Source organism: Blastococcus sp. OS1-29 (genome assembly GCF_057628075.1).
In genome coordinates this window covers 225952-281460 of the sequence record NZ_JBXXJK010000008.1, presented here as the reverse complement: position 1 = coordinate 281460, position 55509 = coordinate 225952, and the positions used below count along the sequence as shown (strand labels likewise).

The following is a 55509-nucleotide window of genomic DNA, read 5'->3' as shown; positions in this document are numbered from 1 at the left end:
CCGGCGACCGGTAGCCGGTGAGCCCGGCGACGGACGAGGCGTTGATGACCGACGGGCCGCGGGTCGAGGCCCGAAGCGCCGGCGCGGCGAACTTGGTGGCCAGCCAGATCGCCTTGACGTTGATGTCGAAGACGGTCTCCCAGACGTCCTCCGGCAGCCCCTCGAGAGTCACGTTCGCCGGGTCGGTGAAGAAGTGCTCCATCACCCCGGCATTGTTGACCAGTGTCTCCAGCCCACCGGCCCACGCGACGGTGCTGTCCACCGCGGTGCGGATCTCCTCGGAGCGGCGCAGGTCAGCGACGGCGACGTGCACGTCGGCGCCCGCGGCGCGCACCAGGTCCGCGGTCTCGTCCAGCCCGGCCTTGTCGACGTCAGTGACCGCGACATGCGCCGAGCCCTGTCGCGCGGCCTCGATGGCGATCTCGCGGCCCATGCCCCGCGCGGCCCCGGTGACCAGCACCGTCTTGTCGCCCAACATCGTCGTGGTTCCTCCTGCGATAGGGATCAGTGCGGATCGGTGCGGCGGCCGGCCTCGAGCAGGGCGCCCGAGCCGGAGAAGGAGCCGCGGCTGAACGGCGCGGGACCCCAGGCGTGCGTGTAGCCCCCGTCGACCAGCAGCTCGGTGCCCGTGACGAAGCCGGCGTCGTCGCCGGCCAGAAACGCCACCGCGCCGGCGAGGTCCTCGGGCATCCCGGGACGGCCCATGACGGCGTTCTTCGCCATCGCCTCCGCCGTCCTGCCGAGGTCGGCGGCGTCACCGGCGACCACCTCGGCGGTCATAGCCGAGACGACGGCCCCGGGGACGACGGTGTTCACCCGGATGCCCGAGCGGCGGAGCTCGGCGGCCACCGACCGGACCAGCCCGATGACGCCGGCCTTGGTCGCGCTGTAGGTGTGCGGGCCGACGCCGCCGATGATTCCGCCGGGGCTCGAGGTCGCGATGATCGAGCCGCTCCCCCGGGGCAGCATGACGCGTGCCGCGTGCTTGAGGCAGAGCAGGACGCCGCGCAGGTTGATCGCGATCGTCAGGTCGACGTCGGAGGCCCGGGTCTCCGCGATCGAGCCGACCGCCCCGAACACGCCGGCGTTGGCGAAGAAGACGTCGAGCTGCCCGTGCCGGGCGACGACGCCGTCCACCAGGGCCTCGATGTCTGCCTCCTGGGAGACGTCGGTGCGGACGTACTCCGCCCGCTCCCCCAGTTCGGCGGCCAGCGCCCTGCCCGGCTCGTCCTGGACGTCGGCGATCGCCACCCGCGCGCCCTCGGCGACGAACCGGCGGACGGTGGCCGCGCCGATGCCGCTGGAACCGCCGGTGACCACCACGACGCGGCCGTCGAAGCGGCCGGTCATGCGGCGTCCAGGGGCCAGCCGTCGGACAGCTCAGTGCGCATCTCCAGGTCGATGGCCTTGGTGGCGAAGCATGGCCGCTCGCCGGAGACGTCGATCGTGTCGTCGTACTGGCCCCAGCCGATCCGCGAGCTGTCCTCGCCGCGGCCGACGAACAGGAAGTACGACCGGATCCGCACCAGCCCGTCCTCGAGCCACGTCGTGTGCTCGTTGACGATGTAGTGCCGCTTCTGCGTGGTGTCCCGGGCGAACGCCCCGGTGTAGAACTCGGCGATCGCTTCCCGGCCGGCCACGACACCGAACGAGGTCGTCAGCGTGCCGTCCTCCCGGAACAGCGCCGCGGCCCGCTGGGGGTCGGGGTCGTCCTGGGTCTGCGCGTAGGTGTGCAGGAAGTTCCGGGCCTGCTCGATCTGCTCCAGGCGGCGCAGCCGCTGCCTGATCTCCTCGAGGTCGTCCTTGGTCATGCCTCTCCCTTCCTCGGTCACAGCGCGCGGGTCAGGGCCGGCCACAGCTCGGGGCCCTCGGCCAGCAGGCCGGCGCCGAGGACGCGGGCCCAGTGCAGCTCGCTGCCGGCCTCGTCCCGCCACGACCAGAGCCGGCGGGTGAGGTGGTGCAGCTTGTGCTCCTGGGTGAACCCGAGTGCCCCGTGCACCTGGTGGGCCAGCCGGGCGACCACCTCCACCGCCGTACCGGCGCGCACCTTGGCGGCCGCGGCGGCGAGCACCACGTCGTCGCCGCGGCCCAGCACCTGGACGGCGGCGTCGGTCAGCGCGGTCACGGCGGTGACCTCGCCGGCCATCTCGGCCAGCTCCATCTGGATGGCCTGGAACTTGCCCAGGGGCCGGCCGAACTGCTGCCGCTCGCCGGCGTACTGCACGGTCCAGGCCAGCACCTGCTCGAGCGCGGCGGCGAGCTGCACCGCGCGGGCCAGCGCGTAGCGGGCCTTCAGCTCCTCGACCTGCGCCGAGGTCAGCAGCGCGCCGGAGGCCGGGACGTCGTCGAGCACCAGCGAGCCGCGGGGCTCGCCGGCGAGGTTGACCGCGGACGTCGCCTCGATGGCCGACACGTCGGCGAGCGCCAGCACCGGCCCGGCCGCGCCGGCGGCGAGGACGGCGAGGCGCTTCGCGGCGCCGCTCCACGCGACGTCGGCGACGGTGCCGCTGAGGGTGAACCGGCCGGGGCCGTCGCCGTCGTCGGAGGCGTGCGCCGTGACCGCGGGGCCGAGCGCGAAGGTGAGCGGCTCGTCGACCGGCGGGAGATCCAGGTCGGCCGCCACGACCGCGGGGCCGGCGACGAGCAGCTGCTCGGCCACCGGCACCGCCGCGGCACCGGCCGCGAGGGTCCGCACGATGGCCACCGCATCGGCGAGCTCGCCGCCGGAGCCGCCGACCTCCTCGGGCAGCCCGACGCCGGTCAGCCCGGCATCGGCCAGGGCGCCCCAGAGGCCGTCGTCCCAGGGCCGTTCCGGCGCCAGGACGAACGGCGGGTAGCCGGAGAGGATGTCCCGGACGGTCCCGACCACGAGGTCCTGGTCGCTCATCGGAGGCCCAGTCCGCGCGCCACGATCCCGCGCAGGATCTCGTTGGTGCCGCCGCGCAGCGTGTAGCCCGGCGCGTGCAGCTGCGCCTCGGCGAGCGCTCTGCCCAGAGGATCGGGTGAGTCCAGCGACGGCGTCACGTCGACCACCTTCCGGATCTCCTCGATCACGTCCCCCTCGAACGTCGTCCCCACGTCCTTGACCAGCGCCGCCGGGATGTTCGGCAGCTCCCCCCGGTCGAGCGCCGCAGCGATCCGCAGCGACATCTGGCGCAGCGCCAGGAGGCGGGCCGAGATCCGACCCAGTGCGGCAACCGCCGCCGGGTCACCGCTGTCGGCAACTCGACGAGCGAACTCGGCGACAAGGGGATATGTCGACAGGAAGCGCTCCGGACCGGACCGCTCGAAGGCGAGTTCGGCGGTCACCTGGTGCCAGCCGTTGCCCTCTTCGCCGAGCAGCATGTCGCCGGGGACGACGACGTCGTCGAACACCACCTCGTTGAAGTGGTGGCCGCCGTCGAGGATGCGGATCGGGTTGATCGTGATGCCGGGCAGCGACAGGTCGACCAGCAGCTGAGACATGCCGGCGTGCCGGTCGGCCGTGTCCACCGGCGCGGTGCGCACCAGCACGATCCCGTAGTGCGAGTGGTGGGCGTTCGACGTCCAGACCTTCGCGCCGTTGACCACCCAGTCGCCGTCGGCGTTGCGCGTGGCCTTCGTGCGGATGGAGGCCAGGTCGGAGCCGGAGTCGGGCTCACTCATCCCGATGACGAAGAAGCAGTCACCGGAGGCGATGCGCGGCAGGATCTCCTGCCGCTGCTTCTCGGTGCCGAACTTCAGCAGGTTCGGGCCGGACTGGCGGTCGGCGATCCAGTGCGCGGCCACCGGCGCACCTGCGGCGAGCAACTCCTCGGTGACGGCGTAGCGCTCCATCGCCGAGCGCTCGTGCCCGCCGTACTGCTTCGGCCAGGTCATGCCGAGCCAGCCCCGCTCACCCAGCTTCTTGGAGAAGGCCGGGTCGACGCCGGACAGCCAGGTGTCGACGTGCGTGCTGAAGCTGCCAGCGGCGCGCTCGGCGGCCAGGAACTCCCGAACCTCCAGCCGCACGCGCTCGGCGGCCTCCGATCGTGGCGCGGGCGCCAGGGTCAACGAATTGCTGCTCATGTAGCGACTCCCACGTCGGTATGGCCGTGCGTCAGGTCGGTTGTACAGGTCGGCGTACCGGCCCTTCAGACCGCCCCACGCGTGACGTCGACATGGGTGAGCAGTACGCCGGCCCGCGTCTTGTACTTCTTGTTGACCGCGATGAGGACGGCGGTGAACGGTTCCAGCACCCGGGCCTGGCGCAGCGCACCGACGTCGACGCCCGGCCGGCCGGTGACGGCGGCGGCGAGCGCCACCACCCGGGCCCGCGCCGCCGCGTCGTCCCCGCAGACGAGGACGTCCTCGCCGGACAGGTCCTTGTCCAGGTCGGCGAGGCTGGGGGCCGACAGGTGGTGGAACGCTGCGGTGACCGAGCTGGCCGGCAGCAGCTTCGCGGCCTGCTCGGCGGCGCTGCCGTCGGTGACGGCGAGACCGTGCGGGCCCTGCGCGTCGAAGCCCAGCGGGTTGATGCAGGAGACGACGAGCCGGCCGGCGAGGACGTCGGCCAGAGCGGCGATGCTCTCCCCGCTCTCGTCCCACGGCGTCGCGAGCAGCACGATCTCGCCGGCCGCGGCCGCCTCCTCGTTGCCGGCGCCGTCGATCCGCGCCTCGCTGCCCGCCTCGGCCATCAGCCCGCGCAGGTCGTCGGCGGTCGTCCGCGCGCGCTCGGCGTCGCGGGACCCCACGACGACGGGGTGGCCGGCGCGGGCCAGCCGGAGGGCCAGGGCGCGGCCGAGGGCGCCCGTGCCGCCCAGGACGGAGATGGTGTCGCTCATGCGGAGGTGCCTCCAGAGGCCGGAAGATCGAGCACGGCCCCGTTGCGGACCGTCCAGGTGTCGCGCCCGTGCAGCAGGCCGAGCAGGTCGGCGCCGCCGCCGTCCACCGCCTCCTGCACCTGGACGCGGGCGAGGTCGTCGTAGGTCGGCCGGGCGACCTGCCGGAGCACGCCGAACACCGCGTTGTCCAGGCCCTGGTCGGACAGCCGGGAGAGCGCGAAGGCCAGCTCGAGATCGCTCGGGTCGTGCACCACGACGTCCTCGGGTGCGACCTCGGCGGTGGGGGCGACGCCGAGGCCGAAGCCCCGCCGCACGACCGCCCAGCGGCCGTCGGTGCCGAAGGTGATCGGCTGCCCGGGGGTCACCGTGATGACCCGGGACTCGGAGTCGTCCGGACGGCGCAGCACGTCGAAGGAGCCGTCGTTGAAGATCGGGCAGTCCTGGTAGATCTCCACCAGGCTGGCGCCCCGGTGCCGGGCGGCCGCCTCGAGCACCGCGGTGAGGCCCTTGCGGTCGGAGTCCATCGCCCGCCCGACGAACGTCGCCTCCGCTCCCAGGGCCAGCGACACCGGGTTGAACGGGTGGTCCAGCGAGCCCATCGGGGTCGACTTGGTGACCTTCCCGACCTCCGAGGTGGGCGAGTACTGGCCCTTGGTCAGCCCGTAGATGCGGTTGTTGAACAGCAGGATCGTCAGGTTCACGTTGCGCCGCAGGGCGTGGATCAGGTGGTTGCCGCCGATCGACAGCGCGTCGCCGTCCCCGGTCACGACGAACACCGACAGGTCCGGCCGAGCGGTGGCCAGGCCGGTGGCGATCGCCGGCGCCCGGCCGTGGATCGAGTGCATGCCGTAGGTGTCGAGGTAGTACGGGAAGCGCGACGAGCAGCCGATGCCGGAGATGAAGACGGTGTTCTCGCGCTTGATGTTCAGGGTCGGGACGAACGACCGGACGGCAGCCAGGACGGCGTAGTCGCCGCAGCCGGGGCACCAGCGGACCTCCTGATCGCTGGCGAAGTCCTTGGCCTTCTGCACGTCCTCGGCGGTGGGCACGCGGTCCAGCCCGCCGAGCACCGGCAGCCCCAGGTCGATCGTCGTCATGCCGGCACCTCGATCTTCTCGGTCACGTGAGAGGCGATGAGCTCGGCGAGTTCCTCAGCGCCGAACGGCATGCCGGCGACCTTGGTGATCGACGTGACCGGCACGCAGAACCGGCCTTGCAGCAGGAAGGCCAGCTGGCCGAGGTTCATCTCCGGGACGACGACCGTCCGGTAGCTGCGCAGCACGTCGGCGGTGTTCGCCGGCATCGGGTTCAGGTGGCGGAGGTGCGCCTGGGCCACCCTGTGCCCGGCCGCGCGCAGCCGGCGCACCGCCGCGCCGATCGGGCCGAAGGTCGACCCCCAGCCGAGCACCAGCACGTCGGCGTTCCCGTCCGTGTCCTCGACGGTCAGGTCGGGCACGTCGACGCCGTCGATCTTGGCCTGGCGCAGCCGCACCATCAGGTCGTGGTTCGCCGGGTCGTAGGAGATGTTGCCGGTTCCGTCGGCCTTCTCCAGCCCGCCGATCCGGTGCTCCAGCCCCGGCGTGCCCGGCACCGCCCACGGCCGGGCGAGGGTCTGCTCGTCGCGGGCGTAGGGCAGGAACGCGCCGTCCGGGCCGTTCGGGTCGGTGGTGAACGACACCGGGGTCTCCAGCAGGTCGGCCGCCTCCGGCAGCCGCCACGGCTCCGAGCCGTTTGCGATCGCGCCGTCGGAGAGCACCAGGACCGGGGTCCGGTAGGTGACGGCGATGCGGACGGCGTCGACCACGACGTCGAAGGCGTCCGACGGCGAGGACGGCGCGACGACCGGCAGCGGCGCCTCGCCGTTGCGGCCGAACATCGCCTGCAGCAGGTCCGACTGCTCGGTCTTGGTGGGCAACCCGGTCGACGGGCCACCGCGCTGCACGTCGATGACCAGCAGCGGCAGCTCGGTCATGACGGCGAGCCCGAGCGCCTCGCTCTTCAGCGAGATGCCGGGACCGGAGGTGGTGGTGACCCCCAGCGCGCCGCCGTAGGCGGCGCCCAGCGCCGAGCCGATCCCGGCGATCTCGTCCTCGGCCTGGAAGGTCGTCACGCCGAACCGCTTGAGCTTGGCGAGCTCGTGCAGGATGTCCGACGCCGGGGTGATCGGGTAGCTGCCGAGGAACACGGGCAGCCCGAACCGCCGGCCGGCCGCGACGATGCCGTAGGCCAGCGCGGTGTTGCCGGTGATCTGCCGGTAGGTGCCGTCGGGCAGCACGGCGGGCGCCACCTCGTAGGTGACCGCGAACGACTCGGTCGTCTCCCCGTAGGCGTGGCCGGTGCGGAAGGCCAGCACGTTGGCCTCGGCGATCTGCGGCTGGCGGGCGAACTTCTCGCGGAGCCAGCGCTCGGTGCCCTCGGTCGGGCGCGAGTACATCCACGCCAGCAGACCCAGCGCGAACATGTTCTTGCTGCGCTCGGCCTCCTTCTTGCCGATGCCCAGCGGGGCGAGCGCGGCCGTGGTGAGCGCGGTCATCTGCACGCGGTGCACCGTGTACGGGTCGAGCGAGCCGTCCTCGAGTGGGTCGGCGGCGTAGCCGACCTTCGCCAGGTTCCGCGGCGTGAACTCGTCGGTGTCCACGATCAGCACCCCACCGGCCGGCAGGTCGCGGACGTTGGCCCGCAGCGCCGCCGGGTTCATCGCCACCAGCACGTCGGGGCGGTCGCCCGGGGTGAGGATGTCGTAGTCGGCGAAGTGCAGCTGGAAGCTCGAGACCCCGGCGAGCGTCCCGTGCGGCGCCCGGATCTCGGCCGGGAAGCTCGGGAAGGTCGCCAGGTCGTTGCCGAACGCGGCGGCCTCAGCGGTGAACCGGTCGCCGGTCAGCTGCATGCCGTCCCCGGAGTCACCGGCGAACCGGATCACCACGCGCCCGCGCTGCTCGACGGTGCGTTCGACCACGGGGCCTCCCAGCGTCAGGGGCGCCAGGTCAGCGTCCCGATCCATGCGCATGTTATGCCGGAATACTCCGGCCGGTCAACCAGCCCGCCGGATGCAGCGGAAGCCGGGATTCGGGGTGGAGATCTCGGCTCCTTAGCAGCCGATGTCGGAGAGGCCCATGTCGTCGACGAGGACGATGACGACGTTCGGGGCGCACTCCGGGTGCGTCGGCCGCTCCGGCCCCCACGGCTCCGACTCGGCGAACGCAGTCATGGAGCACTCCGATCGGCGACCGGCATCAGGACATGGGCATCGTTGTCAGTGTTCGAGCGACTGATCAATCGGCAGCAGTACCTGCGGCCACCAGCACCTCGACCAGGGCGGCCGCGGCGACCACCACCACAGCGATCGTCAGGGCGGCCGCTCTGCGGGGGGCCCGCACGTCGGCCCCCTCCTCGACGGCGCGGAGCACCTGCAGGTAGCGCCGGGGAGCGACGGCTCCTCCGACGGCGAGCGAGAGCCCGACCAGTGCCGCAGCCAGCAGAGCGGGAACCCGTCGGTGCTCGACCGCCGCCGCGTGCGCGAGCAGTCCCGCGACCGCCAGGAAGCTGACCGCCGTACGCTGCCAGGCCAGCTTCGTCCGCTCAGGTTGCGTCTCGGCGCGCACGCCGACGGACACCTCCTGGTTCATCGGCCCATCTCACCGAGCAGGAACAGCACTCCCACGACGACGGCGAGGACGACGACCACGGAGACGATCGCGAGCAGCAGCCGGCCGGCCGGCAACGGGACGTCCTCAGCGATCGCCCGCTCGTTGAGGCCGTACTTCCGGTAGCCGCCCACGGCCATGGCGATCGCCAGCATGACCATCCCGAACGCGATGACCGTCGCTCCTCCGGGGACACCCACCTCCGGCACGAACTGGACGACGGCCAGTGCGCCGACCACAAGGGCCAGGGCGGTCCGGATCCAGGCGAGCAGGGTGCGCTCGTTCGCCAGCGAGAAGCGGTAGTCCGGATGGGGGCTCCGCGCCGGCGCCGCGTGTGCGATGCTCCCGGCATCCTGCGGACGGGTCATGGCACCTCGACCTGCGCGACAGCCTCGTCCCAGCCGGCCCCGGCAGCGAGCAGCTTCCGGTACCGCATCATCGGCCTGACGGCGCCGAAGCCGACCACCGACTGCAGCAGACCGTCCGCGCCGGTCACCGCCACGAACTCGCCGTCCAGGTCGCCGTGCACCACGCGGAGCTCGTCCTGCGGCCGCACCCTGCCGGTGACCTGCAGCCGGCCGCCGAGCTGCTCGGTCCACACGTAGGGGACGGCGTCGTGCACTGTCGGCGTCCCGGTGACGTTGGCGGCGACGACACCGGCGGTCTCGACGGCGTTCGTCCAGTGCTCGACGCGGACGTCCTCGCCGTACCTGGGGTGGCGCCACCGGGCGACGTCCCCGACGGCGCGCACGCCGACGGCACCCACGGCGGCGAGCTGCTCGTCGCAGACCACGCCGTCGCGCAGGTCCAGCCCGGAGTCGACCAGCCAGGAGGTCTCCGGCACGGTGCCGAGCCCGAGGACGACGACGTCCGCCGACACCCGCTCACCGTCGGTCAGCCGCACGGCCTCGACCCGGTCGGCGCCCTCGATGGCCGCCACCCCGGCCCCCATGCGCAGGTCGATGCCCGCGGCGGCGTGGCGGCGCGTGAATGCGGCGCCGATCTCCGGCCCGAGCCCGCGGACCATCAGCGTCGGCAGCGGCTCGACGACGGTGACCCGCAGCCCGCGCGCGTGCAACGTCCAGGCGACCTCCGCGCCGATGAACCCTCCGCCCACCACGACGACGCGGGCACCCTCAGCGCAGGCCGCCCGGATGGCGTCGGCGTCGGCGGCGCTGCGCAGTGCGCACACGCCGGGCCGCGGCTCGAGCCCCGGCACCGTGCGCGGGGTGGATCCGGTGGCGACGACCAGCTCGTCGAACGGCTCCTGCCCGCCACCGTGCAGCGCGACGCGGCGGGCGTCCAGGTCGAGGTCGGTGGCCCGGCCGTGCACCAGCCGGACGCCGAGGCCGATGAGCTCGTCGGCCGCGACCAGCGGCGGCGCCGCGACGGTGGGGTCCCCGAGGAACGCCTTGGACAGCGGCGGCCGGTCGGCGGCGAGGCCGTCGGCGCTGCCGGGCTCGTCGCCGATCAGGACGATCTCCGCAGTGCTCCCCTTCCGGCGCAGGCCCTGGACGGTGCGGATGCCGGCCAGCGACGCCCCCACCACGACGATGCGCACCGCGCCACCTCCGGACGGCCGCGTGTGGCCGGTTGACAACGCAAAACCAGGATAAGCATTATCACACCACAGACCGATCGAGGAGAGTCCATGAGCGATCAGAGCGCGCCCGAGCAGTCCGACCTTCTCGTCGAGGAGCGTGGCCGGGTCCTAGTGCTGACCATGAACCGGCCCGACGCGAGGAACGCCATGTCGACGGCGATGGCGCACCAGATCGCCGAGGCGCTCGAGACGTTCGACTCCCGCGCCGACCTGAGCGTCGCGGTGATCACCGGGGCCGGCGGAACGTTCTGCGCGGGCATGGACCTCAAGGGCTTCGCCCGCGGCGAGCGTCCCGTCGTCGAGGGGCGCGGGTTCGCCGGGCTCGTGCAGCGGCCGCCCCGCAAGCCGCTGATCGCCGCGGTCGAGGGGTTCGCGCTGGCCGGCGGCTTCGAGATCGTGCTGTCCTGCGACCTCGTGGTCGCGTCGGACGCGGCGAAGTTCGGCCTGCCCGAGGTCAAGCGCGGCCTGACCGCGGCGGCCGGCGGCCTGCTGCGGCTGCAGCACCGCATCCCGTACCACCTGGCGATGGAGCTGGTCCTGACCGGGCGCATGTGGCCGGCGACCGAGGCCGCCGACGCCCACCTGGTCAGCCGACTCACCGAGGCCGGCGGCGCGCTGGCCGGTGCGCTGGAGCTGGCCGACGAGATCGCGGCCAACGCCCCGCTCGCGCTCGCGGCGTCCAAGCAGGTGCTCGTCCGCTCGGTCGACTGGCCGCTGGAGGAGAAGTTCGACCGCCAGCAGGAGTTCGTCGACCCGATCCGCAACTCCGCCGACGCCAAGGAGGGTGCCCTCGCGTTCGTCGAGAAGCGCACCCCCAACTGGACGGGTAGCTGACCGACCCCGACCGCGCCGAAAGAGCGCCGACCACACGCGGCAGCGTGGGGTCGGCGCCCTCGTCGTGCGGTCGGCGACCGCGGGTCAGGCGGCGAGGCGACCGATCGGCACCGACTCGCCGCCCTCGGGCTGGACGAAGTCGATCCGCACCGGGGCGTCCCTCCTCAGTGCGGCGCCGTCGGTGTCCGGGAACTGCAGGGTCAGCCAGGGCCCTTCCTCGGTCTCCACGATCGCGATGACCGTGTCGACGGCGGGCTTGTCGTCCTTCGCGCGGCCTGGCTTCACCGTCCAGCTGACGATCCGCCCGCGACCGGCCGCGGGGCGCCACTCCAGGTCGTCGGCCTGGGTGGCCGAGCAGACCAGCGCCGCCGGTTCGGACCACTCGCCGCTGCTGGGCGAGAAACGCAACAGCAGCTCCCCGCGGGCGGCGGCGTCGAAGAACGGCGCCGAGAAGTCGTCGCGGACGAGGGGGTGCAGGCTCATGGCGCTCACTTCTTCGCGTGCGGGCTGACGATCAGCGTGGAGTGGAAGTCGAGGACCCCGCCGTTGCCGCTCACCATGATGAGGTCGCGGCGGTCGACCTGGCGGTCACCGCCCTGGCCGCGGGCCTGGATGACGGCCTCGGAGAGCGGCGTCATGCCCCACATGTAGTGCGACGACAGCTCGCCGCCGCCGGTGTTCGTCGGGTGGCTCCCGCCGGGACCGAGCGCACCGCTGGCGACGAACGCACCCCCCTCGCCCTTGGCGCAGAAGCCGTAGTCCTCGAGCGTGATCATGGTCGTGTAGGTGAAGCAGTCGTAGATCTGGCGGACGTCGATCTCGTCGACCTTCACCCCGGCCATGGCCAGCGCGTCGGGGCCCGACTTCGCCGCCCCGGTGACCAGGCCGAACTCGCTGCCCCGCCGGTTGACGTAGCCCGGGTGCGCCTGACCCCAGCCCCAGACGTGCACCGGCGGCTGGCGCAGCGTCGCCGCCCGCTCCGCGCTGGTCACGATGATCGCGATCGCGCCGTTGCTGACCAGGCAGCAGTCGAGCAGCCGCAGCGGTTCGGCGATCATCCGCGAGGTCTGGTGGTCCTCGAGCGTGATCGGTTCGCGCATCTGCGCCTGCGGATTCATCCCCGCCCACTGGCGCGCGGCGACCGCGACCGCGCCGAGCTGCTCGCTCGTCGTCCCGAACGTCTCCATGTGCCGGCGCGCAGCGACGGCGTACCGCTCCGGCGCCGCGCGCAGTCCGGCTGCCGGCGCGAGTGCGCTCACCCCCACCATGGGCCGGGGCTGGCCGGCGTAAGCGGCGCCCGCGCTCCTGCCCTCGGTGAGCGGGGCGTCGGCGTAGACGCAGGCGACGGCGTCGGCCATGCCGGCGGCGATCGCCATCGACGCGTACTGCACCATCTGCCCGGCCGACGAGCCGAAGCCCTGGAGGCCGGCCAGCAGCCGGGTGTTGCGCATCTGCAGTGCCGACTGCAGCCGCAGGTCGGTGTCGTTCTTCACGCCGGGGTTGACCAGCAGGCCGTCGATGTCGGCCAGGAGCAGGCCGGCGTCGGCCGCGGCGAGCTGGATCGCCTCGACCGCGAACTGGGTCGCGGTCTTCCCGTACACCCGGCCCAGCTCGGTCATGCCGAGGCCGACGATGGCCGAGCTCGGGCTGAATTCGGACGTCATGCCTGCGTCTCCTCACGCCGGGGCAGCGTGACGGTCACCGTGCCCGGGCCGACCGTCACGCCCTTCGAGTTCTCGCACCGGACGGCCACGTCGACGACGCCTATACCGTCCTCGACGCGGGTGTCCGTGACCTCGCCGAGCACCCGCATGGTGTCGCCGACGACGTTGAACGACTTCATCCGGAAGTCGCGGATGCTGCGAATCGTCCCCGACAGGCCCATCCAGTCGCGGACGCACCGCTCCCACGAGCTCATCAGGAACGAGGTGTTGGCGTACATCTCCGGTGCGCCGGTCTTCTGCGCGTATTCGGAGTTGTGGTGGATCGAGTTGAAATCCCGGTTCTGACCTGCGGCCATCACCAGCCGGTAGACGGTCAAGGGGTACTCGACGACCGGCAGCTGCTCACCGACGGCGACGTCCTCGAAGAACCGGCCGGCAAGAACGGTGGTCACGACTTCTCCTTCGGGACGTAGGCGTAGGTGCCGATCCGGACCCGGGCGACGACCTCGCCGGTCTCGGTGACGACCTCGCTCTCCCACTTCATGAATGCGCCGCGCCCGACGCCGGTCTCCTTGGGCGTGCAGGAGAGCAGCTTCCGGCCGCGGCGGCCCAGCCGCTCCCCCGCGACCACCGGGCGGTAGAAGTCGACGTCGATCTCCGTGCCGAAGAAGCCCGTCGTCTTCGGCCCGAGGCCCATGTCAGGGTTGTTGATCGCGCTGCGCACCGGCTGGGCGTCGCGGTCGGCGCTGTCGAACAGCGTCTCCCCCGGCCGCCAGGCCACCGGGAGGGTCCACGGCATGAACCCGGTGTAGGGCATCGTGACGTCGGCGAAGCCGGCGGCGCGGGCTACCTCCGGGTCGGTGTGCAGGGCGCAGTCGAACTCCAGCGGCTCGAGGTAGCGGCGGATCGCGCCGCGCTCGACAGCGTCGCCGCCCCAGACGACGTCGCCGTCGCTGAAGTCGCGGCCGACGGCGTCGATGACCGGCTGCCACTCCTGCTGCCAGGCCGTCCCGGTCGGTGCGGTGGTCACGTGAGGACGCCTCCGTCGGTCAGGGCGCGGATCCGGTCCTCGGGGTAGCCGAGGACGTCGCGCAGGACGGTCTCGTTGTCCCGGCCCAGGGTCGGCGCCGGACCGCTGGGACGCCCGGGCGTCTCCGACAGCAGGTACCGCGGGCCCTCGACCCAGGCGGTGCCGTGCCGGGGATCGTCCATCGCCACCAGGTGTCCCCGGTGCGCCAGCTGGGGGTCGGCGCAGACATCGGCGCTGGACGACGAGCGGTGCGCGGGCACGCCGACGGCCTGCAGCGCCTCCTCGGCCGCGGCCGCTGTGCGGCCCGCCGTCCACGCGGCGATCGCGCGATCCAGCTCGTCGGCCGCGGCGCGCCGTCCCTCGGCGGTGGCGAGGTCCGCGCGCTCGGCCAGGTCGGGCCGGCCGATGGCCGGGGCCAGCCGGCGCCAGTCCTCGTCGGTGCGGGCGACGACGGCGACGAACCGCTCGGCGCCGTCCTCGGCCTGCGACGGGTAGACCCCGTGCGGGGCCAGCGCCTCGTCCTCGTTGCCGCGCCGGTGCGCGATCGTGCCGTCCAGTCCGAAGTGCGCCACCTGCGGTGACAGGAAGAAGATGCCGGCCTCGACCTGGGCCACGTCGATGTAGCGGCCCTGGCCCGTGCGACGGCAGTTCTCGATCGCGGCCAGCAGCGCGACCAGCGCGACCCGCGGCCCCACGTAGTCGGTGTACGGGCCGAACGGGCCCCAGGGCAGACCGTCGGCGTCCCCGACGAGGTCCTGGAAACCGGACAGCGAGGAGCCGACGTTGCCGAAGCCGGCCAGCTTCGTCCAGGGACCGGTCTGCCCGGCGATCGACGTGCTCAGCATGATCAGCGACGGCTTGGCCGCCGACAGCGTGCCGTAGTCGAGACCCCAACGGGCCAGCTGGCCGGGCGAGAACGACTCGACGACGACGTCGGCCCAGGCGACCAGGTCGCGGACGACGGCCTGCCCGTCGGCGGACTTCAGGTCGAGGGTCATGCCGAGCTTGCCGGCGTTGCAGTTGCCGAAGAGCGCCGAGTTCTCCTTGTCCTGCACCCCGCCGTAGAACGGCTGCATCAGCCGCGCCGTCTCCACCCGGGTGCCGGACTCGACCCGGACCACCTGCGCCCCGAAGTCGGCGAGCGTCCGGCCGATCAGCGGGCCGGCGACGACCCAGGACAGGTCGAGCACCTTCAGTCCGTCGAGGGCGCCGGTCATCGGGACGCTCCGACCGATGCGCCCAGCCAGTCGCCGACGACCTCGTCGGTGTGCTCGCCCACCCGCGGTGCGCGCCGCCGGACCTCGGGCATGCCGTCGCCGCTGATCTGCGCCATCCGGCCGGGGATGCGCACGAGGGTGCCGTCGATGTCGACCGTCGCCCAGAAGCCGCGCTCCTGCAGGTGGTCGGACGCGGCGATGTCGCCGGTGTCGAAGATGGCCATGCACAGCAGCCGCCGCTGCAGCGCCGCCTCGAGCACCTCGGCCTTCGTCCTCGTGCGCAGGAACGCCCGGACGGCGGCGCGCGCCTCGTCCAGGTCGTCGGCGGTCAGTTCGCCGGACACCATGCGCTGGGGCAGCACGCGCCAGTCCCAGGCGGCGATGCGCTCGTCGACCGCTCCCTCGTCGCGCAGCCAGCCGAAGAGGCAGTTGGTGAAGCCGCCCGCGGCCGGGCCCATCGACAGGTGCAGCTCGACCATGCCGTCGGCGCACTGCCACTTCTTGAGCCGGATCGGCGTCGCCGCCCCGCTGCCGCTCTGGTCGGTGCGCCCGGCGACCGGCTGCTGGTGCCACTCGGGGTGCTCGTCGCCGACGACGGCCGCGAGGTTGCGCGCCAAGGTCGCCACGCCGACGCTGGCCTGCGCCGATACGTCGACGACCTGCCCGCGGCCGGTGGTGCCACGCGCCAGCACCGCCATCAGGCTGCCGGCCGCGGCGTCGGCGGCCGCGTGCAGGAACGCCTGCGGCACGCTGATCCGCAGCGGCGTCCCGTCCTCGCCCCGGTGCGGGTCGAGCGGTCCACCGGCGGCCCAGACGACCAGGTCGCTGTCGGCGTACGAGGCCTTCGGGCCGGACCAGCCGAATGCGCTGACGTGCGCGTACACCAGCTCCGGCGAGGCCGCCCGCAGCGTGTCGGGGTCCAGTCCTCGCTCGCGCAGCCAGGCCGCGGGCAGCGACGTGACGACGACGTCCGCCCGGGCCGCGAGGTCACGCACCAGTGCGATACCGGCCTCGTCGTCCAGGTCCACCGCCAGGCCGCGCTTGTTGGCCGCGAACGTCTCCCAGTACAGCGAGGTGCCCGACGCCGCGACCGGCGGCACGGCGCGCGCCGGCGAGCCGCCCAGCGGCTCGACCTGCACGACGTCGGCCCCGAGGTCGGCGAGCATCCGTCCGCAGAGCAGGCCCCGCTCGTCCGTGAGGTCCAGGACGCGCAGGTGCTCAAGCATCGGAGGTCGCAGCCTCCAGGATCGCGATGGCCTGCTCCGGGCAGTTCTCGGCGGCCTCCTGGGCCTGGCCCAGCAGGCCCTCGGGGATCTCCCAGGTCTGCCCCGACTGGGCGACGAAGCCCTCCTCGTCGTCGGAGAGCAGGTCGGGGGCCACCGTGTAGCACCGGCCGTGGCCCATGCACTTGGCCGAGTCGATCGAGATCAGCACCGTCAGACGTCCCATTCCAGTGGCAGGGTGGGCATGGTCAGCTGCCCGCCCCGTTCGGTCAGTTGTGCACCCGGCGCGATGCGGTAGTGCGGGATCCGCTCGTGCCATTCCTGCAGGACGACGATCAGCTCCAGCCGCGCGAGGTGCATGCCGAGGCAGCGGTGCGGGCCGGCGCCGAACGCCAGGTGCTGGTTGACGCCCTTGCGACCGGGGACGAACCGGTCGGGCTCGGGGAACTTGCGCGGGTCGCGGTTGGCCTGGGCGATGCCCAGCCACATCACGTCGCCCTTCTCCAGGGGCAGACCGTGGAAGTCCTCCGCCTCCTGCACCTCGCGGCCGGCCTGGAAGACCAGGGGGTACATGCGGATGAACTCCTCGACGGCCGCGGGCACGGTGCTCGGGTCGTCGATGATCAGCTGCCGGTCCTGGTCGTGCTGGGCCAGGTGGGTGTAGATGTAGCCCAGCGCGCTCCGCGTGGTGTCCAGACCCGCCAGCATCAGCGTCATCATGATCACGAGGATGTCGTCCTGGGACAGCGGGACGTCGTCGATCCGCGCCTCCACGAGCCGCGAGACCATGTCCTCCTTGGGGTCCTTCGGGTTCTTCCGGCGGTCGTCCACCGCCTGCCCGAAGTACTCCATGATGTTCGCCTTGGCCTTCGCCGCCGCCTCCTTGTCGCCGCCGAAGAAGCTGGCGAACAGCGCCTCCGACCACGGTAGGAAGAACTCGCCGTCGCTGACCGGCAGCCCCAGCAGGTCCAGGAACATGTCGGTCGGGTACCGGATGGCGAACTCGGCGACGAAGTCGCAGGACCCCTTGGGCTTCAGCTCCTCGATCAGCTCGATGCACCGCTGGTGGGCCAGAGGCTCCATGCGGCGCACCGCGGCCGGCGCGAAGAACTGGTTGAGGATCCGGCGCAGCTTCACGTGCTCCTGGCCGTTGAGGTCCTGCGGCAGCAGCGGGATGCCGGGCTCGGGGTTCAGCGCGCTGCGGGCGTGCGTCGTCCAGACGTCGTGCTTCTGGAACCCCTCGAGCACGTCCTCGTAGCGCTGGAGCATCCAGAAGCCACGCGGGCGGGTGTCGTTGAAGGAGAACCGGGTGGCCTCCCGGTCGGCATCCAGGAGCGCGTAGTGCTCGTAGAGGCCGGTGTCGGTGCCGTACTCGGTGTGGCTGACGGGGCAGCCGCGCATGGTCTCGCTCATCGAATCCCTCTCACTGTCCGCCGGCCGACAGTGACGGGAGCCAGGTGGCGATCTCCGGGAAGAAGATCAACACCACGGTCACGATCACCGCCATCGGCATGAACCACCAGACGGAGTTGAACACGTCGTTCAGGGTGATCTTCTGGCCCTGGTTGACCTCGGGTTCCCGGCAGATCTGGTGGATGATGAAGGCCAGGATGCCGACCGGCGGGCTCAGGATCGCCAGCTCGCCCATGAAGACGGCGAACACGCCGTACCAGAGCAGCGAGATGTCCAGCGACGTCAGCGTCGGCATGAGCACCGGGATCGTCAGGACCATCATCGGCAGCGGCTCCATGAAGGTGCCGAGGAGGATGTAGACCACCGTCATCGCCAGCAGGAACGTGACCCGGTTGAGGTGCATGTTCTCGACCAGGTCGGCGAAGCCGGTGCTGATGCCGGTCAGGGTGAACATCGACGACAGCGCCTGGACGCCGACCAGCATGAAGAAGATCGAGCCGACGCTCGCGACGGCGGCGATCGAGGCGTCCGAGATCGCCCGGAACGGGTGGTTGCCCCACTTCCAGATCACCGTGATGAGGATCGAGACGACGGCGGCAGCGGCGCCGGCCTCCGTGGCCGTGAAGGTCCCGGAGAACATCCCGTAGACGATGACGGCGATGATGATCGGCACCGGCCAGACGTTGGCGAGGCTCTTGATCCGGCCGCTCCACGACGGCGCCTCCTGCTCGTCGGCGGCGGCGACGGGCCGTGCCTTCGCCCACCGCTTGGCGAAGATCACGATCATCACGGTGAACAGCGCCGACACCAGCAGACCGGGGCCGACACCCGCGAGCAGCTGCGGCCCGATCGGCACCTCGGTGATGCCGGCGTAGATGACCAGCATGATGCTCGGCGGGATCAACTGGCCGGGCAGTCCGGCGACGACGACCGACCCGATGGCCAGTCGCTTGTCGTAGCCGGCCTTCAGCATCTCGGGGATGCCGATCCGCGCCAGGGCGTAGGTGGTGCCGACCGTCGAGCCGCTGACCGAGGCCAGCCCCGCACCGGCGATGTTCGTGCCGACGGCGAGGCCGCCGGGCAGCCAGCTCAGCCACTGCCGGCCGGCCGCGTAGAGGCTCTCCGTCAGCCCGGCCTTCCAGAGCAGCAGCCCCATGAGGATGAACATGGGCACGACGCTGAGCGTCCAGTTGGCGATCTGCTGGTACGGCATCGTCGTCATGGTGCTCGCGACCAGCGGCCACCCGCGGAGGGCGTACATGCCCAGGAGGCCGGGCACGATCATCGCGACCGCCACCGGCAGCCGAAGGAAGATCAGCGCCAGCATCAGGATGCAGGCGGCCGAGCCGAGCGCCTCCGGGACGAGCGGCAGGAACAGCGTGATGGTGGAGCCGACGACGATCACGAGGGTGATCGCCAGGACGATCCAGGAGCGGGCGCCGTCTCGCTGCGGCTCCTGCTCCTCGACCCCGATGCCGGCGGTCGCCGCCGGCGGGAGGGTGGTGTCGGTGGTGGTCACTTCTTCTCCATCTCGACGTCGTGGATCTCCTCCAGCAGGAGCACGTCGTCGATGTCGCCGACGACCTGGCCCTCCTCGGGATGGGTGAAGGAACGGAAGGCGGCCCAGGCGAACTGGAAGGTCAGGACACCGAAGGCCAGTGGCGGCAGGAAGTACGTCGGCCAGGAGATGAGGTCACTCACGCCGGCGGTACGGGTGGTCTGGTAGGCGTGCACGGCCTCCGGCCAGCCGTACCAGGCGAAGCCGGCGCTGGTCACGGCGCAGAGGAAGAACATCAGCGCGAGGACGTAGGGCTTCACGACCTTCGGCAGCCGCTCGTAGATGAGGTCGGCGGCGATGTGCTGGTTGCGGTACTGGGCCGCGATGAAGCCGAGGAAGGCGACGAACGGCAGGTACCAGTACTGGACGAGCTCGAGCGTGTTCGGCAGTGGGTGCTTGGCGAACGTACGCATCAGGGCGTTGAGGGTGATGTGGACCATCATCACGAACGTGACGATGACGGCCGGGACCTCGATGAAGAGCTCGACGACGGAGCGTCGTCTGGGTGCCGCAGAGCTTGCAGTGCTCACGTCCGCCTCCGCAGGGCCGGATCAGGGGGGTAGGGGGCGGGCCGGCCGCGGCGGGAGCACCGCGGCCGGCCCCGCGTGGATCAGGACGGGCGGTGCTTGGAGAAGACGTCCTCGATGAGCTTCTTCGCCCACGCGTCGGCGGTCAGCTTCGAGGGGTCGTACGAGGTGTCGAACTTGTCGTAGGTGACCGAGTCCGAGTAGCCGAGATCCTGGACCTTCTTCTGCCATTCCTTGGCCGCCTTCTGCGAGGCGTCGACCAGCTTGTCGCCGTCCAGGGCAGTGGTCTTGCGCAGCTCCGCCAGCAGCTTCTTGTTGGCGTCCTGCAGGGCCTTCTCCGCGCCGGCGTCGAACGTCTGGACGCTGCCGCCCGCCTCGTGCGCCTTCTTCACGGCGTCGGCGGTGTTCGGCCAGATCTTCTTGTCGACGTTGACGCCCATGAAGACGTCGATCTTGTCGAAGAACAACTGCTGGGCGACCAGCGGCAGCGAGTCCCACGTCGTCTTGCTCATGGCCATGGCACCGGGCGCGAGCGCGAAGCCGGCCTCCGGGTCGATGACGATGTGCGGCGCAGCCGGGATGAAGCCGCCCAGCACGCCGACGGTCAGGCTGGACACCGAGCAGTCAACGGCGCCGCGCTGGAGGCTCTCGAAGAGTTCGGTGTAGGGCACCGACGCCGCAGCGGCGCCGAGAGCCTCGATCTCCGCCGACTGGGCGGTGCCGCCGACAGCCACCTGGGCGCCCTTGATCGCCGACGTGCTGTTCCTCGGCTTGCCGCAGAGGAACGCGTTGACGCCGGAGTTGTAGATCGGCACGAGCACGTGCATGCCGTGGTCCTCGAACTCCTTCGTGATCTCCGGAGTGTTGAACGCGACCTCGTTCGGCCAGGCGTTGGACTGCAGCGTGCCGACGACGGCGCTCTGGTCGGAGATGAACCCGGCGTTGATCAGCGCATTGCTGGCCGGGTAGTCGGAGGGCTCGTAGATCGGCAGGACCTGGCCGAGGTCGAGGCGGCCGTCGTTGAGCGCGTTGTCGATCTCGGCGGGCGGCGCGACGGCGTTCGAGTAGGCGATGTTGAACTTGATCTTGCCGTCGGACCACTCGGTGACGGCCTTGAGATAGGCCTCGACGTTGGCGCCGGTGACCGATCCCTGAGGCGACGGGCTCTGGGTGTTGAGCGTGATCGGGTCGACGTCCTTGAACGCGGCCTTGTACTCGTCCTTGGAGGCGCCCAGTGCGACACCGTCGCCCGACCCGGAAGCAGCACCCCCGCTCGCACCCTTCTCCGCGCAGCTGGACAGCGCCAGCGCGGCCACCAGGCCGAGCGCCACGGTGCCGACGCGAGCCTTCCGATTGTGCAGTGTCACCACGAGTTACTCCGGTCACTCAGCTCGTCGCGCCGGGCCGACGAGGCGTGTTGGCAAGGCCGTGACTCCGGTCACGAACATGGGAATCATGAACCTAGATTGGGACTTAGGTCAAGGGTTCCATGCGCATAGATTACGCATCTTTCCAACGGCCCTCCCGAGTGCCGGTTCGACCGACCTCAGGACCGCCATTCGACGAGCGCGTCCAGGGCTTCCACGGTCGCTCCCGACACCCGGAGCGGGTTCACCTCGAGGGACTCCAGGTGCGGTTCGAGCTCTTGCCCGAGCCGCCCGACGGACACGATGACCTCGGCCAGCCGGTCCAGGTCGGCCGGCGGTCGCCCGCGGACGCCGCGGAGCAGGGCTGCGCCGCGGAGTCGCTGGAGCATGTGCCGCGCCTGGTCCGGCGACACGGGGAGCGGGGCCAGGGCGACGTCGTCGAGCACCTCCACCAGGACCCCACCCAGCGCCACGGCGAGCATGAGCCCCCAGTCGGGGTCCCGGCTCACGCCGACGAGGAGCTCGACCCCGCCGTCCCGCATCGGGGACACCAGGACGCCGTCCAGGCGCGCGCCACCGGCTGCAGGTGACCGTCCGGCGTCGAGGATCTCCTCGTAGACGCGCGCGGCGTCCTGGGCACCCACGCCGAGCCGCACGCAGCCCAGGTCGGTCTTGTGCGCGATGTCCGCCGACACGATCTTCATGGCCACCGGGCAGCCGAACTCCGCGGCCGCCCGCGCCGCCTCCTCCGGGGAGTGGACGTGCCGGGCCGGCACCACCGGGACGCCCGCGGCCTCGACGAGGTTCCTGGCGTCGACCTCGGAGCACGGCCGGCGGTCGACGTCGCGGACGGGGACCACGGCACCGTCGTCGGGCACCGCCCGGGCCCGCCGCTGCGACCAGTCGGCGACCCGCGCGAGCGCGTCCACGCCCAGCCGCAGCCCCGGGACCACGTGCGGCACTCCCCCGGTCTCCAGGACCGCCCGCGCATCGGCGCCGACCGGCTGGGTCACCTGCGTCAGGTAGATGCCGGGCACCGGCGCCTCGGCCATGCCCTGGCCGATCGCGTCGACGTACTTCTGCCCGTAGAAGGGCCCGGGGTCGCCGCGCCACGGCAGGCTGTTGATCGCGACGACGACGCCGATCCCGGGGTCGTTCCCGACCGCGGCGATCGACCGCGGCCAGATCGTCGGGTCGATGATCGCCGCGCCGGTGATGTCGAGCGGGTTGTGCACGTGCCCGAAGGCCGGCAGCACGTCGATCAGTTCCTTCTCGGTCTCCGCCGACAGCTCCGCGAGCACGGCTCCGGCGTCCTGCGCGAGGTCCGCGACGATGTCGCAGGCGCCGCCCGAGATGGACACGACCCCGATGCCCGGCCGCTCCAGCGGGCCGGTGTGTGCGGCGACGCCGGCGGTCACCAGCATGTCCTCGACGGTGTCCACCCGGATCACGCCGAGCCGCTCGAACACCGCATCGACGACCCGGTTGTCGCCGACGAGCGCGCCGGTGTGCGAGGCGGCCGTCTTCGCGGCCAGCTCGCTCTTGCCCGCCTTGAGGACGACGATCGCCTTGCCGGCCGCCGCGGCCCGCCGGGCCGCCGCCTCGAAGACGCGCGGCTCGCGGATCGCCTCCATGAACACGGCGATCGAGTCGGTCTGCGGGTCGTCGACCAGGAAGTCGATCAGATGACCCACGGTCACCATGGCCTCGTTGCCCACCGTGATGATGTGCGAGAGCCCGACCGCGGCCAGCTCGGCGAAGTCCTTCATGGCGCCGCAGCTGGCCCCGCTCTGCGAGATCAGCCCGACCCGCCCGGCGCGGGACGGCGGTGCGGCCAGGGCGATGGCGGGTACCCCGGCGGCGACGTTGACGAAGCCCAGCACGTTCGGCCCGAGGACGACGATGCCGAGCTCCTCGGCCAGCGCCACGAGCTCCCGCTGCCGGGCGCGGCCCTCCTCCCCCGCCTCGGCGAAGCCGGAGCTCAGCACCATGGCGCCGCGCGCACCCGCAGCGGCGGCGTCCCGCAGCGCGTCCGGCGCGGCGGCGGCGGGGACCATCACGAACACCAGGTCGACCGGCCGGCCGATGGCCACGCAGCTCGGGTGGGTGGACCGGCCGTGCACGCTCGCGCTGCGCGGGTTGACCAGGTAGGTGTTCTCGGCGTGCCCGGCCTCGGTGAGGTTGCGGTGGATCAACGCGGAGAACGTCGACTTGTCGCTCGCCCCGATCAGGGCGAACGAGCGCGGCGTGAAGAACGCGGTCAGCCGGGCAGGGGTCAACATCGGAGGCTCTCCTCGGGCTGGGTGCGCGGTCAGGGGGTGACGGCGATGGACTGCGTCTCGAGGAAGGCCCGGAAGCCCTCGGGCCCCATCTCACGGCCGACCCCGGACTCCTTGAACCCGCCGAACGGGGTGCCGTACGCCTGCGGCCGGCCGTTGATGCTGACCATGCCCGTGCGGATCCGGCGGGCGACGCCGACGGCGCGCTCCTCGTCGCCGCTCCACACCGAGCCGGACAGTCCGTATCGGGAGTCGTTGGCGATCGCCACGGCCTCGCGGTCGTCGTCGTAGTCGATGACCGCGACCACCGGGCCGAAGATCTCCTCCTGCGCGACCCGCATCGAGTTCTGCACGTCGACCAGCAGGGTCGGCGGGACGAACCAGCCGCCGGCCAGGTCGTCGGGCAGCTGCAGCCGCTCTCCGCCGACGGCGAGCCGGGCGCCCTCGTCACGGCCGAGGTCGATGTAGCCCTGCACCCGGTCGCGCTGCCGCTCGCTGACCATCGGGCCGACGATCGTCTCCCGCGCCATGGGGTCGCCGACCCGCTGCGCGCGCATCGCCTCGGCCAGCGCCTCGGTGAACTCGGCCCGGCGGGAGCGCGGCACGAGGACCCGGGTCTGGGCGATGCAGGCCTGCCCGTTGACCATCAGCGCCATCGGCAGCAGCGCCCAGGCGACGGTCTCGGGGTCCGCGTCGTCCAGGACGACGGCGGCCGACTTGCCCCCGAGCTCCAGGGTCACGCGCGCGATCCGGTCGGCACAGGTCGCCATGATCTTCTTGCCGGCGGCGGTGCTGCCGGTGAAGGCGACCTTGTCCACCTCGCGGTGCTCGACGAGGTGCTGCCCGGCCTCCCGATCACCCGGCAGGATGCTCAGCACGCCTTCGGGCAGGCCGGCCTCGGTGAGCGCGTCGGCCATCGCATAGGCGGTGAGCGGGGTCTCCGGCGGCGGCTTGAGCACCACAGAGCAGCCGGCGGCCAGGGCGGGCGCCACCTTCAGCGACGGCGTGCTGAGCGGACCGTTCCACGGCGTGATGGCCCCGACGACGCCGACCGGCACCTGGGTGACGATGCTGGCGTTGGTGCCGTCGGTGCGGCGCTCGTCGTAGGGGAAGTCGCGGCAATGGTCCGCGTAGAAACGGAAGTGGCGGATCGGGTTGGGCACGTGGGCGCGCTCGCTGAACCAGATGGGGCAGCCGAGCTCGGAGGTGATGAGGGCGGCCAGCTCGGCCGACCGCTTCTCCAGGTGGTCGGCGGCCCGGTGCAGCACCTCCGCCCGCTCGGCCGGGGCCGCGTCGGCCCACACGCCGGCGTCGAACGACGCGCGCGCCGCGGTGACGGCGTCGTCGATGTCGGCGGGCGAGGCGAGCCCCGCCGTCCCGACGTACTGCCCGGTCGCGGGATTGCGGACCTCGACCCGCTCCCCCGTACTCGGCGGGACCCAGCGGCCGCCGACGAACAGCTCGGGACGTTCCGTGGCGGACATGGCGACCGGCCTCCTGCTCCATTGCGAGGCAAACCCTGATAAGAAAATCGAACGTAGGTCACCGCGTCGAGCCCGGTCAAGCGACGGCTGGGAAGCTCGCGTTTACCAGCCTCTAGCGTGACGCACCCAACAGACCCTAGTATCCATACGCATGGTTTAGCGACCGCCACGCGCGGTCGGACCGAGTCGCGCGGCGCCGCCGCGCCGACCCCAGCTCCGGGAGGACGCCCGATGTCGCAGGACGCCACGACCGACCCGACCGTGATCCCGGTGCCCGCCGAGGTCCCCGGGATCGTGTCCCGCGAGGTTCCCGGCGAGGTGCCGGGCGGCGCGCCGGACGACCCGCCGTTCGGCCCGCTGGCCGAGCACCCGCACCCTCAGTGGCCCGAGGGTGCCGAGCCGACCCGCGAGCTCGACGTCCTCATCGTCGGAGCCGGTTTCGCCGGCCTCTACGGCGTCTACCGCTTCCGGGAGCTCGGCTACTCCGTCCGGGCCTACGACGTGGCCACCGGCGTGGGCGGCACCTGGTTCTGGAACCGCTACCCCGGCGCGCGCTGCGACGTCGAGAGCATGGAGTACTCCTTCTCCTTCTCCCCCGAGCTCGAGCAGGAGTGGGAGTGGACCGAGCGGTACCCCGCCCAGCCGGAGCTGCTCCGGTACATGGAGCACGTCGCCGAGCGCTTCGACCTCTACCGCGACATCCAGCTCGAGACCCGCGTCGAGAGCGCGGTCTGGCACGAGGGCGACCAGGCCTGGCGGGTCACCACCGACAAGGGTGACCTTGTCCGTGCGCGCTTCGTGATCATGGCCACCGGCAACCTGAGCGCGGCCCGCGTGCCCGACTTCCCGGGCATGGACGTCTACCAGGGCCAGACGTACCACACGGCGCACTGGCCGGACGGCGGCGTGGACTTCACCGGTCAGCGCGTGGGCGTCATCGGCACCGGGTCGTCGGGGACCCAGGCGATCCCGATCATCGCCGAGCAGGCCGACTCCCTGACGGTCTTCCAGCGCACCGCGAACTACAGCCTGCCGGCACACAACCGGCCGCTGACGGCGGAGGAGCAGAACGAGATCAAGGCCAAGTACCGGGAGCTGCGCCGCACGATGCGCTACAGCCGCAACGGGCAGGTGCGCCAGTGGAACGACCGGTCCGCGCTCGCGGTCTCCGAGCAGGAGCGCGCCGCCGAGTACGAGGCGCGCTGGCAGGTGGGCGGCGGTGGTTTCATCGGCGCCTTCAACGACCTGCTCGCCGACGAGCGCGCGAACGAGACGGCGCAGCAGTTCGTGCGCGGCAAGATCCGCGAGATCGTGAAGGACCCCGAGGTCGCCCAGAAGCTGATCCCGTCCGGGTTCCCGATGGGCTCCAAGCGGGTCACCGTCGACACCGGCTACTACGCCACCTACAACCGGCCCAACGTGTCGCTGGTCGACGTCCGCACCGCCCCCATCGTCGAGCTGACCGAGAAGGGGCTGCGGACGACGGAGGCGGAGTACGAGCTCGACGCGATCGTCTTCGCCACCGGCTTCGACGCGATGACCGGGGCACTGCTGCGCGTGGACATCCGCGGCCGCAACGGGCTGTCGCTGAAGGAGAAGTGGGCCGCGGGTCCGCGCACCTACCTCGGTGTCGGGACGGCGGGCTTCCCCAACCTCTTCATCGTCACCGGCCCGGGCAGCCCGTCGGTCATCAGCAACGTCGTCGTCTCCATCGAGCAGCACATCGAGTTCATCAGCGACCTCGTCGAGTGGCTGACGAAGAACGACCAGTCGGTCGTGGAAGCCGACGTCGCGGCCGAGGACGCCTGGGTGCAGCACGTCAACGACGTGGCCGCCGCGACGCTCTTCATCAAGGGCAACTCCTGGTATCTCGGCGCCAACGTGCCCGGCAAGCCGCGCGTCTTCATGCCCTACGTCGGGGGTGTCGGCACCTACCGCCAGCACTGCGAGGAGATCGCCGCCCGCGACTACGAGGGCTTCCGTACCGCCTGAGCGCTCCGGAGAGGACGCCGTGACCGACACGCTCCCCCGGTCGCTCGACCCGCAGTTCGCCGCGCTGCTCGGCGCGGCGGCAGCCGCGGGCGCGCCGCCGCTGACCGCGCTGACCCCCGAGGAGGCCAGGGCACGCATCAGCGCCGGCGACGGGCTGATGGCCCCCGGCCCCGAGTTGGCCGGCGTCCGCGACCTTCCCGTGCCCGGCGGGGCCGGACCGGTGCCCGCGCGGCTGTACCCCGCGCCCGGCGGTGCGCCGGTGGCCACGCTGGTCTACCTGCACGGCGGCGGCTGGGTGACCGGCGACCTGGAGCACAGCGACGCGCTGTGCCGGCACCTCGCCGCGGAGGCCGGCTGCACGGTGCTGTCCCTGGACTACCGGCTGGCGCCCGAGCACCCGTTCCCCGCACCGCTGGAGGACGCCTGGGCGGCGTTGCGCTGGGCGGCCGACGAGCTGGCCGACGGCGGACCGTTGGCGATCGCCGGCGACAGCGCCGGTGGTGCGCTGGCCGCGGCCTGCGCGCTGCGGGCCCGCGACGAGAGCGGGCCTGCGCTGGCCGCGCAGTTGCTCGTGTACCCCGTGCTGGACGCCGACCTCGACCGGCCCTCGTACCACGGCGAGGTCGCCGGGATGGGCCGCGCGGAGATGGTCTGGTTCTGGGACCACTACCTGCCCGACGTCGCGGCCCGCACCGACCCCCGCGCCTCCCCGCTGCGTGCCGGCACCCTGGCCGGGCTGCCGCCGGCGGTGCTCGTGGTCGCCGGCCTCGATCCCCTGCGGGACGAGGAGCTGGCCTACGCCGACGCGCTCACCCGGGCCGGCGTCCCGGTGCGGCTGCACCGCCTGCGGGGTCTGGTCCACGGCTTCCTCCGCTTCACCGCCCGCGTGGAGTCGGCGGCCGCCGTCGTTCCCCTCATCACGTCCGACCTGCGCGCACTTCTCGCACCCCCCACCCACCCGACGAACGAGGTAACGGCATGAACACCCAGCAACTGTGGCTCGGCGGACGCTGGCAGTCCGCCACCGGCGGCCAGGAGATCGACGTCGTCAACCCTGCCGGGCTCGAACCCGTCGCGCGGGTGCAACTGGCCTCCATCGACGATATGGACCGCGCGATCGGCCTGGCCCGGGAGACGTTCGACTCCGGGGTGTGGCGGGACCGCACGCCGGACGAGCGCGGCGCGGTACTGCGCGACGCCGCCGACCGGCTGGAGAAGCGGCTGCCGGAGCTGGCGCGGCTGCTCACGGCCGAGCTCGGCTGCCCGCTGTGGTTCTCCGAGCGCGCGCACGTGCCCAATCCGATCCGTCACCTGCGTTACTACGCCGACCTGATCACCGGCCGCAACTTCGACGACGTCCGCAGCGACGGTGCCAACACGAGCATCGTGGTCGAGGAGCCGGTGGGGGTGGTCGCTGCGATCACCCCCTGGAACGGCCCGCTCAGCTCGCCCACGATCAAGGTGGCGCCGGCGCTGGCCGCCGGCTGCTCGGTGGTGGTGAAGCCCTCTCGCGAGACGCCGTTGACGATCATGGCGCTGGGCGAGGCCCTCGCGGAGGCGGGGCTCCCCGAAGGGGTGCTCTCGATCCTGCCGTCGGGCCGCGAGGCCGGCGACCACCTGCTCCGGCACCCGGACGTCGACAAGATCGGGTTCACCGGCAGCACCGAGACCGGCAAGATGATCATGAAGATCTGCGCCGACCGGATGGCCCGCGTCACCCTGGAGCTCGGCGGCAAGTCCGCCGCCGTCGTCCTCCCCGACGCCGACATCGACGCGATGGTCAAGGCGATCCTGCCCATGGCGCTGAGCGTCAACGGGCAGCTGTGCATCGCGCAGTCCCGCGTCCTGGTCCCGCGCGGGCGCGAGGCCGATGCCCGGGACGCGCTGGCCGCCGCCATCGCCGCGCTCAAGGTCGGCGACCCGATGGACCCCGAGACGTTCATCGGCCCGCTGGTGAGCTCCGGGCAGCGCGACAACGTGGAGCGGTACCTCGACATCGCCCGCGCGGAGGGCGCCGACATCGCGACCGGCGGGAATCGCCCGGAGTCGGTCGGGAAGGGCTGGTACGTCGAGCCGACCCTCCTGGCCTCGGTCACCAACGCCATGCGCGTGGCCCAGGAGGAGATCTTCGGCCCGGTCATCGCACTGATCGCCTACGACGACGTCGACGACGCCGTGGGTCTGGCCAACGACTCCCCCTATGGGCTGTCGGGCTCGGTCTGGTCCGCCGACGTGGACGTCGCGCTCGGGGTGGCGCGGCGGATCCGCACGGGCATGGTCAGCATCAACGGCGCCCCGCAGGCCTGGGGGACGCCGTTCGGCGGCTACAAGCAGTCGGGCATCGGCCGGGAGATGGGTCCCGAGGGGCTGCAGACCTACATCGAGAAGAAGTCGATCGCCCTCCCCCCGCGCACCGAGGACCCGCTCATCGGTCTGGTCGACGCGTGACCGCGGACCTCGGCGGTGCGACGACGGCGCTGCCTGCGTCGACCGCCGAGGTCTTCGCGGCGGACTCCTCGTCGCCCTACGACCTGGCCCTGCGCGCCTACGTGTGGGGGTTCCCCTACGTCGAGGCCGCCCGGCTGCGACAGCGGCGGACCCTGCCCGACGACCCGTTCGTCCCCCCGGGCCCCACGTCGCCGGGCGCACCGCTGAACAACCTCGGGCGGCAGCGCCGGCCGTCGGATCCCTCCTACCGCGCGGGGGTCGGGGTGAGTACCGACACCCTGTACTGCTCGGCCTGGCTGGACCTCGCCCACGAGCCCCTGGTCCTGGAGTCCCCTCGCATCCCGGACCGCTACTACGCCTTCCAGTTCGCGCACTCCGACACGTCGTCGGAGGTGGCCCTCGGATCGCGGACGCACGGGGAGCAGCTGCCGCCCGTGCTGATCACCGGTCCGTCCTACGACGGACCGGTGCCGGACGGGCTGGCGCGTGTGCGCAGCACGACCCGGTACCTCAACCTGCCGGGGCGGATGCTGGTCGACCCGGGCCGCCCCGACGACCTGGCGGCCGTGCACGCCCTCCAGGACGGCGTCCGGCTGCGGACGCTCCGCCGCTTCCTCGCCGGTGACGACGGCCCGAACCCCGTGCCCGCACAGCGCCCCCTCGCGCCGCCGGACGCCCTCGACGCGCGCCTGGCCTTCCTCGGCGAGCTGGGGACCGTGGTCCGCGAGGAGGTGTTCGGGTACCCGGACGCGGAGTTCCTCGAGACCCTCGCCGGTATCGGGCTGACTCCGGCCGGTGGGTTCGACGACGCCCTGTCGCCGGCGGACCGGGCGCAGGTACTCCGCGGGCTCGCCGACGGGCGGCGGATCGTGGCGGCCAAGGCGCGCGACCTGGGACGGACCGTCAACGGTTGGACGGTGAACCCCACCGGGCCCCGGTTCGGTGCGGACCACCTGCTGCGAGCCGCGGTCACCCGCGACCAGATCTACGTGACCGTGCCCGAGGAGGGCCTCTACCCGGTGGCCCATGTGGACGGCGACGGCCGCCAGTTGTCGGGCGACTCCCGGTACGGGGTCCGGTTCCCCGTCGGCGCCGAGCCACCGGCCCGGGCCTTCTGGTCGGTGACGCTGTACGACGAGCACGGCTTCCTGGTGCCGAACGTCGCGCACCGGTACGCCGTCGGGGACCGCACCCCGGGCCTGCTCCGAGGCTCCGACGGGTCCCTGACGCTCACCGTCTCGCCGGAACCGCCGGATGAGCCCGCGAACTGGCTGCCGGCACCAGAGGGGGCCTTCTACCTCATGATGCGGCTGTTCGCGCCCGATCTCCCGGCCTTCGACACCTGGCGGCCGCCGGCGGTGGAACGGCTCGGACCGCGCTGACTACCCAGCGCCGCCGAGGGTCCGCCGGACCGGCGGCGGAGCCCACTCGCCGGCCAGCACCTCCGAGCAGGCGAGGTAGGCACGGATCACCAGGTAGAACGGCCCGGCCGGTACCGGCACCCAGATCCCGGGGGTCCCCGGCTCCGGCCGGTCAACGGCGAGCAGCACCTCGACCGGTCCCGGCCGCCCCGCGACCAGGGGATCCTGGTCGTTGAGCCCGTAGCGGTCCAGCGGGTTGGGATGGAGGTCCTGCGTGCCGGCGTCGTAGACCGTGAGCGACCAGAACCCGTCGACCGGTGGCGGCTCCAGCGACATGACGTAGCCGCCCCGTCCGCCGTCAAGGACCTCTCCCCCACCGTCGACGAAGGTCGTGAACGACGCGTTCTCCTCCCGCACGGTCGCGCCGAGACCGACCAGATTGGTGGCCGCGCGGTGCAGGTAGTTGAAGCCGTACGAGCCCGAGTGCAGTGTGCGCCAGCCGGTGCCACCCGGAGCGGGCATCCCCCGCTGCGCACGCACACCGGCGGCCAGCCGCAACCCGAGGCGGTAACCGTCTTCCACGGCCGCGGCCAGCACGTCGTCCCAGGCGCCGGGGTCCAGGGGCTCGTCCGCACCGACGCCCAGCCCGCGGTAGCGGTGCACGAGCGCGTCCTCCTGCACCGGGCTTCCGTTGCGACGGAGGACCTCGTCGAGGATCGCGAGGAACGCGGCGCCGTCCAGCTCGTCGTCGGGGGGCGGCGGCACGACGAACGGTGTGGGGGCTGGATCGCGCACGGCCGGCGGGGTGAGGCGGACGCCGTCCTGGAGCCGGTGCACCGCCGGCGCATCGGCGGCCCCGCGCACCAGGATCCGCATGAGCAGCCAGACGTACGGGGTGGCAACCCGGAACACCGGGACGCCGTCCAGCTGCTCGGGGCCGGACCACCGCGCCGGCACCACGGCGACGCGCCCTCCGTCGGGCCCGAGCGTCCGGGTGCTCAGATTGGTGGCGTTGCTGTACGCGTCGAGGAAGTGCAGCGTGTAGTACCGCGTGCCCATGGCCGGGACGTCGATGACGACGGGACCAGCCGAGAGGTCCAGCCACGCGTGCGAGTAGAGCGTGTCCACGTTGGCGGTGGTGAACGCCGCGTATCCCGGACGGGCGAGCTCCCGGTCATGCCGAAGCCGGTTGAAGCCGACGTAGGTCGAGTCGGCCGTGTCGATCGCGTGGCGGTACATCTGCCGGTACTGCAGCACCGCGGCCAGCCCGTAGACGGTCGCGTCCGTGGCCAGCCCGGTGGCCCAGGAGCGCCGCAGCTCGGGGTCGGCCGGGACGATGTCGGGCAGCTCGGTCGCCCGCAGGAGGTCCACCTCGGTGAGCGGGTAACTCGGCTGCGGTTGTCGCGGATAGCCCGCCATGAGGCCGGGCCACCGACGGGCCCCTGCGTTCACCATCGAGCCATCGCCTCCCGCCAGGGCAGCACCGTGCCGAACGCGCCGTCGATCGAGTCGAGCGCCGCCCGGTGCCGATGACCGAGCGCCGTGGTCGCGTCCTCCGCAACGACGACGCGGTAGCCGAGCTGGGTCGCCGTGCGGGCGGTGGTCTCCACGCAACCGTTGGTCGCGACCCCGGTGAGCAGCAGCTCCTCCACACCCAGCCGGCGCAGCACGAGGTCCAGCTCCGTGTACAGGAAGCAGTCGAAGCGCGGCTTGTCGATGACGGTGTCCTCGGGGCCGGGTGCCAGCTCGCGGAAGATCTCGGTGTCCGCCGTCCCCCAGCGGAAGCAACCGGGGCCGAAGGCCGCCTCGATCGCCGGGTCCACGTCCACGCCGTTCAGGTGCCAGCCGTAGCGGGTGTAGACGACAGGGACGCCGGCCGCCCGCGCAGCCGCGAGCAACCGCACGTGCGCGGCGACGACGTCCGGGACGTCTTCCAGGACCAGTCCCGCCCGGGCACCGCTGCCGTGGGGCGAGCAGAAGCCGGTCTGCATGTCGATGACCAGCAGGACGGTCCTCGCAGGCGGGGGGGTCAACCCCGTGCCCCGACGGCGCCGTCCACGGTGAGGGACGCTCCGGAGACGTAGGAGGCGAGATCGGAGCAGAGGTAGACGACCGCTCCGGCGACGTCGGCGGGTTCCGCCGCGCGGCCGAGCGGGAACGCGGCCCGCACGTCCGGCCGGGTGAGCACCTGCTCGTCGACCCGCATCATGGCCGTGTCCACCGCTCCCGGATGGACCGCGTTGACGCGGATGCCCCGAGGTGCGAGCTCCTGGGCGAGCGCATAGGTCAGCGACTGCACCGCGCCCTTCGACGCGTGGTAGCTGGCGTGCCCGACCGAGCCGCGGTACGAGGCGACCGAGGCCAGGTTGACGATCGAACCACCTCGCCCCATGGCGGCGGCCGCCACCTGGCAGCCGAAGAAGGTGCCGCGGACGTTGACGTCGACCATCAGGTCGAACTCGTCCTCGGTCACCTCCAGGAAGTCCTCACGCCGGAAGATGCCGGCGCAGTTCACCATCGCCGTCAGCCCGCCCCAGCGGTCGGCCGCCCCGACGGCGGCGGCCAGGTCCGCCCGCCGCCGGACGTCGGTGGCCACGAAGTCCGACTCGGTGCCCCGCTCTCCCAGCACGTCGACCGTCGTCGGGCCGCCCTCCCGGGGTTCGGGGCGCAGGTCGGCGACGACGACGGCACGGGCACCGTGCTCGGCGAGGGCCAGCGCCGTCCGCCGGCCGATGCCGCTGGCCGCCCCGGTGACGACGGCGACGCAGCCGTCGAGCAGACCGGTCACGCGTCCGGCGGGGGGAACTGCGGCCTGCGCTTCTCGAGGAAGGCCTGCGCCCCCTCGGCCATGTCGGGGCTTCCGATCGCCTGGACGAGCATGCCGAGACCGGTCGAGAACGAGTCGCGGGCGGCGTTCCACCACATGTTGGAGCTGACCTTGGCGATCTCGAGGTAGCGCGGCGAGAGCACGGAGATCTCGGCCACCAGCGCGTCCACCGCGGCGACCAGCTCGTCGTCCGGGACGACGGAGTTGACCAGCCCCAGCTCCAGCGCCTGCGCGGCGGTGTACCGCCGGCACAGGAACGCCATCTCCTTGGCCCGCTTCTCGCCGATCTGGACGCCGAGCACGTTGGTGGCGCCGGTGACCGGTGCGCTGCCCACGCGGGGGCCGGTCTGCCCGAAGGTCGCCGACTCGGCCGCGATCGCCAGGTCGCAGGCGATCACCAGCTCGTTACCGCCGCCCGCGGCCGGCCCGTTGACCGCGGCGATCACCGGTCGCGGGCTCTGCCGGATCGCATCGAAGAGCCGCAGGGAGCTGCGGTACAGCCCCCGCATCGTCGTCACATCGGGCTCGGCGAGGTTGCCCAGCGCACCGCCGGCGCAGAAGCTGCCGGGCACCCCGGTGATCACGATCGCCCGGCTACTGGTCGCACCCTCGATCGCCTCGACGATCGCCGTCGACATGGCCGGGTCGAACGCGTTGCGCCGGTCGGGCCGGTTGAGGGTGATCCAGGTGGCGCCGCCCCGCTGGTCCACCAGCACGTCGTCAGCCACGGGAGACCTCCTCGATCGGACCGGGTGCCGGCTCGCCCTCGGCGATGCCCATCAGCCGGGCGAAGTTGCCGCCGAGGATGCCGGCGGTGGTCTCGTCGTCGTAGCCGAGCGAACGGATGGCGGCGATCTCCTTCGCGGGGTCGGCCATCGGCCAGTCCGAGCCGAAGACGATCCGGTCGGCGCCGTGCCGGTCGATGATGGCGCGCACCCGCTCGGGCGCGAGCTCGGCCATCGTGGGCGGCCAGGAGGTCTCGAGGTACACGTTCTCCCCGAGCACCTCCTCCTCGGCCTCCTCCAGCCGGTGGTAGCCGCCGAAGTGGCAGGCGATCAGCTTCAGGTCGCGGAACTGCCGGACGATGTCGCGGATCATCTTCGGTGTCGCGCGCTCGTTGCTCTCCGCGTCGCCGCCCTTGCCGACGTGCGCGATGACCGCGATCTCGGAGCCGAACGCCTCGAGGATGTCCCACACCCGGCGGTCGTCGTAGGCGAAGCCCTGGAACAACGAGTGCAGCTTGACCCCGGGGATGCCGTTGCTGCGCAGCGACGCCAGGTTCTCCTCGACGGACAGGTCGGGGTGCACGGTGCCGAAGCCCAGCAGTCGTCCGCCACGGCTGCGCGCGACGAACCGGTTGACGCCGTCGACGTACTTGGCGGTGTCGGCGATTCCGAGCAGCACCCCGCGGTCGACGCCGGAGGCCTCCAGCACCGTCGGCAGGGTGGAGATCTTCCCGTCGCCGACCCGGGGCAGCTGCGGCACGCGCGGGCCGAGGGCCCGCTCGGCGATCGCGTCGGGCCAGGCATGGCAGTGGACGTCGATGATCATGGCTGTCCTCCGTCGACGGTGATGACCGATCCGGTGGTGAACGAGGACCAGTCGCCGGCCAGGTAGAGCGCGGTCCCGACGATCTCCTGCGGCTCCCCGCCCCGGCGCATCGCGAAGCCCGCGGCGCGGCGGCCGAAGGCGTCCATGTCCCAGGCCGCGCTGACGTCGGTGAGGAAGGTTCCGCACATGATGGCGTTGACCCGCACGGTCGGCCCGAAGGCATGCGCCAGGCCGACGGTGATCGCGTTCAGCCCGGCCTTGGCCGCGGCGTAGGGCACGATGTCGGCCCGCGGCCGCACGGCCCCGGTGCTCGACACGTTGATGATCGAGCCGCCGTCGCCGGCCGCCATCCGGGTGCCGATCAGCGCGGCCAACCGGAACGGGCCCTTGAGGTTGACCCCGAGCACCTTGTCGAACAGCAGCTCGCTGACATCGGCGACGGTGTCGTAGCGCGGTGACATCCCGGCGTTGTTCACCAGGACGTCGACCTTGCCGAACTCGCCGTACGCCGTCTCGACGAGCTCGTCGAGGGCGTCCCAGCGGCCGACGTGCGCCGACACCGGCAGGGCCCGGCGGCCGGTCTGCTCGCGCACCTCCGCCGCCGCCTTCTCGCAGCTCTCCAGGTCGCGGCTGGCGATGACGACGTCCGCCCCGGCATGGGCGAGCCCGAGCACGATCTCCCGGCCCAGCCCCCGGCTGCCGCCGGTGACCAGGGCGACCCTGCCGCTGAGGTCGAGCGTCGGCCCGGGCCGGGCCGCGGGGGCGGTCATGCCGGCACCCGCTCCGGGCCGATCACGCCGGCGCGGTCGAGCTCGGCCAGCTCGTCCGACGACAGGCCCAGCAGCTCGACGAGGCCCTGTTCCGTGTGCTCCCCGATCTCGGGCACGCCGTCGTAGAGCGGCCCCGCGTAGCTGCCCAGGTGGAGCACCGGTCCGGGCACGAGCGCCTTCGGCCCGAGCACGGTGCCGGCCATCTCCACCAGGGTCCGATCGAGGAAGTGCGGGTCCTCGACGACGTCGCGGGAGTCGTTCACCGGCGCGGCGACGACCTCGGACTTCTCGAGGTCGGCGAGGACCTCGTCACGCGGCCGCTCGGCGACCCACACCTTGACGTGCTCCTGCAGCTCGTCGTTGTTCTCCATCCGCGCGACGTTGGTCGCGTACCGAGGGTCGTCGCAGAACTCCGGCCGCCCCATCGCCTTGAACAGCCGCATGGCGATCGTCTGATTGGAGGCCGCGATGGCCAGCCACGAGCCGTCGGCGGCCTGGTAGATGCCCCGGGGCGACGCCGAGCCCGAGCCGTTGCCCACGCGCTGCTGGACGTGCCCGCTGGCGGTGTAGTTGAGCACCATGTCGCCGAGGATGAACATCAGCGGCTCGTAGAGCGCCACGTCGACGACGTCGCCCCGACCGGTGCGGTCGCGGTTGAACAGAGCGGTCATGGTGCCGAAGGCGGCCGAGAGACCGGCGATGGAGTCCGCGAAGCCGAACGGCGGCGAGGTCGGCGGCGAGTCCGGCCAGCCGTTGATGAAGGCGAACCCGCTGGCGGTCTCGGCGACCGTGCCGAAACCGGGGCGCTCCCGGTACGGACCGGTCTGCCCGAAGCCGGACACCCGCACCAGCACCAGGCCGGGGTTCTCGGCGGAGAGGACGTCGTAGCCCAGGCCCCAGTCCTCGAGCCGCCCCGGCCGGAAGGACTCGACGACGACGTCGACGCGGGCGGCCAGCCGGCGGACGAGCTCGCGCCCCTCGGGGCGCCGCAGGTCGATGCCGATCGACTCCTTGCCGGAGTTGAGCCGGGCGAACCCGATCGACAGCCCCTCGTGGCGGGGGGTCCACTGCCGGGCGAAGTCACCGGTGCGCGGGTCCTCCACCTTGATGACCCGGGCGCCGAAGTCACGGAGCATGCGACCGGCGGTCGGCGCCGCGTACATGGTGCCCAGCTCGAGGACGGTGATCCCGGTCAGGGGCGCGTTGTCGGTCATGGGTTCTGCCTCTCGGGGACTGCCGTCGGGAGGGGTGTTCCGGCGTCGCTGGAGGAACTGCCGGAGGTGGACGCGAGCGCGGGGATGCTGCCGCCGTTCTCGGGGGACTTGGTCATGAGGCCGACGCGGGTGCAGACCATCACCAGCTCGTCGCGCTGGTTGTAGCCGCGGTGCTCGAACCAGACGATGCCGCTGTCGGTGCGGCTGCGGCTCTCGCGCTTGTCGAGGATCGTGGTCTCGCCGCGCAAGGTGTCGCCGTGGAAGACCGGGTTGGGGAACTTCACGTAGTCGTAGCCGAGGTTGCCCAGCGTCGTCCCGAACGTCAGCTCCAGCACGTGGAAGCCACCGACGAGGGCGAGGGTGAAGAGGCTGTTGAACAGCGGGCGCCCGTGCGGGGTGGTCTTCGCGAACTCGTGGTCGAGGTGCAGCGGCTGGGTGTTCATCGTCAGCGACGTGAACAGCACGTTGTCCGACTCGGTCACGGTCCGGGTGAACGGGTGGCGGTAGACCCGGCCGACCTCGAACTCCTCGAAGTAGAGGCCGCGCATGTCAGCCCTCCCCTCCTGCCGCACCGGGCAGGGCCCGGGCGAGCTCGAGCCAGTCGCGCGCGGTGTCGACGTGGGCCTTGTCGATGTGCACCCCGCGGTAGCGGACGGCGCCGTGGCCGGCGGCGGCGGCCTCCTCGTAGGTGGCGATCAGCCCCTCGTGGAAGGCGACGTCGTCGGCGGTCGGGCTGAACGCCTCGTTGACCACCGGCACGTGGCTCGGGTGGATGACGACCATCCCGCGGAAGCCCAGCTGCCGGCCGTGCTCGGCGAACGCCTTCAGCCCGGCGAGGTCGTCGAGTTTCTCCCACAGGCCGGTGAGCGGGTGGATGCCCGCCTCGCGGCAGGCCAGCAGGATCCGGCTGCGCAGGTAGAGCGTCTCCAGGCCCTCGGGCGTCCACTGGTAGCCGACCGCGCGGGCGATGTCCGCGTGCTCCGCCGTCGGGCCGATCATCGCGCCCACCCGCGGCGAGGCCGCCGCGATCTCCCGGGCGTCGTGGATCGCCCCGATCATCTCGACCGGCACGATGTACTCCAGGCCGGTCACGCCGTTGCGCGCCTCGAAGTGGTCGAGCAGGGCGTCATAGCGCAGAACGTCGGTGGCGGTGCTGATCTTCGGTGCGAAGACCCCGGTCAGCCCGGGGACGACGACGGCTTCCAGGTCGGCCCCGGTGAGCTTGGTGTCCAGGGGGTTGACCCGCACGAACACGCCCACGCGCGGGTCCTTCTCGCGGACGGTCCGGATCGAGTCGGCCACGGTCTGCCGGGCACCGGCCTTGAGGTCGGCCGGCACGGAGTCCTCGAGGTCGAGGACGACACAGTCGGCGCCGGCAGCCAGCGCTTTGTCGATCCAGGCGGGCTTGTGGCCCGGAACGAAGAGGATGGTGCGGTACGGGACCATCAGTAGCTCCGGGGCAGGCCGAGCACGTGCTCGGCGGTGTAGTTGAGGACCATCTCCTGGCTGATCGGGGCGATCCGCATGAGCCGCGCCTCGCGGAAGTACCGCTCGACGTGGAACTCCTTGCCGTAGCCGAACCCGCCGTGCACCTGCAGAGCGACGTCGGCGGCGTAGAAACCGGCCTCCGCGCAGAGGAACTTGGCCGCGTTGGCCTCCCGGCCGCAGGGCAGTCCGCGGTCGACCATCCAGGCCGCCTTCTGGACGACCTGCTCCGCGGCGTCGAGCCGGATCCGCGCCTCGGCGAGCTGGAACGCGATGCCCTGGTTCTGGCCGATCGGCCGGCCGAACACCTCCCGCTGCTTCGCGTACTCGGTGCCCCGGCGCAGCGCCGCCTTGCCGATGCCGAGCGCCGCGTTCGAGGCGATCACCCGCTCGGCGTTCAGCCCGCCGAGGATCGTGCGGAAGCCGTGTCCGACCTCTCCCACGACGTCCTCGTCGGCGACGAACAGGCCGTCGATGAACAGCTCGTTGGTGTCGACGGCGTTGCGGCCCATCTTGGGGATCGGCCGGATCTGCACGCGGTCGCGGTCGATCGGCGCGAACAGCAGGGTCATGCCGGCGGTCCGCTTCGCGCCCGGTTCCCGGGGGCTGGTGCGGCAGAGCAGCAGCATGCGCTGCGCCTCCTGCGCCTTGGTGATCCACACCTTCTTGCCGGAGACCAGCCAGCCGCCGTCGACCTTGCGGGCGGTCGTGGTGATGTTCGTGGTGTCCGTACCGGCGTCGGGCTCGGTGACGGCGAAGGAGACGTGCAGGTCGCCGCTGGCCGCCTGCGGGAGGAAGCGCCGCTTCAGCGACTCCGAGCCGTGCTCGATGATCGGGTGGAAGCCGAAGATGCCGATGTGCACGGCACTGCAGCCGCCCATGCCGGCGCCGGAGGCCGAGATCTCCTGCTCGACGATCGCCGCCTCGGTCACGCCGAGTCCGCCGCCGCCGTACTCCTCGGGGATGGTCAGGCCGAGCCAGCCTGCCTTCTGCACCGCCGCGTAGAACTCCCAGGGGAACTCGTGCGAGGTGTCGTGCTCCATCCAGTACTCGTCCGGGAAGTCCCTGCACATGGCCCGGACGGCCTCGCGGATCTCCCGGTGCAGCGGGTCCTCGGTGTAGTCCATGGCCGGCTCAGCGCGCGCCGGCCGGGACCGGGACGAGCCGGTCGGCGGTGTCCTCGGTGATGCCGAGGGCCCGGAGCTGGGCCTTCTGCACCTTCTCCGACGGGGTCTTGGGCAGTTCGTCGACGATCCGGATGAACCGCGGGACGGCGAAGTTGGGGATGCGCCCCTCGCACCAGTCCCACAGCTCGGCGGCATCGACGGGGGCCGTCGCGACGACGTAGGCCATGACCTCGTCCTCGCCGGCCTCGGAGTCGGCGGCCACCGCGATGACGGCGCACTCGACGACCGACGGGTGCGAGAGCAGCCCCTGCTCCACCTCGTAGGAGCTGATGTTCTCGCCCCGGCGGCGCAGCGCGTCCTTGTACCGGTCGACGAAGTAGTACCAGCCGTCGGCGTCCTTGCGGAGCGCGTCGCCGGTGTGGAACCAGAGGTTGCGCCAGGCCTCGACGGTCTTCTCCGGCATGCCGAAGTAGCCCATCGAGCAGGTCCACGGGTTCTTCGGACGGACGACGAGCTCCCCGACCTCGCCGATCGCGACCTCACGGTCGGTCTCGGGGTCGACCAGCCGGACGTCGAACCAGTCGGCGGCCTGCAGTCCGGCGGCGCCGGCCGGCCGGTCCTCACCGTAGGGCGACAGGATCGGCGCGCTGGTCTCCGTGAGGCCGAAGACCTCGGTGAACGCCTCGATGCCGAAGCGCTTCTTGAAGCCCTCGAGGATCGAGGTCGCCGTCGGGGCGGCGAAGACGGTGCGCAGCACGTTGTCGGCGTCGTCCGGCCGCTCCGCCTGCTTCCAGACGAAGTCCATCATCACGCCGATCAGGTTGGTGGCCGTCACCCGCGACTCCCGCAGGTGGTCGACCCAGCGGCTCGCGCTGAACTTCGGCCGGCAGACCAGCCGGGCGCCGGCGATCAGCGCCGGGTAGGCCGCCATGAACTGGGCGTTGCCGTGGAACAGCGGGGTGCAGGTGAAGTAGACGTCGTCCGGGGTGAGCCGCTGGAGGGAGACCACCTCCTGGCCGAAGAAGTACATCTGCGCGTGCGGCATCGCCACCCCCTTGGACGGGCCGGTCGTGCCGGAGGTGAAGAAGATGGACGCGAGGTCACGCGGCCGGGGGCTCACGAACTCCGCACCCGGACGCGCACCCGCGGCCAGCTCGTCCCACGGCGCGGCCGACCACCCGGCGTCACGCAGCGTCTGCAGCGCCTGCTCCAGGGTGCCGGTGTCGATCACCCAGAAGCGCTCGATGACCCGGGCGGGCTCGCCGACGGCGACGAACTTGGCTGCCTGGACGTCGTCGATGACCGCCCACCGCGGAGCCGAGGTGACCATCTGGTGCTCGAGGAAGACGCCCTCGTAGGCGGTGTTGATCGGCACCTCGACGGTGCCGCCGAGCCCCGTTCCGAGCCAGGTGCGCAGGAACTGCGAGGAGTTCGCCGCCATGACCAGCACCCGGTCGCCGGCGAGCGCGCCGGCCTCAGCGAGTCGGTCGGCGACCGACTCCGCCTGCTCCAGGGTCTGCGCGTAAGTGAAGGTCAGGTCCTCCTCCGGCAGGTCCAGGAAGACCGACTCCGGACGGCGGTCCGCGTGGTGCCGGAGCACCGTCCCCACCGTCCAGTCGTCCTGATCGGCGAAGTTCGGCACCAGTTCCGTGTACGTCCGCATGTGCATCCCGTCCGTGTCGCTGCGCGTGACGCCAGCTTAGCTAACCATGATTAGGTTTACCAGCTTTTCTTATGCATCAACCGGCGAAGGTGATGACCGAACGAGCCGCCTCGCCCGTGTCCAGCGCCTCCATGGCGGCATTGACTCCATCGAGCCCGATCTCGGCCGACATGAGGTCGTCGAGCCGGATGCGGCCGTCCAGGTAGAGCCGGCAGTACAGGGGGATGTCGAGCCGGAAGCGGCTCGAGCCGAGCTTGGTGCCCTGCAGCCGCTTCTCGAGCAGCAACTCGACGGCGGGCAGCGAGATCCGGTGCTCGGGGCGGGCGACGCCGATCACCGTCGCCGTGCCGCGCGTGCGCAGCATCGCGAAAGCCTGCTCGATCGTGGTCGGGATGCCGACCACCTCCAGCGCGTGGTCCACACCCCCGCCGGTGAGCTCGCGCACCGCCTCGACCGGGTCGGCGGAGCTCGCGTCCACGACATCGGTCGCACCGAACTCGCGGGCCAATGCCAGCTTGGCGGGCAGCCGGTCCACGGCGATGATCCGCGAGGCGCCGGCGAACCGCGCGGCCTGCACGGCATTGAGACCCACTCCCCCGCAACCGATCACGGCCACGGTCTGCCCCGGCTGCACGCGGGCGGTGTTGAGCACCCCGCCCATGCCGGTGATGACGGCACAGCCGAGCAGGGCCGCCCGATCCAGGGGCATCTCCTCCGGGACCTTCACCACCGCCCGCTCGTGCACGAGCATGGTCTCGGCGAAGCCGCCCAGTCCGACGAACGCGTCCACGTCGGCGCCGTCGAGCGTGAGCCGCGGCGGCTGGCCGGCGGGCCGGGCACGCCGCTTGTCGTCGCAGTGCTGCAGCAGCCCGCGCATGCACCACTCGCAGGTGCCACAGAACGCCGAGGGGCAGGTGACGACCGGGTCACCGGGCTTGACGTAGGTGACCGCCGAGCCGACCCGCTCGACGATGCCGGCAGCCTCGTGACCCAGCACCAGCGGCAGCGTCAGCGGCTGCGCGCCGAGCTGCATGGTCCGGTCGGTGTGGCACACGCCGGAGGCGACGGTGCGGATGATCACCTCGTCCGGCGCCGGGTCCGCCACATGCACGTCGAGCACCTCGAGCGGCGCGTGGAACTTCGTCAGGACTGCTGCCTTCACCGTGGGTCCTCCTCGATGTACGGGACGTCTCAAACATGTCATCTATGATCAGAGTTGGCAAGCGTCGCATAACGACCGTTCTCTGAACACTTCGAGGGTCGCGGAGTCCGTGGCCGAGGAGGCTCCATGGCGCAGGACCGCATCGCACTGGTGACCGGCGCGGGGTCGGGCATCGGGCGTGCCACCGCCCTGCAGCTCGCCGGCACCGGCGCGTGCGTCGCGGCGCTCGACCTCTCCGCCGCGTCGGCGGAGGCGACCGCGGACGTCGTCCGGGAACTGGGCGGCGAAGCAGTCGCCGTCCCGGTCGACGTGACGGACGCCGACGCGGTCGAGCAGGCGGTCGGCAACGTGGTCGCCGAGTGGGGCGGCCTGCACGTCGCGGTGAACTGCGCCGGGGTGGGTGGTCCCGCCGTGCCGGTCGCCGACTACGGCGCCGACGACTGGCGGCGGGTCCTGGCGGTCAACCTCGACGGCACCTTCTACTGCCTGCGCGAGGAGATCCGGGCGATGCGCGCGACCGGCGGCGGGGGCGCCGTCGTCAACGTGGCGTCGATCTTCGGCGCGGCCGGTGCACCGCTCGCCCCGGCGTACACCGCCGCCAAGCACGGCGTCCTCGGCCTGACCCGGTCGGCGGCGCAGGCCCACGCCCCCGACGGCATCCGCGTCACGGCCGTGGGGCCCGGCTTCGTCGACACCCCGATGCTGCAGGCGCGCACCGACGAGCCGGCCCGCGCCGCCCTGGCCGCGCGGCACCCGCTCGGGCGGCTGGCCGAGCCGGACGAGGTCGCCGCCCTCATCGTCTGGCTGACCAGCGACGCAGCCTCGTTCGTCACGGGCTCGTTCCATCCGGTCGACGGCGGCTTCCTGGCCTGAGGGCCGGTCAGGCGCGCGGTGCGCGGGTGAGCGTCTTGGCCAGCTGACCGAGCAGCACCTCGTTGCCGCCCTCGTAGATGCGCATCGGCCGCGCGTTGCGGTACAGCCGCTCGATCGTCGAGCCGGTGACCACCCCGAAGCGGCCCATCATCTGCACGCAGCGGTCGGCGACGCGGCCGGCGGTCTCGGTGGCCGCCACCTTGGCCATCGACGACCAGTGGAGAGCACCGAGCGGGTCGGCCGCGGCGCGGGTCGCCGCGGCGTAGGTCATGAGGCGGGCCTGCTCCACCTCCATCCAGGAGGTGCCGAGCAGCTGCGGCATGGGACCGAGCCGGGCCAGCGTGCTGCCGAACTGCTCGCGGGACGTCGTGTGGGCCACCGCCTCGTCGAGCGCTGCCTGGGCCAGGCCGACGGCGGAGCCGGCCACCGACACCCGGAAGGTCGCCAGCGTCTGGAGCACCAGCGGAAAGGCCTGCCCCTGCGTACCGACGCGGGAGTCCAGCGGCACGCGCACGTCCTCGAGGACGACGTCGCCGATGATGTGCGGCGCGATCAGGTCGGGTCCGGACGTGATCCGGACGCCGGGGGTGTCGGTCGGGACGAAGACCAGCGAGTAGCCGTCGCCCTCCTTGGCCAGGATGACGACGAACGCGGCGGACGGCGCGTTGGTGATGAACGACTTGTGCCCGTTGACGACCAGCTCGCCGTCCCGCTCCACGACGGTGGTGGTGATCGACTTCAGATCGGAACCGACCTGCGGCTCGGTGAGGCCGAGCGCCGCGATCGCGTCCAGCTCGACGACCCGCGGCAGCCATTCCCGCTGGATCCGCTCGCTGGCGGCCACCGCCAGACCGTAGGTGCCGATGCCCTGCATGGCGAACAGCGAGTCCAGGTGCGCCGAGACACCACCGAAGGCTTCGCGGACGACCGTGACGGCGAGGGAGTCGACCTTCTCGTCGAGTCCACCGTGGGCGGCCGGGACGGTCAGCCCGGCCAGCCCGCTCTCCCGCAGGGCGGCCCGCATGCCCTCGTGCACGGTGGTGGCGGCGTCGGCCTCGGCGGCCTGCGAGCGGACCTTCTCCCCCACCTCGCGGGCGCGCTCGAGCAGGTCACGGTGGCGGTCGGGCAGGTCGAAGGTCACGGGTGCTCCTGGGATCGGGACGAAGAATGGAGAGGTCAGGTGGTCCAGCCGCCGTCGGCGGTGATGACGGCGCCGTTGAGGTAGGAGGAGGCCGGACCGAGGAGGAAGACGACCAGCTCGGCGATCTCTCCCGGCTCGGCGATGCGTCCCGCCGGGATCGTCGCCAGCATCGCGGCGCGCTCCTCGGGCGTGCGATCGTGCCCCTGCGCCATGTCGGTGGCCACGCCGCCGGGGCAGACGACGTTGGTCCGCACACCGAGGCGGCCGTGGGTCACGACCAGCGACTTGGTGAGCCCGATCACGCCGGCCTTCGTCGCGGAGTAGGCGGCCGTGGCGACGCCCATCGTCGTGCCGCCGACCGACGAGGTGTTGACGATCGCTCCCCCGCCGGCGGCGACCATTCCGGGCAGGACGTGCTTCGTCACCAGGAACGTGCCGGTCAGGTTGACCGCGAGGGTGCGCTGCCAGGCCTCGGTGGTTGCCTGGTCGACCGGGCCGTCGCCGCGGCCGTGCAGGCTGATGCCGGCACAGTTGTGCAGAGCGGTGACCGGACCGAGCTCGGCGGTCACGCGGTCCACGGCGGAGCGGACGGAGTCCTCGTCGGCCACGTCGCAGACGACCGGCAGCGCACCCAGCTGGTCGGCCAGGGAAGCCGTCGACTCGCGGTCGACCACGGCCACCCTGGCCCCAGCAGCGATGAGCCGCTCCGCGACGGCCGCGCCGATGCCGCGGGCCGCCCCGGTCACCAGCGCGACCGTTCCGTCGAGGCTCTCGGAAGAACGCGACTGCTGCACCCTTCCATGTTAAAGGTATTCATGTTTAAGCTGTCAATGCCGACGCCTCAGGAGAGAAGGACGAGCATGCCCGCAGCTGTCATCGTGGACGCTGTCCGCAGCCCCATGGGTCGCGGCAAGCCGGGTGGGGCGCTGTCCGGCGTCCACCCCGTCGACCTCCTCGCCCAGGTGCTCCAGGCCCTGGCCGTGCGCAACGATCTCGACCCGGGCTCGATCGACGACGTACTCGTCGGTTGCGTGGGACAGAACGGGGAACAGTCGGCGACCCCCGGCCGCCAGGCTGTCCTCGCCGCGGGCTGGCCCGAGCACGTGCCCTCGGTGACCATCGAGCGCAAGTGCGGATCCGGCCAGCAGGCCCTCGACTTCGCCGTGCAGGGCGTGATCGCCGGCGCCTACGACATCGTCGTGGCCGCCGGCGTCGAGTCGATGAGCCGGGTGCCGATGGGCTCGGCGCGCGGCGACGCCGACCCGCACGGGCCGCTCGTCGCCGCCCGGTACGCGCCGGGCCTGGTGCCCCAGGGCATCTCCGCCGAACTGGTGGCCGACAAGTGGGGCCTGTCCCGTGAGCGGCTCGACGCCTTCGCGGCGGCCTCGCACGAGCGGGCGGCGCGGGCGAGCGCCGACGGCGCGTTCGACCGGGAGATCGCGTCGATCACCACGCCCGACGGCACGGTCACCGCCGACGAGACCATCCGATCCGGCACCACCGTGGACAAGCTGGGCGCGCTCAAGCCCGCGTTCGCCACGAGCCCGCATGCGGCACGGTTCCCCGAGCTGGACTGGAAGATCACCGCCGGCAACTCCTCCCAGCTCACCGACGGCGCCGCCGCGCTGCTGGTCATGAGCGAGGAGCGCGCCGCCGCCCTGGGGCTCACCCCGCGGGCCCGGGTGGTCGCCACCGCGGTGACCGGTGACGACCCGCTGATGATGCTCACCGGGCCGATCCCCGCCACGCACAAGCTGCTCACGCGTTCCGGGCTCTCGATCGACGACATCGCCGCATTCGAGGTCAACGAGGCCTTCGCGTCGGTGCCGCTGGCCTGGCAGGCGGAGTTCGGCGTCAGCGACGACCGGCTCAACCCGCGCGGAGGCGCGATCGCGCTCGGCCACCCACTGGGCGCCTCCGGCGTCCGGCTGGCCACGACGCTGCTCGGTCACCTCGAGGACACCGGGGAGCGCTACGGGCTGCAGACGATGTGCGAGGCCGGGGGCATGGCCAACGCCCTGGTGCTCGAGAACCTGAGCTACGGAGGGAACTGACCATGGACGTGACAGCCGGCTCCGCCGTCGTCACCGGCGGGGCCTCCGGACTCGCCCTCGCCACCGCCCGGCGCCTGGTGGAGAAGGGCGTGCCCACGGTGATCGTGGACCTGCCGACCTCCGCAGGCGCCGAAGTGGCGAACGAGCTCGGCGGGAAGACGCGCTTCGTGCCCGCGGACGTCACCGACCCGGAGGCCGTGGCCGCCGCGGTCGAGGCGGCTGACGAGCTCGCTCCGCTACGCACCCTGGTGCACTGCGCCGGCCGCGGCGGGGCGATGCGCGTGGTGGACAAGGAGGGCAAGCCCGGCGATCTGGCCTTCTACGAGCAGATCGTCCGGGTCAACCTGATCGGCACGTTCAACGTGCTGAGCCAGGCAGCGGCGCGGATGGCCGCCCACGAGCCCGTCGACGGTGAGCGCGGTGTCTGCGTGCTGACCGCCTCGGTGGCCGCGTGGGAGGGCCAGATCGGCCAGCTGCCCTACGCCTCGGCCAAGGCCGGCATCGTCGGACTGACGCTCGTCGCCGCCCGCGACCTCTCCAGCAAGCTGATCCGGGTGGCCACGATCGCCCCGGGCACCTTCGACACCCCCATCCTCGCCCGGCTGCCGCAGAACGTGCGCGACTCGCTCGGCCAGATGACCCCGCACCCGCGGCGGCTGGGTCAGCCGGACGAGTTCGCCCGGCTGGCGATGGCGATCATCGACAACCCGATGCTCAACGGCGAGACGATCCGGCTCGACGGCGCGATCCGGATGCAGCCGAAGTAAGGAGGGGGCGGCGCCGGCCGACCGGCGCCGTCCTCACTTCCAGTCGACGACCTCGTCCATGAGCGGGCCCTTGCGCTTCCGCACGTACTCCGCGTATTCGAGCATGTGCTGGCGCATCAGCTTCTCGGCGTCGTCGGCCCGGCCCTCGCTGATGGCGGTGGCGATGTCCTGATGAACGCCCAGCACCTCGCGCCGCTTGGTCTTCGGAAAGAGCAGCCCGCTGACCTGGTCGTGGAAGATGTCCTCCAACGACATGGCCATCAGGTTGAGCACCGGGTTGCCAGACATCGAGGCGACCGTCTTGTGGAAGTCCTGGGTGGCGTCGAAGTAGGTGTCGTCGTCCTCGACCGCGACGCGCTTGGCGTCAGGGACGTCGAGTTCCTCGCCGCGGCGCTCGGCGGCCAACCGCGCCATCAGCGGCTCCATGACCAGACGCGCGTCGATCAGCTGCTGGAACGTCATGCCCGCCATGTGGAAGAACAGCGTCGACATGCGGCCGAAGTCGCGGGTGCGCACCTCGACGACCATCGGGCCGCCGTTGCGGCCTGGCTTCATCGTGATCAGTCCGTGCACCTCGAGGATGCGCAGCGCCTCGCGCAGCGACCCGCGCCCCACGCCGTAGTCATCGAGCATCTGCGCTTCGGAGGGCAGCAGCGTGCCCGGCGCCAGTTTGCGGGAGACGATCTCGTGCACGATCTCCTGCGCCAGAGCCTCGGCCACCTTCGCGCCGCGCTTGATCGGCCGCGGCGCCGAGCCGTCGTCGCGCGGACGCGAGGCGGTAGTCATCTGCCCAGGGTAGCGGCGCGGAACCGATCCGAGCCAGGAGTAATCCCTTATATTGGTTATTCTCTTCGAGCACGAAGTCCCCCTGACCGGGGGCGCTCCGAACCTCCCCCGGCGGTGCATGCATGACGGTGGTCGCGGTCGGGGTCTTCGTGGTCGCATACGTGTTGCTGGCCACCGAGCGCCTGCACCGCGTCCAGGTGGCGCTCGGCGGGGCCGGGCTGATCCTCGCGGCCGGCGTCCTCGACTTCGATGAAGCGGTCAACTCCCGCGAGACCGGCATCGACTGGAACGTCCTCTTCCTGCTGCTGGGCATGATGATCATCGTCGGCGTGCTGGGCCAGACCGGCGTCTTCCAGTACGCGGCCATCTGGGCGGCGAAGAAGGCGCGCGGGCGGCCGTTCCGCGTGATGACCCTGCTGGTCCTGCTCACCGCGATCGCGTCGGCACTCCTCGACAACGTCACGACGGTGCTGCTCGTCGCACCGGTGACGCTCGTGGTCTGCGACCGCCTGGGCGTCCCGCCGGTGCCCTTCCTCATCGCCGAGGTGTTCGCGTCCAACATCGGCGGGACGGCGACCCTCATCGGCGACCCGCCCAACATCATCATCGCCAGCCGGGGCGACCTGACCTTCAACGACTTCCTGGCGCATCTGACCCCGATCATCGTGGCGCTGGTGCTCGTCCTCATCGGGATGTGCCGGATCATGTTCCGGCACGCCTTCCGCTACGACTCGGTCCGGGCCGCCGAGGTCTGCGCGCTGGACGAGCGAACAGCCATCACCGACCGGCGGCTGCTGCTGAAGTCGGGCTCCGTCCTCGTCCTGGTCCTGGTCGGCTTCGTCCTGCACTCCCGGCTCGGCTACGAGCCCGCGGTCGTCGCCCTGCTCGGCGCCGGCATCCTCGTGCTCATCAGCGGCCTCCCGCCCAAGGAGTACCTGGTCGAGGTGGAGGCGCCCACGCTGCTCTTCTTCGCCGGCCTGTTCGTGATGGTGGGCGCCCTGATCAAGGTCGGCGTCATCGAGCAGCTGGCGACCTGGGTGGCCGACGCGACCCATGGGAGCCCGCAGACAGCCACCTTCCTGCTGCTCGGCGGCTCGGCGGCGCTCTCCGGCGTCATCGACAACATCCCCTACGTGGCCACGATGGCACCGCTGGTCGAGTCGGTCGCCCACCAGACGGGCAACCCCGGCAACGTGCTCTGGTGGGCCCTGGCGCTGGGGGCCGACCTCGGCGGCAACGCGACGGTGATCGGGGCCAGCGCGAACGTCGTCATGCTGGGACTGGCCGAGCGGAACGGCTACCGGATCGGCTTCTGGCAGTTCGCGAAGTACGGCTGCCTCGTCACGCTGGTCACCGTGCTGCTCTGCGTGCCCTACCTGTACCTCCGCTACTTCGCCTTCGCGTGAACGAGGCTCGCGACGCCGCGGTCGATGACGACCGTGCCGTCGCCGCGGAGGGTCTGGAAGAGCACCGTGCGGCCGTCGATCCAGAGCCGGACGTCGAGGGAGTCGCCCGGGAGGACCGGCGCCTTGAACCGGCCGCCCATCCCGGTGATCGCCCCGGGGGCGCCCTCGCCCGCCGCCGTCACGAGGGCGCGGCAGGTGAACCCGAAGGTGCACATCCCGTGCAGGATCGGCTGCGCGAACCCGCCTCGCGCCGCGAACCCGGGATCGGAGTGCAGCGGATTGCGGTCGCCGGTCAGCCGGTACAGCAGCGCCTGCTCCGGGCGGGTCGTGTAGGTGACGACGGCGTCGGGCGAGCGCGCCGGCGGCTGCCACTCGGGAGCACGCACCCGCTCTCCCCCGAAGCCGCCCTCACCCCGGATGAACGCGGCCGAGCGGGTGGTGAACAAGCTCCTGCCCGATGCCGGGTCCTGCCCCCGGACGGACGTCCACACCAGCGCGCCGTGGCCCTTGTCCTCGATCCCGGCGACCTCGGCGGTCAGTTCCACCCGGCCCGAGCTGGCCAGCGGGGCGTGCAGCTCCAGGTGCTGCTCGGCGTGCAGGAGCTGCGACCGGTCGAACTCGCCGATGTCCGGCCGCGGAACCCGCTGCGAGAGCAGCGCGGCGAAGCTGGGGAGCACCTGCTGGGCGACCCCGCTGGTGTTCTCGGTCGTGAGCGACAGTTCCCGGAGCGGCTCCTGGCCCGCACCGACCGCCACCGCGTAGAGCAGCGCGTCGTCCGAGGTCCAGGACACCTCGACCGGATCGCTGACGCGGCCGACGGCCCGAGGATCGACCGCCACGTCAGACCTGGTCCAGCTGCGGCAGCCGGGGGTTCTGCACCGAGCGGGCCAGCAGTTCGCGCACCGGCCCGTCGATCTCCTCGGCCGTCCAGAGCCGGTCCAGCTGCTCGGTTGGCCCGACGTTCCAGCCCTCGTACACGCCGAGGAGCCCGCCGTTGGACGCGAAAACCTGCCCGGTGACGCCGCTGGAGCGCTCGCTCGCCAGCCACGCCACGAGCGGCGAGATCGCGGCCGGGTCGTAGGGGTCGAAGTCGCCCTCGGGCTCCTCCATCAACCCGTCGGTCATCCGGGTCCGGGCCCCGGGCGAGACGGCGTTCACCGTCACCCCGTAGCGCGCGAGCTCCATGGCGGCGATGACGGTGAAGCTCGCGATGCCCGCCTTGGCAGCCCCGTAGTTGGTCTGCCCGACGTTGCCCAGCAGGCCCGAGGACGACGTCGTGTTGATCAGCCGCGCGGACAGCTGGTCACCCGCCTTCGCCCGGTCCTTCCAGTAGCGCGCGGCCGCACGCGAGGGGGCGAACGTCCCGCGCAGATGGACGCGGATGACGTCGTCCCACTCGTCGTCGGACATGTTGGTCAGCGTGCGGTCGCGGACGATGCCGGCGTTGTTGACCAGCGCGTCCAGCCGGCCGAACCGCTCGACGGCCGTCGCCACCAGGGCGTCGGCGGAGGAGGTGTCCGACACGTCGCCGTAGTCGGCGAGCGCCTCCCCGCCCAGGGCGACGATCTCCTCGACCACCGCGTCGGCCGCACTCGTCGATCCCCCGGCGCCTTCCCGCGAGACACCGGGGTCGTTCACCACGACCCGGGCGCCCTGGCGGGCCAGCTCGAGGGCGTGGAAGCGTCCGATGCCGGCGCCGCCGCCGGTGACGACGGCGACCCGTCCCTCGCACAGTCCTGTCATGTCACTCCTCGTCTCGATCGGTTCCTGGGTCATCAGGCGGCCGCGACCTCGGCCGACGCGAGCACCAGGACGCCGGCGCTCATGAACGACCCGCCGTTGCCGAGCACGACGCTGGTGCGCACGCCGTCGACCTGGGCCGCCGCTTCCCCGCGGACCTGCCGGACCGACTCCTGGATCGCGAACATGCCGTACATGCCGGTGTGGGTGTAGGACAGCCCGCCACCGTTGGTGTTGGTGGGCAGCGAGCCGCCGGGTGCCGTGTGCCCGTCCGCCACGAAGGAGAAGGACTCACCGCGGCCGACGAAGCCCAGGTCCTCCAGGCCGTACAGCGGAACGTGCGCGAACGCGTCGTAGAGCATCAGGTGGTCGACGTCGGCGTGGCCGATCCGCGCCTCGGCGAACGCCGCCCGCCCGGCGTCGGCGAACGCCCGCGACGACGTCAGGTCGGCCATCGCGGAGATCGACGAGGACTCGGACGCCTCGCCGGCGCCGAGCAAGTGGACCGGCGGCTTGGGCGCGGCCTTGGCCCGGTCCGCGGACGTCAGCACCAGCGCCGCGCCACCGTCGGTCACCAGGCAGCACTCGAGTAAATGCAGGGGGTAGGAGATGACCGGCGACGACAGGACGTCGTCCACGGTGATCTCCTCCCGGAGCTTCGCCCGGGGATTGAGCGCGGCCCACCGGCGCTGGACTACGGGTACCATGGCCAACTGCTCCGGCGTCATGCCGTACTGCTTCATGTAGCGCAGGACGCCGACCGGGAAGGTCGACGGAGCGAACACGCCGCCGTACGGGACCTCGAACTGCCCGCGCATCGACTGCGGCGCCGGCGCCCACGGCTGCATGCCGACCCGCGACCGGCCCGACTCGCCGTGGGTGATCAGGACCGTCGAGCACAGGCCCGCCACGATCGCGGCCGCCGCGTGCCGGACGTGCAGCAGGAAGGACGAGCCGCCGACCATGGTGCCGTCCAGGTAGGCGGGCCGGATCCCGAGGTAGTGCGCCACGTCGACCGGGCTCTCACCGGCGCACGCCACGCCGTCGATGTCGGCCATGGTGAGCCCGGCATCGCGCACGGCCGCCAGGCCGGACTCCGCGTGCAGCTGCAGCGCGGACTTGTCGGGGACCCGCCCGATCCGCTCCGACTCGGCGGCCCCGATGACGGCGACCTTTCCCCGAACGCTCATCGCATGCTCCCCGCCGGCTGGAACTTGGGCACGGCGACGTCGCCGTGCTTGTCGAACACGACCTCGAGCTCCATGTCCAGGACGAGGTGCTCGGGGTCGTTCGGAACACCGACGATGTTCGACATCAGGCGGGGGCCCTCGGCCAGCTCCACCACCGCGATGGCGTAGGGCACGTCGTCCTCGAACCCCGGGGCCGGGCGGTGCGCGATGAGGAAGGAGTACAGCCGCCCCCGACCGGAGGCGGCGAACCACTCGATGTCGGTCGAGGAGCACGAGGGGCACACCGACCGCGGGTAGAAGAACGCGGTCCCGCAGTCGCGGCAGCGGGGCAGCCGCAACTCCCCCGCCGCGGCGCCGTCCCAGTAGGGCTGCGTGTCCGGCGTCGGCTGGGGAACCGCCTTTCCTCCGCCGCTCACGCGGAGATCCCGACCTGCGCGGCCAGGCGCTCGCGGTGCATCGCCGGCTCGCCGAGCAGCATCTCCGACGCCTTGGCGCGCTTGAAGTACAGGTGCGCGTCGTGCTCCCAGGTGTAGCCGATGCCGCCGTGCACCTGGATCGTCGATGCGGTCACCGCGGTGTAGGCCTCCGAGCAGACCGCCTTCGCCACCGACGCGGCGACCGCCAGGTCGTCGGTCCGGCCGTCGACGGCGAACGCCGCATACATCGCCGCCGAACGGGCCGCCTCGACCTGCAGCAGCATGTCCGCGCACATGAACTTGACCGCCTGGAAGCTGCCGATGGGCGCACCGAACTGCTCGCGCACCTTCGCGTACTCGACGGTCATCTCCAGGCAGCGCTCGGCGCCCCCGACCTGCTCGCACGCCAGCGCGGCAGCACCCACCCGCAAGGTCTCGTCGAGCACCTCGCGGGCCCGGGCACCGACGGCCACCGCCCGCCCGGACGCGCCGTCCAGCGTGACGGTCGCCAGCCGGCGCGTGAGGTCGAGGGGAGGCACGTCGACAGCAGTGACCCCGCCGCCGCGGGTGTCGACGGCGACCAGCACGTCGCCGCCGTCGTCGGTCTGCGCGAGGACCAGCAGCAGGTCGGCCTGCGCCCCGTCGACGACGAAGGACTTGCTCCCCGTGACCCGCCACGCATCGCCGTCCGCCGCGGCACGCGTCCGCGGCGCCGCCGCCGACCAGTCGCCGTCGTCCTCGACGTGGGCGAGGGACGCGACCACCTCGCCCGCGGCGATCCGCGGCAACCACTCCTGCCGCAACGCCTCGTCGTCCCCGCGCAGCAGCGCGGTCGCGGCCAGGACCACGGTCGACAGGTAGGGAGCGCGCAGCAGGCTGCGCCCCATCTCCTCGAGGACGACGGCCTGCTCGGCGAACCCGTACCCGGCGCCGCCGTACTCCTCCGGGATGGCCATGGCGTGCAGCCCGAGCCGCTCGGCCATCGTCTTCCACAGACCCGTGTCGTACGGCTCCGGGTCGTCCAGCGCGACCCGCAGCCGGTCGCTCCCCCACTGCTCGGCGAGCAGTCGCCGCACGCCCGCGCGCAGCGCCTCCTGCTCCTTCGTGAACCCCAACGTGATCATGACCTCGACCCCTTCGCGACGTCCGCCGTCCTGCTGTCCGACCGCGACCGGATGACCAGCGCGTCCAGCGCCTCCACGTCGCGTCCCTGCACCCTCAACGGGTTGATCTCGATCGACTCCCATGCATCCCCCCAGGCGAGCGCGGCATCGGCGACGGCCCGCACCGCCTCGGCCACTGCCCTGATGTCGGCCGGCTCCTGGCCGCGGACGCCCCGCAGCAGCGGCGCCCCGCGCAACTGCTGGAGCATCTCCTCGACGTCGGTCGTCGTGACCGGGAGCGGCCGGATGGCGACGTCGGCGAGGAGCTCCACGAGGACGCCGCCCATGCCGAGCACGAGTACCGGTCCCCAGACCGGGTCCCGGTTCACCCCGACGATCAGCTCGACACCTCCGCGGCGGAAGGGCGCCACGAACACCCCGTCCAGCCGGGCCGTGGGTGCCTTCTCGGCGACGGTCTCGAGCATGGAGGTGACGGCGTCGCGAACGGCCACGTCGCCTTCGACGTCGAGGACGACGCCGCCGACGTCGGACTTGTGCGCGACGTCGGCCGAGCTGACCTTGAGCACGACCGGGCCGCCCATCGACGCGGCCGCGGCCGCCGCCTCGGCCCCGTCCCGGACCACGGCGTGCGGCACGACGGGAACCCCGTGCCGCTGCAGGGCGGCGAGCGTGGCCGCCTCGGTGAGGGGACCGTCGTCGAGCGGATCCGCGTGCTGCCCGCTGGGCGAGGCCGCCGTGCGCGCCGATCGACGGAGCAGCCGGTCGCGCGCCGCGGTGTAGCGCACGGCGTCGGCCACCGCGTCCAGGCCGGGCTGGATGCCGGGCAGGCGGACCAGGCCCAGGTCCGCGAACAGTCGGCGGGCGAAGTCGCTGATGCCGACGGCCACCTCGTCCTGCAGGAGGACGGGGACGTCGAGCCGGCTCGCCATGTCGGCGATCGAGGAGAAGTGCGCCCGCACGGCGTCCGGATTCGGCGGGTCCTCGCCGGGGGTGACGAAGGCCTGGAACAGCAGGATGTCGTACGCGTCCGGCGCGGTGCGCCCGACGACCTCGGCGGCCCGGACCGGCAGGGTGGCGTCCACGGTCGCGTAGCCGGTCACGTCGAGCGGGTTGTGCACGTGGGAGAAGCCGGGCAACAGCGTGGCGAGCTCTTCGGCCGCGGCCGGCGGGAGCTCCGGCACGGTCAGCCCCTGCTCGGCCGCCTTGTCGGCGACCAGCTCGCAGCTACCGCCCGACGCCGACACGACGCTGATGCGGCCGCCCCGTGGCCGGATGCCGCGCGCCAGCAGGTCGGTGGTGGCGACCAGCTCCTCCATGCTGTGCACCTCGACCACGCCGAGGTCCCGCAGCACCGCGGACGTCACGTCGGCGTTGCCCGCCAGCGCCCCCGTGTGCGACTGCGCCGACCGCCGGGCCACCTCGCTGCGGCCGACGCTGAGGACGACGAGCGGCCGATCCAGGTCGAGCGCCCGGGCCGCCAGCGCCCGGAAGGAGTCGGCGTCACGGAACGCCTCCACGAACAGCCCCACCGCGCCGGTGTCCTCTTCCTCCACCAGGTAGCGCGCGACATCGGCGACGGAGAGCGCGGCCTCGTTACCGGTGCCGGCCAGCATGCCGACGCCGACGCCCCACGACCGGGCCAGACCGAGGAGCGGCTTCATCAGTCCACCGGACTGGAGGACGAAAGAAGCGCGGCCGGGGTCGGGCAGCGGCGGCAGTGCCAAGCCGAAGGGCGCCACCCCGTGACCGACGTCGACGAAGCCGCTC

Annotated in this window: 54 protein-coding genes (2 of these 54 cut by a window edge); 9 read left to right on the top strand and 45 right to left on the bottom strand. The window is 72.1% G+C overall.

Annotated features, from left to right (window positions below):
- The 11 genes from AC2H4J_RS20775 to AC2H4J_RS20725 form a co-directional block, all read right to left on the bottom strand.
- Positions 1-478: the 5' portion of an SDR family NAD(P)-dependent oxidoreductase gene (locus tag AC2H4J_RS20775; protein WP_487466813.1), read on the bottom strand. 317 nt of this gene lie to the left of the window's left edge; only the first 478 of its 795 coding nucleotides appear in the window; its start codon is at positions 476-478; its stop codon lies off the left edge, out of view.
- A gap of 26 nt (positions 479-504) precedes the next feature.
- The gene (locus AC2H4J_RS20770) at positions 505-1350 is read right to left on the bottom strand and encodes an SDR family NAD(P)-dependent oxidoreductase (protein ID WP_487466812.1); all 846 of its coding nucleotides are present in this window, start codon (positions 1348-1350) and stop codon (positions 505-507) included.
- Positions 1347-1811, bottom strand: a complete 465-nt coding sequence (locus AC2H4J_RS20765; RefSeq protein WP_487466811.1) for an SgcJ/EcaC family oxidoreductase — start codon at positions 1809-1811, stop codon at positions 1347-1349. Before AC2H4J_RS20765 ends, AC2H4J_RS20770 begins: the two co-directional genes overlap by 4 nt.
- A gap of 17 nt (positions 1812-1828) precedes the next feature.
- Complete coding sequence (locus AC2H4J_RS20760) at positions 1829-2887, bottom strand: acyl-CoA dehydrogenase family protein (protein WP_487466810.1); 1059 nt, start codon at positions 2885-2887, stop codon at positions 1829-1831.
- The gene (locus AC2H4J_RS20755) at positions 2884-4047 is read right to left on the bottom strand and encodes an acyl-CoA dehydrogenase family protein (RefSeq protein ID WP_487466809.1); all 1164 of its coding nucleotides are present in this window, start codon (positions 4045-4047) and stop codon (positions 2884-2886) included. The genes AC2H4J_RS20760 and AC2H4J_RS20755 overlap by 4 nt, the downstream gene beginning before the upstream one ends.
- A gap of 65 nt (positions 4048-4112) precedes the next feature.
- Positions 4113-4802 (bottom strand): NADPH-dependent F420 reductase, encoded by a 690-nt coding sequence (npdG, locus tag AC2H4J_RS20750; RefSeq protein WP_487466808.1) that lies wholly within the window; start codon positions 4800-4802, stop codon positions 4113-4115.
- Positions 4799-5899 (bottom strand): 2-oxoacid:ferredoxin oxidoreductase subunit beta, encoded by a 1101-nt coding sequence (locus AC2H4J_RS20745; RefSeq protein ID WP_487466807.1) that lies wholly within the window; start codon positions 5897-5899, stop codon positions 4799-4801. The genes npdG and AC2H4J_RS20745 overlap by 4 nt, the downstream gene beginning before the upstream one ends.
- Positions 5896-7758 (bottom strand): 2-oxoacid:acceptor oxidoreductase subunit alpha, encoded by a 1863-nt coding sequence (locus tag AC2H4J_RS20740; protein ID WP_487466806.1) that lies wholly within the window; start codon positions 7756-7758, stop codon positions 5896-5898. Before AC2H4J_RS20740 ends, AC2H4J_RS20745 begins: the two co-directional genes overlap by 4 nt.
- A 316-nt stretch (positions 7759-8074) precedes the next feature.
- Positions 8075-8428 carry a DUF202 domain-containing protein gene (locus AC2H4J_RS20735; protein ID WP_487466805.1) on the bottom strand — a complete coding sequence of 118 codons (354 nt, stop codon included), beginning with the start codon at positions 8426-8428 and terminating at the stop codon, positions 8075-8077.
- Positions 8425-8814 (bottom strand): YidH family protein, encoded by a 390-nt coding sequence (locus AC2H4J_RS20730; protein WP_487466804.1) that lies wholly within the window; start codon positions 8812-8814, stop codon positions 8425-8427. The genes AC2H4J_RS20735 and AC2H4J_RS20730 overlap by 4 nt, the downstream gene beginning before the upstream one ends.
- Positions 8811-10007: an NAD(P)/FAD-dependent oxidoreductase gene (locus AC2H4J_RS20725; RefSeq protein WP_487466803.1), complete on the bottom strand. Its 1197-nt coding sequence runs from the start codon at positions 10005-10007 to the stop codon at positions 8811-8813. The genes AC2H4J_RS20730 and AC2H4J_RS20725 overlap by 4 nt, the downstream gene beginning before the upstream one ends.
- Positions 10008-10097: 90 nt before the next feature.
- On the opposite strand from AC2H4J_RS20725, the gene AC2H4J_RS20720 reads away from it, so the two are divergent.
- Positions 10098-10883: a crotonase/enoyl-CoA hydratase family protein gene (locus tag AC2H4J_RS20720; RefSeq protein WP_487466802.1), complete on the top strand. Its 786-nt coding sequence runs from the start codon at positions 10098-10100 to the stop codon at positions 10881-10883.
- Positions 10884-10967: 84 nt separating this feature from the next.
- Here the strand turns inward: AC2H4J_RS20720 and AC2H4J_RS20715 are convergent, their stop codons facing one another.
- From AC2H4J_RS20715 to AC2H4J_RS20655, 13 genes are all read right to left on the bottom strand, one after another.
- The gene (locus AC2H4J_RS20715; protein WP_487466801.1) at positions 10968-11366 is read right to left on the bottom strand and encodes a Zn-ribbon domain-containing OB-fold protein; all 399 of its coding nucleotides are present in this window, start codon (positions 11364-11366) and stop codon (positions 10968-10970) included.
- 5 nt (positions 11367-11371) lie between these two features.
- Entirely contained in the window at positions 11372-12547 is a 1176-nt protein-coding gene (locus AC2H4J_RS20710) for a thiolase family protein (RefSeq protein ID WP_487466800.1), read from the bottom strand.
- The gene (locus AC2H4J_RS20705; RefSeq protein WP_487466799.1) at positions 12544-12999 is read right to left on the bottom strand and encodes a hotdog family protein; all 456 of its coding nucleotides are present in this window, start codon (positions 12997-12999) and stop codon (positions 12544-12546) included. Before AC2H4J_RS20705 ends, AC2H4J_RS20710 begins: the two co-directional genes overlap by 4 nt.
- Positions 12996-13577, bottom strand: a complete 582-nt coding sequence (locus AC2H4J_RS20700) for an FAS1-like dehydratase domain-containing protein (RefSeq protein ID WP_487466798.1) — start codon at positions 13575-13577, stop codon at positions 12996-12998. Before AC2H4J_RS20700 ends, AC2H4J_RS20705 begins: the two co-directional genes overlap by 4 nt.
- On the bottom strand, positions 13574-14794 hold the full coding sequence (locus AC2H4J_RS20695) for a CaiB/BaiF CoA transferase family protein (RefSeq protein ID WP_487466797.1): 1221 nt from the start codon (positions 14792-14794) through the stop codon (positions 13574-13576). Before AC2H4J_RS20695 ends, AC2H4J_RS20700 begins: the two co-directional genes overlap by 4 nt.
- The gene (locus tag AC2H4J_RS20690; RefSeq protein ID WP_487466796.1) at positions 14791-16020 is read right to left on the bottom strand and encodes a CaiB/BaiF CoA transferase family protein; all 1230 of its coding nucleotides are present in this window, start codon (positions 16018-16020) and stop codon (positions 14791-14793) included. Before AC2H4J_RS20690 ends, AC2H4J_RS20695 begins: the two co-directional genes overlap by 4 nt.
- Positions 16013-16243 (bottom strand): ferredoxin, encoded by a 231-nt coding sequence (locus tag AC2H4J_RS20685; protein WP_487466795.1) that lies wholly within the window; start codon positions 16241-16243, stop codon positions 16013-16015. The genes AC2H4J_RS20690 and AC2H4J_RS20685 overlap by 8 nt, the downstream gene beginning before the upstream one ends.
- Complete coding sequence (locus AC2H4J_RS20680) at positions 16231-17430, bottom strand: cytochrome P450 (RefSeq protein ID WP_487466794.1); 1200 nt, start codon at positions 17428-17430, stop codon at positions 16231-16233. Before AC2H4J_RS20680 ends, AC2H4J_RS20685 begins: the two co-directional genes overlap by 13 nt.
- Positions 17431-17440: 10 nt before the next feature.
- Positions 17441-18949 carry a TRAP transporter large permease gene (locus tag AC2H4J_RS20675; protein ID WP_487466793.1) on the bottom strand — a complete coding sequence of 503 codons (1509 nt, stop codon included), beginning with the start codon at positions 18947-18949 and terminating at the stop codon, positions 17441-17443.
- Positions 18946-19518 carry a TRAP transporter small permease gene (locus tag AC2H4J_RS20670; RefSeq protein WP_487466792.1) on the bottom strand — a complete coding sequence of 191 codons (573 nt, stop codon included), beginning with the start codon at positions 19516-19518 and terminating at the stop codon, positions 18946-18948. The genes AC2H4J_RS20675 and AC2H4J_RS20670 overlap by 4 nt, the downstream gene beginning before the upstream one ends.
- An 80-nt stretch (positions 19519-19598) precedes the next feature.
- Positions 19599-20885, bottom strand: a complete 1287-nt coding sequence (dctP, locus tag AC2H4J_RS20665) for a TRAP transporter substrate-binding protein DctP (RefSeq protein ID WP_487466791.1) — start codon at positions 20883-20885, stop codon at positions 19599-19601.
- 176 nt (positions 20886-21061) lie between these two features.
- Entirely contained in the window at positions 21062-23164 is a 2103-nt protein-coding gene (locus AC2H4J_RS20660; RefSeq protein ID WP_487466790.1) for an acetate--CoA ligase family protein, read from the bottom strand.
- 29 nt (positions 23165-23193) lie between these two features.
- Positions 23194-24645 (bottom strand): aldehyde dehydrogenase, encoded by a 1452-nt coding sequence (locus AC2H4J_RS20655; RefSeq protein WP_487466789.1) that lies wholly within the window; start codon positions 24643-24645, stop codon positions 23194-23196.
- A 231-nt stretch (positions 24646-24876) separates the two neighbouring features.
- Between AC2H4J_RS20655 and AC2H4J_RS20650 the strand changes: the two genes are divergently transcribed.
- The 4 genes from AC2H4J_RS20650 to AC2H4J_RS20635 are packed head-to-tail and all read left to right on the top strand — an operon-like array spanning position 24877 to position 30467.
- On the top strand, positions 24877-26637 hold the full coding sequence (locus AC2H4J_RS20650) for a flavin-containing monooxygenase (protein WP_487466788.1): 1761 nt from the start codon (positions 24877-24879) through the stop codon (positions 26635-26637).
- A gap of 19 nt (positions 26638-26656) precedes the next feature.
- Complete coding sequence (locus AC2H4J_RS20645; protein WP_487466787.1) at positions 26657-27619, top strand: alpha/beta hydrolase; 963 nt, start codon at positions 26657-26659, stop codon at positions 27617-27619.
- Positions 27616-29085: an aldehyde dehydrogenase gene (locus tag AC2H4J_RS20640; protein WP_487466786.1), complete on the top strand. Its 1470-nt coding sequence runs from the start codon at positions 27616-27618 to the stop codon at positions 29083-29085. Before AC2H4J_RS20645 ends, AC2H4J_RS20640 begins: the two co-directional genes overlap by 4 nt.
- On the top strand, positions 29082-30467 hold the full coding sequence (locus tag AC2H4J_RS20635; RefSeq protein WP_487466785.1) for a DUF1254 domain-containing protein: 1386 nt from the start codon (positions 29082-29084) through the stop codon (positions 30465-30467). The genes AC2H4J_RS20640 and AC2H4J_RS20635 overlap by 4 nt, the downstream gene beginning before the upstream one ends.
- Here AC2H4J_RS20635 and AC2H4J_RS20630 read toward each other — a convergent pair whose 3' ends face one another.
- From AC2H4J_RS20630 to AC2H4J_RS20575, 12 genes are all read right to left on the bottom strand, one after another.
- Complete coding sequence (locus AC2H4J_RS20630; RefSeq protein WP_487466784.1) at positions 30468-31901, bottom strand: DUF1254 domain-containing protein; 1434 nt, start codon at positions 31899-31901, stop codon at positions 30468-30470.
- The gene (locus AC2H4J_RS20625) at positions 31895-32479 is read right to left on the bottom strand and encodes a cysteine hydrolase family protein (protein ID WP_487466783.1); all 585 of its coding nucleotides are present in this window, start codon (positions 32477-32479) and stop codon (positions 31895-31897) included. Before AC2H4J_RS20625 ends, AC2H4J_RS20630 begins: the two co-directional genes overlap by 7 nt.
- On the bottom strand, positions 32476-33234 hold the full coding sequence (locus tag AC2H4J_RS20620) for an SDR family NAD(P)-dependent oxidoreductase (protein ID WP_487466782.1): 759 nt from the start codon (positions 33232-33234) through the stop codon (positions 32476-32478). Before AC2H4J_RS20620 ends, AC2H4J_RS20625 begins: the two co-directional genes overlap by 4 nt.
- The gene (locus tag AC2H4J_RS20615) at positions 33231-34001 is read right to left on the bottom strand and encodes an enoyl-CoA hydratase/isomerase family protein (RefSeq protein WP_487466781.1); all 771 of its coding nucleotides are present in this window, start codon (positions 33999-34001) and stop codon (positions 33231-33233) included. The genes AC2H4J_RS20620 and AC2H4J_RS20615 overlap by 4 nt, the downstream gene beginning before the upstream one ends.
- Positions 33994-34824 (bottom strand): amidohydrolase family protein, encoded by an 831-nt coding sequence (locus AC2H4J_RS20610; RefSeq protein WP_487466780.1) that lies wholly within the window; start codon positions 34822-34824, stop codon positions 33994-33996. Before AC2H4J_RS20610 ends, AC2H4J_RS20615 begins: the two co-directional genes overlap by 8 nt.
- The gene (locus AC2H4J_RS20605) at positions 34821-35594 is read right to left on the bottom strand and encodes an SDR family NAD(P)-dependent oxidoreductase (protein WP_487466779.1); all 774 of its coding nucleotides are present in this window, start codon (positions 35592-35594) and stop codon (positions 34821-34823) included. The genes AC2H4J_RS20610 and AC2H4J_RS20605 overlap by 4 nt, the downstream gene beginning before the upstream one ends.
- Positions 35591-36808 carry a CaiB/BaiF CoA transferase family protein gene (locus tag AC2H4J_RS20600; protein ID WP_487466778.1) on the bottom strand — a complete coding sequence of 406 codons (1218 nt, stop codon included), beginning with the start codon at positions 36806-36808 and terminating at the stop codon, positions 35591-35593. The genes AC2H4J_RS20605 and AC2H4J_RS20600 overlap by 4 nt, the downstream gene beginning before the upstream one ends.
- Complete coding sequence (locus tag AC2H4J_RS20595) at positions 36805-37356, bottom strand: MaoC family dehydratase (RefSeq protein WP_487466777.1); 552 nt, start codon at positions 37354-37356, stop codon at positions 36805-36807. The genes AC2H4J_RS20600 and AC2H4J_RS20595 overlap by 4 nt, the downstream gene beginning before the upstream one ends.
- A gap of 1 nt (position 37357) precedes the next feature.
- Positions 37358-38254: an HpcH/HpaI aldolase/citrate lyase family protein gene (locus AC2H4J_RS20590; RefSeq protein ID WP_487466776.1), complete on the bottom strand. Its 897-nt coding sequence runs from the start codon at positions 38252-38254 to the stop codon at positions 37358-37360.
- A complete protein-coding gene (locus AC2H4J_RS20585; RefSeq protein WP_487466775.1) occupies positions 38254-39420 on the bottom strand; it encodes an acyl-CoA dehydrogenase family protein in 1167 nt (388 codons plus the stop codon). The genes AC2H4J_RS20590 and AC2H4J_RS20585 overlap by 1 nt, the downstream gene beginning before the upstream one ends.
- A gap of 7 nt (positions 39421-39427) precedes the next feature.
- Complete coding sequence (locus AC2H4J_RS20580; RefSeq protein ID WP_487466774.1) at positions 39428-41083, bottom strand: AMP-binding protein; 1656 nt, start codon at positions 41081-41083, stop codon at positions 39428-39430.
- A gap of 76 nt (positions 41084-41159) precedes the next feature.
- Positions 41160-42245, bottom strand: coding sequence for a Zn-dependent alcohol dehydrogenase (locus AC2H4J_RS20575; RefSeq protein WP_487466773.1), 1086 nt, complete (start codon positions 42243-42245; stop codon positions 41160-41162).
- Positions 42246-42371: 126 nt separating this feature from the next.
- Between AC2H4J_RS20575 and AC2H4J_RS20570 the strand changes: the two genes are divergently transcribed.
- On the top strand, positions 42372-43118 hold the full coding sequence (locus tag AC2H4J_RS20570) for an SDR family NAD(P)-dependent oxidoreductase (RefSeq protein ID WP_487466772.1): 747 nt from the start codon (positions 42372-42374) through the stop codon (positions 43116-43118).
- A 7-nt stretch (positions 43119-43125) separates the two neighbouring features.
- Here the strand turns inward: AC2H4J_RS20570 and AC2H4J_RS20565 are convergent, their stop codons facing one another.
- Positions 43126-44259: an acyl-CoA dehydrogenase family protein gene (locus AC2H4J_RS20565; protein ID WP_487466771.1), complete on the bottom strand. Its 1134-nt coding sequence runs from the start codon at positions 44257-44259 to the stop codon at positions 43126-43128.
- 35 nt (positions 44260-44294) lie between these two features.
- Positions 44295-45053 carry an SDR family NAD(P)-dependent oxidoreductase gene (locus AC2H4J_RS20560; protein ID WP_487466770.1) on the bottom strand — a complete coding sequence of 253 codons (759 nt, stop codon included), beginning with the start codon at positions 45051-45053 and terminating at the stop codon, positions 44295-44297.
- 66 nt (positions 45054-45119) lie between these two features.
- On the opposite strand from AC2H4J_RS20560, the gene AC2H4J_RS20555 reads away from it, so the two are divergent.
- Both AC2H4J_RS20555 and AC2H4J_RS20550 read left to right on the top strand, forming a co-directional pair.
- Complete coding sequence (locus AC2H4J_RS20555; RefSeq protein ID WP_487466769.1) at positions 45120-46313, top strand: thiolase family protein; 1194 nt, start codon at positions 45120-45122, stop codon at positions 46311-46313.
- A gap of 2 nt (positions 46314-46315) precedes the next feature.
- Positions 46316-47080 carry an SDR family NAD(P)-dependent oxidoreductase gene (locus AC2H4J_RS20550; RefSeq protein WP_487466768.1) on the top strand — a complete coding sequence of 255 codons (765 nt, stop codon included), beginning with the start codon at positions 46316-46318 and terminating at the stop codon, positions 47078-47080.
- A gap of 33 nt (positions 47081-47113) precedes the next feature.
- On the opposite strand, the gene AC2H4J_RS20545 is transcribed toward AC2H4J_RS20550, so the two are convergent.
- Positions 47114-47866: a FadR/GntR family transcriptional regulator gene (locus tag AC2H4J_RS20545; RefSeq protein ID WP_487466767.1), complete on the bottom strand. Its 753-nt coding sequence runs from the start codon at positions 47864-47866 to the stop codon at positions 47114-47116.
- A 122-nt stretch (positions 47867-47988) separates the two neighbouring features.
- Between AC2H4J_RS20545 and AC2H4J_RS20540 the strand changes: the two genes are divergently transcribed.
- Positions 47989-49272 (top strand): ArsB/NhaD family transporter, encoded by a 1284-nt coding sequence (locus AC2H4J_RS20540; RefSeq protein WP_487466766.1) that lies wholly within the window; start codon positions 47989-47991, stop codon positions 49270-49272.
- On the opposite strand, the gene AC2H4J_RS20535 is transcribed toward AC2H4J_RS20540, so the two are convergent.
- The 6 genes in view from AC2H4J_RS20535 to AC2H4J_RS20510 are tightly spaced (at most 32 nt apart) and all read right to left on the bottom strand, a layout consistent with a single transcriptional unit that may run on beyond the window.
- Positions 49254-50111 (bottom strand): MaoC/PaaZ C-terminal domain-containing protein, encoded by an 858-nt coding sequence (locus AC2H4J_RS20535; RefSeq protein WP_487466765.1) that lies wholly within the window; start codon positions 50109-50111, stop codon positions 49254-49256. The two genes, AC2H4J_RS20540 and AC2H4J_RS20535, sit on opposite strands and share 19 nt — an antisense overlap.
- Before the next feature lies 1 nt (position 50112).
- Positions 50113-51015: an SDR family oxidoreductase gene (locus AC2H4J_RS20530; protein ID WP_487466764.1), complete on the bottom strand. Its 903-nt coding sequence runs from the start codon at positions 51013-51015 to the stop codon at positions 50113-50115.
- A gap of 32 nt (positions 51016-51047) precedes the next feature.
- Positions 51048-52202: a thiolase C-terminal domain-containing protein gene (locus AC2H4J_RS20525; RefSeq protein ID WP_487466763.1), complete on the bottom strand. Its 1155-nt coding sequence runs from the start codon at positions 52200-52202 to the stop codon at positions 51048-51050.
- Positions 52199-52618 carry a Zn-ribbon domain-containing OB-fold protein gene (locus AC2H4J_RS20520; RefSeq protein WP_487466762.1) on the bottom strand — a complete coding sequence of 140 codons (420 nt, stop codon included), beginning with the start codon at positions 52616-52618 and terminating at the stop codon, positions 52199-52201. Before AC2H4J_RS20520 ends, AC2H4J_RS20525 begins: the two co-directional genes overlap by 4 nt.
- A complete protein-coding gene (locus AC2H4J_RS20515) occupies positions 52615-53742 on the bottom strand; it encodes an acyl-CoA dehydrogenase family protein (protein ID WP_487466761.1) in 1128 nt (375 codons plus the stop codon). Before AC2H4J_RS20515 ends, AC2H4J_RS20520 begins: the two co-directional genes overlap by 4 nt.
- Positions 53739-55509 carry the 3' portion of an acetate--CoA ligase family protein gene (locus AC2H4J_RS20510; RefSeq protein WP_487466760.1) on the bottom strand. The gene runs 461 nt beyond the window's last position, so only the last 1771 of its 2232 coding nucleotides appear in the window; its start codon lies off the right edge, out of view — the gene reads right to left on this strand; it ends in the stop codon at positions 53739-53741. Before AC2H4J_RS20510 ends, AC2H4J_RS20515 begins: the two co-directional genes overlap by 4 nt.

What these genes read in the sequence shown, in the direction of transcription:
- AC2H4J_RS20715 (WP_487466801.1), bottom strand. Translation starts at nt 11,366, where the DNA reads ATGAGCCTGCACCCCCTCGTCCGCGACGACTTCTCGGCGCCGTTCTTC.
- AC2H4J_RS20685 (WP_487466795.1), bottom strand. Translation starts at nt 16,243, where the DNA reads ATGGGACGTCTGACGGTGCTGATCTCGATCGACTCGGCCAAGTGCATG.
- AC2H4J_RS20680 (WP_487466794.1), bottom strand. Translation starts at nt 17,430, where the DNA reads ATGAGCGAGACCATGCGCGGCTGCCCCGTCAGCCACACCGAGTACGGC.
- AC2H4J_RS20695 (WP_487466797.1), bottom strand. Translation starts at nt 14,794, where the DNA reads ATGACCGGCGCCCTCGACGGACTGAAGGTGCTCGACCTGTCCTGGGTC.
- npdG (WP_487466808.1), bottom strand. Translation starts at nt 4,802, where the DNA reads ATGAGCGACACCATCTCCGTCCTGGGCGGCACGGGCGCCCTCGGCCGC.
- AC2H4J_RS20540 (WP_487466766.1), top strand. Translation starts at nt 47,989, where the DNA reads ATGACGGTGGTCGCGGTCGGGGTCTTCGTGGTCGCATACGTGTTGCTG.
- AC2H4J_RS20605 (WP_487466779.1), bottom strand. Translation starts at nt 35,594, where the DNA reads ATGACCGCCCCCGCGGCCCGGCCCGGGCCGACGCTCGACCTCAGCGGC.
- AC2H4J_RS20545 (WP_487466767.1), bottom strand. Translation starts at nt 47,866, where the DNA reads ATGACTACCGCCTCGCGTCCGCGCGACGACGGCTCGGCGCCGCGGCCG.
- AC2H4J_RS20555 (WP_487466769.1), top strand. Translation starts at nt 45,120, where the DNA reads ATGCCCGCAGCTGTCATCGTGGACGCTGTCCGCAGCCCCATGGGTCGC.
- AC2H4J_RS20600 (WP_487466778.1), bottom strand. Translation starts at nt 36,808, where the DNA reads ATGACCGACAACGCGCCCCTGACCGGGATCACCGTCCTCGAGCTGGGC.
- AC2H4J_RS20525 (WP_487466763.1), bottom strand. Translation starts at nt 52,202, where the DNA reads ATGAGCGTTCGGGGAAAGGTCGCCGTCATCGGGGCCGCCGAGTCGGAG.
- AC2H4J_RS20690 (WP_487466796.1), bottom strand. Translation starts at nt 16,020, where the DNA reads ATGCTTGAGCACCTGCGCGTCCTGGACCTCACGGACGAGCGGGGCCTG.
- AC2H4J_RS20710 (WP_487466800.1), bottom strand. Translation starts at nt 12,547, where the DNA reads ATGACGTCCGAATTCAGCCCGAGCTCGGCCATCGTCGGCCTCGGCATG.
- AC2H4J_RS20735 (WP_487466805.1), bottom strand. Translation starts at nt 8,428, where the DNA reads ATGAACCAGGAGGTGTCCGTCGGCGTGCGCGCCGAGACGCAACCTGAG.
- AC2H4J_RS20630 (WP_487466784.1), bottom strand. Translation starts at nt 31,901, where the DNA reads ATGGTGAACGCAGGGGCCCGTCGGTGGCCCGGCCTCATGGCGGGCTAT.
- AC2H4J_RS20765 (WP_487466811.1), bottom strand. Translation starts at nt 1,811, where the DNA reads ATGACCAAGGACGACCTCGAGGAGATCAGGCAGCGGCTGCGCCGCCTG.
- AC2H4J_RS20550 (WP_487466768.1), top strand. Translation starts at nt 46,316, where the DNA reads ATGGACGTGACAGCCGGCTCCGCCGTCGTCACCGGCGGGGCCTCCGGA.
- AC2H4J_RS20650 (WP_487466788.1), top strand. Translation starts at nt 24,877, where the DNA reads ATGTCGCAGGACGCCACGACCGACCCGACCGTGATCCCGGTGCCCGCC.
- AC2H4J_RS20515 (WP_487466761.1), bottom strand. Translation starts at nt 53,742, where the DNA reads ATGATCACGTTGGGGTTCACGAAGGAGCAGGAGGCGCTGCGCGCGGGC.
- AC2H4J_RS20610 (WP_487466780.1), bottom strand. Translation starts at nt 34,824, where the DNA reads ATGATCATCGACGTCCACTGCCATGCCTGGCCCGACGCGATCGCCGAG.
- AC2H4J_RS20770 (WP_487466812.1), bottom strand. Translation starts at nt 1,350, where the DNA reads ATGACCGGCCGCTTCGACGGCCGCGTCGTGGTGGTCACCGGCGGTTCC.
- AC2H4J_RS20580 (WP_487466774.1), bottom strand. Translation starts at nt 41,083, where the DNA reads ATGCGGACGTACACGGAACTGGTGCCGAACTTCGCCGATCAGGACGAC.
- AC2H4J_RS20590 (WP_487466776.1), bottom strand. Translation starts at nt 38,254, where the DNA reads ATGGTCCCGTACCGCACCATCCTCTTCGTTCCGGGCCACAAGCCCGCC.
- AC2H4J_RS20745 (WP_487466807.1), bottom strand. Translation starts at nt 5,899, where the DNA reads ATGACGACGATCGACCTGGGGCTGCCGGTGCTCGGCGGGCTGGACCGC.
- AC2H4J_RS20530 (WP_487466764.1), bottom strand. Translation starts at nt 51,015, where the DNA reads ATGACAGGACTGTGCGAGGGACGGGTCGCCGTCGTCACCGGCGGCGGC.
- AC2H4J_RS20720 (WP_487466802.1), top strand. Translation starts at nt 10,098, where the DNA reads ATGAGCGATCAGAGCGCGCCCGAGCAGTCCGACCTTCTCGTCGAGGAG.
- AC2H4J_RS20660 (WP_487466790.1), bottom strand. Translation starts at nt 23,164, where the DNA reads ATGTTGACCCCTGCCCGGCTGACCGCGTTCTTCACGCCGCGCTCGTTC.
- AC2H4J_RS20570 (WP_487466772.1), top strand. Translation starts at nt 42,372, where the DNA reads ATGGCGCAGGACCGCATCGCACTGGTGACCGGCGCGGGGTCGGGCATC.
- AC2H4J_RS20585 (WP_487466775.1), bottom strand. Translation starts at nt 39,420, where the DNA reads ATGGACTACACCGAGGACCCGCTGCACCGGGAGATCCGCGAGGCCGTC.
- AC2H4J_RS20655 (WP_487466789.1), bottom strand. Translation starts at nt 24,645, where the DNA reads ATGTCCGCCACGGAACGTCCCGAGCTGTTCGTCGGCGGCCGCTGGGTC.
- AC2H4J_RS20595 (WP_487466777.1), bottom strand. Translation starts at nt 37,356, where the DNA reads ATGCGCGGCCTCTACTTCGAGGAGTTCGAGGTCGGCCGGGTCTACCGC.
- AC2H4J_RS20640 (WP_487466786.1), top strand. Translation starts at nt 27,616, where the DNA reads ATGAACACCCAGCAACTGTGGCTCGGCGGACGCTGGCAGTCCGCCACC.
- AC2H4J_RS20730 (WP_487466804.1), bottom strand. Translation starts at nt 8,814, where the DNA reads ATGACCCGTCCGCAGGATGCCGGGAGCATCGCACACGCGGCGCCGGCG.
- AC2H4J_RS20760 (WP_487466810.1), bottom strand. Translation starts at nt 2,887, where the DNA reads ATGAGCGACCAGGACCTCGTGGTCGGGACCGTCCGGGACATCCTCTCC.
- AC2H4J_RS20755 (WP_487466809.1), bottom strand. Translation starts at nt 4,047, where the DNA reads ATGAGCAGCAATTCGTTGACCCTGGCGCCCGCGCCACGATCGGAGGCC.